43 protein-coding genes, 1 tRNA gene, 1 rRNA gene and 1 other annotated feature are annotated in these 57671 nt (G+C 45.9%); of the genes, 24 read left to right on the top strand and 21 right to left on the bottom strand.

Annotation, left to right across the window (positions count from 1 at the left end):
• Positions 1 to 28 precede the first annotated feature (28 nt).
• The 3 genes from gyrB to BLR06_RS15585 all read left to right on the top strand — a co-directional run bounded on the left by gyrB (position 29) and on the right by BLR06_RS15585 (position 2758).
• Complete coding sequence (gene gyrB, locus BLR06_RS15595) at positions 29 to 1960, top strand: DNA topoisomerase (ATP-hydrolyzing) subunit B (RefSeq protein WP_092074525.1); 1932 nt, start codon at positions 29 to 31, stop codon at positions 1958 to 1960.
• Between the two features lie 231 nt (positions 1961 to 2191).
• Positions 2192 to 2268: transfer RNA gene (locus BLR06_RS15590), tRNA-Pro, on the top strand.
• Positions 2269 to 2488: 220 nt separating this feature from the next.
• Positions 2489 to 2758 carry a LysM peptidoglycan-binding domain-containing protein gene (locus tag BLR06_RS15585; protein WP_173812941.1) on the top strand — a complete coding sequence of 90 codons (270 nt, stop codon included), beginning with the start codon at positions 2489 to 2491 and terminating at the stop codon, positions 2756 to 2758.
• A gap of 142 nt (positions 2759 to 2900) precedes the next feature.
• Here BLR06_RS15585 and BLR06_RS15580 read toward each other — a convergent pair whose 3' ends face one another.
• Positions 2901 to 3398, bottom strand: coding sequence for a cation:proton antiporter regulatory subunit (locus BLR06_RS15580; RefSeq protein ID WP_092074523.1), 498 nt, complete (start codon positions 3396 to 3398; stop codon positions 2901 to 2903).
• A 926-nt stretch (positions 3399 to 4324) separates the two neighbouring features.
• Between BLR06_RS15580 and BLR06_RS15575 the strand changes: the two genes are divergently transcribed.
• Positions 4325 to 6334 (top strand): TonB-dependent receptor plug domain-containing protein, encoded by a 2010-nt coding sequence (locus BLR06_RS15575; RefSeq protein WP_092074522.1) that lies wholly within the window; start codon positions 4325 to 4327, stop codon positions 6332 to 6334.
• 328 nt (positions 6335 to 6662) lie between these two features.
• On the opposite strand, the gene BLR06_RS15570 is transcribed toward BLR06_RS15575, so the two are convergent.
• Positions 6663 to 6965 carry a hypothetical protein gene (locus BLR06_RS15570; protein ID WP_092074521.1) on the bottom strand — a complete coding sequence of 101 codons (303 nt, stop codon included), beginning with the start codon at positions 6963 to 6965 and terminating at the stop codon, positions 6663 to 6665.
• Between the two features lie 169 nt (positions 6966 to 7134).
• Positions 7135 to 7911: a carbon-nitrogen family hydrolase gene (locus BLR06_RS15565; protein ID WP_092074520.1), complete on the bottom strand. Its 777-nt coding sequence runs from the start codon at positions 7909 to 7911 to the stop codon at positions 7135 to 7137.
• 155 nt (positions 7912 to 8066) lie between these two features.
• Here BLR06_RS15565 and BLR06_RS15560 point away from each other — a divergent pair, with 155 nt between their 5' ends.
• Complete coding sequence (locus BLR06_RS15560) at positions 8067 to 8621, top strand: guanylate kinase (protein ID WP_092074519.1); 555 nt, start codon at positions 8067 to 8069, stop codon at positions 8619 to 8621.
• Positions 8622 to 8709: 88 nt separating this feature from the next.
• Here the strand turns inward: BLR06_RS15560 and htpX are convergent, their stop codons facing one another.
• From htpX to BLR06_RS15545, 3 genes are all read right to left on the bottom strand, one after another.
• Complete coding sequence (htpX, locus tag BLR06_RS15555) at positions 8710 to 9561, bottom strand: zinc metalloprotease HtpX (RefSeq protein WP_092074518.1); 852 nt, start codon at positions 9559 to 9561, stop codon at positions 8710 to 8712.
• 18 nt (positions 9562 to 9579) lie between these two features.
• Positions 9580 to 10284: a TerC family protein gene (locus BLR06_RS15550; protein WP_245698182.1), complete on the bottom strand. Its 705-nt coding sequence runs from the start codon at positions 10282 to 10284 to the stop codon at positions 9580 to 9582.
• A gap of 337 nt (positions 10285 to 10621) precedes the next feature.
• Positions 10622 to 11536: a LysR family transcriptional regulator gene (locus BLR06_RS15545; RefSeq protein WP_245698181.1), complete on the bottom strand. Its 915-nt coding sequence runs from the start codon at positions 11534 to 11536 to the stop codon at positions 10622 to 10624.
• Positions 11537 to 11851: 315 nt separating this feature from the next.
• Here BLR06_RS15545 and BLR06_RS15540 point away from each other — a divergent pair, with 315 nt between their 5' ends.
• From BLR06_RS15540 to BLR06_RS15515, 6 genes are all read left to right on the top strand, one after another.
• The gene (locus tag BLR06_RS15540; protein ID WP_092074517.1) at positions 11852 to 12349 is read left to right on the top strand and encodes a hypothetical protein; all 498 of its coding nucleotides are present in this window, start codon (positions 11852 to 11854) and stop codon (positions 12347 to 12349) included.
• Positions 12333 to 13097 (top strand): 6-carboxyhexanoate--CoA ligase, encoded by a 765-nt coding sequence (locus tag BLR06_RS15535; protein WP_092074516.1) that lies wholly within the window; start codon positions 12333 to 12335, stop codon positions 13095 to 13097. Before BLR06_RS15540 ends, BLR06_RS15535 begins: the two co-directional genes overlap by 17 nt.
• Positions 13098 to 14267, top strand: coding sequence for an 8-amino-7-oxononanoate synthase (bioF, locus tag BLR06_RS15530; protein WP_092074515.1), 1170 nt, complete (start codon positions 13098 to 13100; stop codon positions 14265 to 14267).
• On the top strand, positions 14267 to 15004 hold the full coding sequence (bioD, locus tag BLR06_RS15525; RefSeq protein WP_092074514.1) for a dethiobiotin synthase: 738 nt from the start codon (positions 14267 to 14269) through the stop codon (positions 15002 to 15004). The genes bioF and bioD overlap by 1 nt, the downstream gene beginning before the upstream one ends.
• Complete coding sequence (gene bioA / locus BLR06_RS15520) at positions 15001 to 16374, top strand: adenosylmethionine--8-amino-7-oxononanoate transaminase (RefSeq protein ID WP_092074513.1); 1374 nt, start codon at positions 15001 to 15003, stop codon at positions 16372 to 16374. The genes bioD and bioA overlap by 4 nt, the downstream gene beginning before the upstream one ends.
• A 70-nt stretch (positions 16375 to 16444) precedes the next feature.
• The gene (locus tag BLR06_RS15515; RefSeq protein WP_092074512.1) at positions 16445 to 17131 is read left to right on the top strand and encodes an HAD family hydrolase; all 687 of its coding nucleotides are present in this window, start codon (positions 16445 to 16447) and stop codon (positions 17129 to 17131) included.
• Here the strand turns inward: BLR06_RS15515 and BLR06_RS15510 are convergent.
• The 7 genes from BLR06_RS15510 to BLR06_RS15480 form a co-directional block, all read right to left on the bottom strand.
• Positions 17124 to 18452 (bottom strand): helix-turn-helix domain-containing protein, encoded by a 1329-nt coding sequence (locus BLR06_RS15510; protein WP_217636915.1) that lies wholly within the window; start codon positions 18450 to 18452, stop codon positions 17124 to 17126. The genes BLR06_RS15515 and BLR06_RS15510 overlap by 8 nt on opposite strands.
• A gap of 385 nt (positions 18453 to 18837) precedes the next feature.
• Positions 18838 to 19716 (bottom strand): SDR family oxidoreductase, encoded by an 879-nt coding sequence (locus BLR06_RS15505; protein ID WP_092074510.1) that lies wholly within the window; start codon positions 19714 to 19716, stop codon positions 18838 to 18840.
• 269 nt (positions 19717 to 19985) lie between these two features.
• Complete coding sequence (locus BLR06_RS15500) at positions 19986 to 21719, bottom strand: B12-binding domain-containing radical SAM protein (protein ID WP_092074509.1); 1734 nt, start codon at positions 21717 to 21719, stop codon at positions 19986 to 19988.
• Complete coding sequence (locus BLR06_RS15495) at positions 21716 to 22843, bottom strand: cyclic nucleotide-binding domain-containing protein (protein ID WP_092074508.1); 1128 nt, start codon at positions 22841 to 22843, stop codon at positions 21716 to 21718. Before BLR06_RS15495 ends, BLR06_RS15500 begins: the two co-directional genes overlap by 4 nt.
• A gap of 340 nt (positions 22844 to 23183) precedes the next feature.
• The gene (locus BLR06_RS15490; protein ID WP_092074507.1) at positions 23184 to 24845 is read right to left on the bottom strand and encodes a PAS domain-containing sensor histidine kinase; all 1662 of its coding nucleotides are present in this window, start codon (positions 24843 to 24845) and stop codon (positions 23184 to 23186) included.
• A 172-nt stretch (positions 24846 to 25017) separates the two neighbouring features.
• Complete coding sequence (locus BLR06_RS15485; protein WP_092074506.1) at positions 25018 to 27729, bottom strand: cation-translocating P-type ATPase; 2712 nt, start codon at positions 27727 to 27729, stop codon at positions 25018 to 25020.
• A gap of 157 nt (positions 27730 to 27886) precedes the next feature.
• Complete coding sequence (locus BLR06_RS15480; protein ID WP_092074505.1) at positions 27887 to 28222, bottom strand: L,D-transpeptidase; 336 nt, start codon at positions 28220 to 28222, stop codon at positions 27887 to 27889.
• Positions 28223 to 28299: 77 nt separating this feature from the next.
• Between BLR06_RS15480 and corA the strand changes: the two genes are divergently transcribed.
• Positions 28300 to 29361, top strand: a complete 1062-nt coding sequence (gene corA / locus BLR06_RS15475; protein ID WP_245698180.1) for a magnesium/cobalt transporter CorA — start codon at positions 28300 to 28302, stop codon at positions 29359 to 29361.
• A 22-nt stretch (positions 29362 to 29383) separates the two neighbouring features.
• Here corA and BLR06_RS15470 read toward each other — a convergent pair whose 3' ends face one another.
• From BLR06_RS15470 to BLR06_RS15455, 4 genes are all read right to left on the bottom strand, one after another.
• Positions 29384 to 32437 (bottom strand): efflux RND transporter permease subunit, encoded by a 3054-nt coding sequence (locus BLR06_RS15470; RefSeq protein WP_092074503.1) that lies wholly within the window; start codon positions 32435 to 32437, stop codon positions 29384 to 29386.
• Positions 32434 to 33564 carry an efflux RND transporter periplasmic adaptor subunit gene (locus BLR06_RS15465; RefSeq protein ID WP_092074502.1) on the bottom strand — a complete coding sequence of 377 codons (1131 nt, stop codon included), beginning with the start codon at positions 33562 to 33564 and terminating at the stop codon, positions 32434 to 32436. Before BLR06_RS15465 ends, BLR06_RS15470 begins: the two co-directional genes overlap by 4 nt.
• The gene (locus tag BLR06_RS15460) at positions 33557 to 34138 is read right to left on the bottom strand and encodes a TetR/AcrR family transcriptional regulator (protein ID WP_092074501.1); all 582 of its coding nucleotides are present in this window, start codon (positions 34136 to 34138) and stop codon (positions 33557 to 33559) included. The genes BLR06_RS15465 and BLR06_RS15460 overlap by 8 nt, the downstream gene beginning before the upstream one ends.
• Positions 34139 to 34347: 209 nt before the next feature.
• Positions 34348 to 35181, bottom strand: coding sequence for a serine hydrolase (locus tag BLR06_RS15455; RefSeq protein ID WP_245698179.1), 834 nt, complete (start codon positions 35179 to 35181; stop codon positions 34348 to 34350).
• Between the two features lie 318 nt (positions 35182 to 35499).
• Here BLR06_RS15455 and BLR06_RS15450 point away from each other — a divergent pair, with 318 nt between their 5' ends.
• From BLR06_RS15450 to BLR06_RS15435, 4 genes are all read left to right on the top strand, one after another.
• Positions 35500 to 35931: a peptidylprolyl isomerase gene (locus tag BLR06_RS15450; RefSeq protein ID WP_092074500.1), complete on the top strand. Its 432-nt coding sequence runs from the start codon at positions 35500 to 35502 to the stop codon at positions 35929 to 35931.
• Positions 35932 to 36169: 238 nt separating this feature from the next.
• Positions 36170 to 38101 (top strand): PrkA family serine protein kinase, encoded by a 1932-nt coding sequence (locus BLR06_RS15445; RefSeq protein WP_092074499.1) that lies wholly within the window; start codon positions 36170 to 36172, stop codon positions 38099 to 38101.
• Between the two features lie 30 nt (positions 38102 to 38131).
• Positions 38132 to 39310, top strand: coding sequence for a YeaH/YhbH family protein (locus tag BLR06_RS15440; RefSeq protein ID WP_092074498.1), 1179 nt, complete (start codon positions 38132 to 38134; stop codon positions 39308 to 39310).
• On the top strand, positions 39307 to 40608 hold the full coding sequence (locus BLR06_RS15435; RefSeq protein ID WP_092074497.1) for a SpoVR family protein: 1302 nt from the start codon (positions 39307 to 39309) through the stop codon (positions 40606 to 40608). Before BLR06_RS15440 ends, BLR06_RS15435 begins: the two co-directional genes overlap by 4 nt.
• 130 nt (positions 40609 to 40738) lie before the next feature.
• Here the strand turns inward: BLR06_RS15435 and BLR06_RS20395 are convergent, their stop codons facing one another.
• Entirely contained in the window at positions 40739 to 41071 is a 333-nt protein-coding gene (locus BLR06_RS20395; protein WP_092074496.1) for a DUF2085 domain-containing protein, read from the bottom strand.
• A 682-nt stretch (positions 41072 to 41753) separates the two neighbouring features.
• Positions 41754 to 42182 carry an EamA family transporter gene (locus BLR06_RS15425; RefSeq protein ID WP_092074495.1) on the bottom strand — a complete coding sequence of 143 codons (429 nt, stop codon included), beginning with the start codon at positions 42180 to 42182 and terminating at the stop codon, positions 41754 to 41756.
• Positions 42183 to 42463: 281 nt separating this feature from the next.
• Here BLR06_RS15425 and BLR06_RS15420 point away from each other — a divergent pair, with 281 nt between their 5' ends.
• A complete protein-coding gene (locus tag BLR06_RS15420; protein ID WP_092074494.1) occupies positions 42464 to 43933 on the top strand; it encodes an aminotransferase-like domain-containing protein in 1470 nt (489 codons plus the stop codon).
• A gap of 171 nt (positions 43934 to 44104) precedes the next feature.
• Here the strand turns inward: BLR06_RS15420 and ytaF are convergent, their stop codons facing one another.
• A complete protein-coding gene (gene ytaF, locus BLR06_RS15415; protein WP_092074493.1) occupies positions 44105 to 44746 on the bottom strand; it encodes a sporulation membrane protein YtaF in 642 nt (213 codons plus the stop codon).
• A gap of 248 nt (positions 44747 to 44994) precedes the next feature.
• Between ytaF and gyrA the strand changes: the two genes are divergently transcribed.
• The 4 genes from gyrA (at position 44995) to BLR06_RS15395 (ending at position 52850) form a co-directional block, all read left to right on the top strand.
• Positions 44995 to 47430: a DNA gyrase subunit A gene (gene gyrA, locus BLR06_RS15410; RefSeq protein WP_092074492.1), complete on the top strand. Its 2436-nt coding sequence runs from the start codon at positions 44995 to 44997 to the stop codon at positions 47428 to 47430.
• A gap of 212 nt (positions 47431 to 47642) precedes the next feature.
• Complete coding sequence (locus BLR06_RS15405; protein WP_139164515.1) at positions 47643 to 48770, top strand: efflux RND transporter periplasmic adaptor subunit; 1128 nt, start codon at positions 47643 to 47645, stop codon at positions 48768 to 48770.
• On the top strand, positions 48770 to 51847 hold the full coding sequence (locus BLR06_RS15400) for an efflux RND transporter permease subunit (protein WP_245698178.1): 3078 nt from the start codon (positions 48770 to 48772) through the stop codon (positions 51845 to 51847). The genes BLR06_RS15405 and BLR06_RS15400 overlap by 1 nt, the downstream gene beginning before the upstream one ends.
• Positions 51848 to 51989: 142 nt before the next feature.
• Entirely contained in the window at positions 51990 to 52850 is an 861-nt protein-coding gene (locus BLR06_RS15395) for a YitT family protein (protein WP_092074491.1), read from the top strand.
• Positions 52851 to 52966: 116 nt separating this feature from the next.
• On the opposite strand, the gene BLR06_RS15390 is transcribed toward BLR06_RS15395, so the two are convergent.
• Complete coding sequence (locus tag BLR06_RS15390) at positions 52967 to 54523, bottom strand: ABC-F family ATP-binding cassette domain-containing protein (RefSeq protein WP_092074490.1); 1557 nt, start codon at positions 54521 to 54523, stop codon at positions 52967 to 52969.
• Positions 54524 to 54814: 291 nt separating this feature from the next.
• Positions 54815 to 55063, top strand: a binding site (T-box leader).
• A 108-nt stretch (positions 55064 to 55171) separates the two neighbouring features.
• Here BLR06_RS15390 and pheA point away from each other — a divergent pair.
• From pheA to BLR06_RS19805, 3 genes are all read left to right on the top strand, one after another.
• On the top strand, positions 55172 to 56038 hold the full coding sequence (gene pheA / locus BLR06_RS15385; protein ID WP_092074489.1) for a prephenate dehydratase: 867 nt from the start codon (positions 55172 to 55174) through the stop codon (positions 56036 to 56038).
• Positions 56039 to 56055: 17 nt separating this feature from the next.
• Positions 56056 to 57072 (top strand): 3-deoxy-7-phosphoheptulonate synthase, encoded by a 1017-nt coding sequence (aroF, locus tag BLR06_RS15380; protein ID WP_092074488.1) that lies wholly within the window; start codon positions 56056 to 56058, stop codon positions 57070 to 57072.
• 474 nt (positions 57073 to 57546) lie between these two features.
• Positions 57547 to 57671: ribosomal RNA gene (locus tag BLR06_RS19805) — 16S ribosomal RNA — on the top strand; the annotation flags it as partial.

Below are 57671 nucleotides of genomic sequence, written 5' to 3'. Positions count from 1 at the left end.
GCAAGCGATTTTTAGTTGGGGGTAAACGATGAATAATAACGATGAAAATACCACTGTTTGCGGTAATTATGGCGCCGGGCAGATACAGGTTCTGGAAGGATTGGAAGCGGTTCGTAAACGTCCCGGTATGTATATTGGCAGTACATCTTCCAAGGGTTTGCATCATCTTGTTTATGAAGTGGTTGATAACAGCATTGATGAGGCTTTGGCCGGTTATTGCGACAAAGTCAATGTAACTATACATCATGACAACAGCGTTACCGTTACCGACAATGGACGCGGTATTCCGGTGGATCTAATGCCGGAAACCGGTAAACCGGCAGTGGAGGTTGTTCTAACGATATTACATGCCGGCGGAAAATTTGGCGGTGAGGGTTATAAAGTTTCCGGCGGCTTACATGGCGTCGGCGTCTCGGTTGTAAACGCTTTAAGCAGCAAATTGGATGTTGAAGTCAGGCGTAACGGCAAAATCCACCATATCGCCTTTGAGCGGGGCATAACTACCCGGTGTTTAACGGTTGTCGGGGCAGCCGAAGCTGCCGATGAAACAGGCACCAAGGTGACCTTTAAACCTGATGATCAAATATTTGAAGAAACAGTCTATAGCTTCGATATTTTGAAACAGCGGTTAAGAGAGCTGGCCTTTCTGAACAAAGGCATCACCATTAAGCTGTCGGATGAACGTGACGGCAACAGTGAAAATTTTTACTTTGAAGGCGGTATCAAGTCTTTTGTCCAGCATTTAAATAAAGCCAAAGAGGTATTGCATCCAGAGCCTATTTATTTTAGCGGATCAAAAGATACGACGATTGTTGAAATTGCGTTGCAGTATAATGACAGTTATGTGGAAAACATCCATAGCTTTGTCAATAATATTAATACGCAGGAAGGGGGCACCCACCTTAGCGGTTTTAAGATTGCCCTGACCAGAACAGCAAATGATTTCGCCCGCAGAATTAATTTGCTGAAAGAGGCTGATGAAAATCTGACCGGTGAAGATATCAGAGAAGGCCTGACCGGGGTAATCAGCGTTAAGATCCGGGAGCCGCAGTTTGAAGGCCAAACCAAAACCAAGCTTGGGAACAGCGAAGTACGGGGAATTGTTGATTCCATTGTAAGTGAAGGCTTAAATGAATTTTTTGAGGAAAACCCGGCGATAACCAAAAAAATTATCGAAAAATCGGTTCTGGCGGCACGAGCCCGTGATGCAGCCCGGAAGGCCCGGGAGCTGACCAGGCGAAAAAATGCCTTGGAATTTAGTTCCTTGCCCGGCAAGCTGGCTGACTGTTCGCTTAAGGATCCGATGCAAACAGAGATATATCTGGTTGAAGGCGATTCGGCCGGAGGATCTGCTAAACAGGGACGTGACCGGCGCTTTCAGGCGATACTGCCATTACGCGGTAAAATTATCAATGTTGAAAAAGCCCGCCTGGACAAGATTCTCAATAATGAAGAAATACGTACAATGATTACTGCCTTTGGCAATGGCATTGCCGATGAGTTTGATTTGGACAAAAGCCGTTACGGGAAGATCATCATTATGACCGATGCCGATGTTGATGGAGCGCATATCCGCACGCTGCTGTTAACCTTCTTTTATCGTTATATGCAGCCATTGCTTGAAGCCGGACGTGTTTATATTGCCCAGCCGCCGCTTTATCTGGTGAAAAAGGGCCGGGAAAGCTGGTATTTGTACAGCGATGATGAGCTTGATACACTGCTGGGGCGGATTGGCCGTGATAATATTAATGTTCAGCGCTATAAAGGTTTGGGTGAGATGAACCCTGAACAATTATGGGAAACAACCATGAATCCTGAAGGACGTACCATTCTTCAGGTAACTCTTGAAGATGGTTTAAAGGCTGACGAAATTTTTTCCATTCTGATGGGGGATAAGGTTGAGCCGCGGCGGCGTTTTATTGAAGATCATGCCGAGCACGTGAGAAATCTTGATATCTAACTGACCGGATATGCTCCCTTTTAAGTAGACAGATGATATGAAAAAAATCTGGAACTTTGAAGGGGGCGTTTTTATGCCCAAAAAGAACGATTGCCGGTAAAAGAAAAAGCAAGGATTGTAGGAATAGCTATCGTGAGAGTCGGGCCCGGCCTGAATTGGTAAAAAAAGTACTTGACTAAGTGACTTCTTTTTATTAAAATATATTATGTTGACAATATAAATTGTTAAATTCGGGGCGTGGCTCAGTTTGGTAGAGTACCTGGCTTGGGACCAGGGGGCCGCAGGTTCGAATCCTGCCGCTCCGACCATAGAAAGTAACCTTCCTGTCAGGAAGCTTTTTTTATGTACCAGACCTTTCAGTAGCAGATATCGGCACAGATATCCTGCGACTGAAAGGTCTTATTTCTATGCCGGCCGCTACAAAAAAATTGTTAAAACGTAAGTTTTAAAAAAATGCTGTTCCCTCTTGACTCGAACATATGTACTGTATTAGAATATAATCAGAATATATGTTCGGGAGTGACGAAAGTGAAATTGATTCTGGGGATTATGTTAATTTTGGCAGTATGGTCGGTTATGCCGTTAGCAAGCTCTAATGATTATCTCGGCGCTAATCATTATACGGTCATCAATGTTCAAGCAGGCGATAGTGTCTGGATCATTGCCGCCAAGTTTGTCAGCGACAAAGAGGATATAAGATATTTGGTGACTGCGATCCGCGAAGTAAATAAACTCAATAGCAATGCCCGGATTTATCCGGGCCAGCAACTGAAAATACCAGTGCCTCCGGTCAAATGATTGTGTATACCGGCAGTTAGAATATGACCGCAGGGCAGCCGCTTAGCCGTCTATATAATAAAAAATGGGTGTCTTTAATGCTTTACATTAAAGACACCCATTTTTTGTTATATAGAAAGAATTACGCCGTATATTCCGCAGGTTAGGATTGTTTATCAATAAGAATACTTTTTAAGGCTTTTATTTGCTTTCTTTCCCCGGCGACTACAAGCGTGGATTCAGCGGTAAAAATTTGATCAGGCCCAGGATTAACCGTTTGCTTTTGATCTTTCTCAATAATGGCGATAACCGTTGCCCCAGTGTGCTGCCTGATCTTTAAATCGCCAATACTTTTTCCAATACAGGCGGAACCGCTCTCTATTTTATACCACTCTATCACTAATTCGTCCAAAGCATCTTCAATGGTTTCCACTGACTTTGGTTTATAAGTCATCCCGCCAATAATAGCGGCAGCCTGACGGGCCTCATCATCATCAAGAAGTACTGATGAAATCATTTCATCGGCATCCTTGGGATCGTAATGATAGATTTCCCGGCGGTCGTCATCATGGATTACCAAAACGATTCGGTCTCCACTGCGCGTACTCATCTGATATTTTTTCCCAATACCGGGAAGATCAGATTCCTTTATATTGAGCATTAATTTACCTCCCTAAATTAGTAACCAGCCGAAGATCAGAATGACTTAATAGTATGATTGGTTCTGCATTTGAGCAAAACAATTCCATTCTAAGCTATTTTTTAATTATATTCAACTGGTTAAAAAAAGTCAAATTGCCGATAACCATAGCAGTGGCCATCCGGTAAAATCATTTTACTAACTTTCCCGGCACAAATTGGCGAATAAAACTTGTACAAACATGGTTTAAGAAGCAATCCAATCCTTCAGTTTACTTTTTATGGTTAATGTGTTTTCCGTAGTAAATCCATTTGCAATTTCTATAAAAAGTGTCATCAAGCTGCGGAGTGCATCGATAATCTAATATCCTGAATGTCTTCGCACATAGCGAAAAATAAGGCACCGTAGGATTTCCAGTCTCCATGATGATTATCTCCTTTACATTTCTGTGGTTGGACTCTTCTCACACTAAAATACCACAGAAATGTTTTTTTAGACTAAGTTTTAGTCATGGGTGGAAACTAGAAGTTACTTTTGCAATTTAGGTTCGGAAAATGTGAAGATAGTTCACAATAAATTGATTGACAGTCATTTTCAGTAGTGATAAAATGACTTCCGAATCAATAATTGATAACGATTATCGTTATTAACAGGGAGGGTTTTATGGTTAGATATGACGAAGGCACACGTTGTTTATAGCCATATTCCGTTCTGTCAGACAAAATTCTTGTATTGTGGTCGCTTTATATGACTGATCAGCAGAATGTTCCGCTGAACTTGCCGGTGGCTGCCAGTGCCCGCCAGGATGTGGTAAGAGCCTGCAAGTGACCGTAGCTAAGGGAAGGTGAGGCAGAAAATTAGACTTTGCAGCAAGATGTGGCAGGGACATAGCAAGATAAGTTTCATTTAAAGAATTGAGGAAATAGTAGAAAGAAGGTCATCATATCATGTCTAAGTTTATCAGCAAAAAGAAATCTGCCTTGATTGTTGCCGCCTTGTGCGGCGCCGTTCTGCCAGTTAATGCCTATGCGGCAGACACGGATACCGCAGCTACGGTGAAGACCCGTGACGTGGTTGTTACTGCCTCCCGTACGGAGCAGGAAGTGAAAGAAACGCCTTCGGCCGTCGAGGTCATTACCCATGAGGAGCTTGAGCGCACCGGCGCCAATACTTTGACGGAAGCCCTTAAAATGGCCACAGACCTCAATATCACGCAGAGCGCGATGGGTAACAATGTCAGCCTGCGTGGCATGAACAACAACCAGACGCTGATACTGGTCAACGGACGCCGCGTCCGTACTGAGGACACCAACGATTCGGCTAATAAATATGAGTTGAACCGCGTGAATATGTCTAACGTTGATCATATCGAGATCGTGCGTGGCACGGTGAGTTCCTTGTACGGTTCTGATGCTATGGGCGGTGTCATCAACATCATCACCAAAAAATCAGCTGCGCCGGAGATAACGGTGGGGAACGACTGGACTAGCCATGAAAAGGATGGTTATTTTCACGTGGGCTCCGGTCAGCAGGGCAAGTGGTCGTTCGATATCGATGCCAAGTACAGTGATACCAAGAATTGGGGGTATCTTGGCAGCACGGACCAGGTCATCAGCCTTGGTACTGGTACATATTCGATGCTGACTAATACAACGAACCAGTATGGTAAGCGGTATTTCTTTAATTTTGATGGCCGCTATGACTTGTCGGAGAACAAAGAACTGGATTTCTTCTTTGATTATATGAAGGAAGACCTCGAGTCCCAATCGTTTACCAGTCACATTGTTAGTACGCCTAATTACAGCGCTACAGTCTTGACAGCCGGGTATCGCAACCTCTTTGACCATGAACGCTGGACTACCGGCCTCGGCTATAAGGGCAAGGACCATTTGGGCGATTATGAGCTGCGTGTATACCATACGAGATTCAATAAGGAGCAGGAGGTCTATTACTCCAGCTATTCGGGCAAACTTCATTCTGCGGGAGATCTTTCCAGTACTGATGATATGACTTTTAATTCAACGACTATTGATGGCAAGCGTTCTTTGCAGATGGGCAATAATCAATTGCTGACCTTAGGCGGTGAGTATCGCCTGGAAAAATATGATTCCACGCGCCTGACCGAAGAGTCGGACATGAAATACGCGGCGCTCTATGCACAGGATGAATGGCTGGCCGGCCGCAACTGGCTGCTGATACCGTCCGTGCGCTGGGATTACAGCGATGTGTTTGGCAGCAAGGTGACCGCCAAGCTGGGCAGCACTTACCATTTGAGCAAAAACAGTCGTTTGAAGGCCAACTTCGGTAGTGCCTACCGTGCTCCGACGGCCAGTGAGCTCTATATGGACTGGTCTCACAGCGGCTATGCCTATATTCTGGGCAATAAGGACCTGCGCCCGGAGACGGCCGTGAACTTCGATATCGGCCTAGAGGCGGAGCAAGGCCGCACTTCCGGCAAGCTGTCCTACTTCCACAATAAGGTGAAGGAAATGATTGACTATGAATACCAGGGGGTTACATCGGGACTTTATACCTACAAGTATTATAACGTTGACAATGCGACCATCCAGGGCCTGGAGGCGGAGGCCAAGCAGAAATTAGGTGACAAGTTTGCTTTGCGTAGCACGTATACCTATCTGGATGCTGATAACAGCGATACAGGTGAGCGCCTGGCCAATCGCGCCCGCCATAGTGTCAAGCTGATGCTGAAGTTTGATGACGCAGCGAAGAGCGGCGTCACAGCTACTCTCTGGCAGGAATGGCTGCTTAACTACAGATATGAGTTGGGTGAGGATGTCGGTACGACCCATCTGAATACCTTAAACTTGGTGGTCAATAAGAAATTCAATGATAGCCTCAGCGCTTACGTTGGCATTAACAATATTTTCGATGAGCAGGATACCAATCTCTTTGCCGATGGACGTGTTTGGCGCGGCGGCATGAAATATACTTTCTGATTTGGTTTGGATTGTGGTGAGCTGATTATACCAAAGGTTGGTGCTGTTTTTTATGTCAATGCACCAATTTATGAGGTTATTTTACTTAAAAAAATATAAAAAAATGCTAAAAAGTTGCTTATTTAAACTTGTGTTTTAAACAAAAACCGTGTATCATAATGTATGGGGAACTACCGCAGGTAAAACTGTGGTAGGATGGCAAAGGGTATAGAGGCGGCAAAAGCGAGAGCGGATCGGAAGGCTCTCGCTTTTGTGTTTTGTTCTTTATAGATTGAGAAGCAGAAGTAATTTTGATCGGCTGCTTGCGCTTTCGCCAAGGCCGCCAAGTTTATGTTGGAGTTTCAGGGGTATTTACGGTCGTGGTATCATTTGCGGTCATGGTATTGTTTACGCTATTCACATTTTCTAAGGTATTCAGATTATCTAAAATGAACGTACTAAGCACATCCCTTAAATCTGACGAAAAACTGGCGTCATAGCTTGGCGAGCCAATGTTGTTGATGACTTGCGTATCAACGAAAGTCTGCAATTCCGGCGGGAAATTAATATTAAGACTATTTTGGGTAATAGGTCCAATATTGGCAATTAAAAATACCTCTAAAATATCACGGACATCTATTCTGATCGCCATAGGTCACACTCCTTCACTCGTTACGTTTGGTGCTTTACCATACTATGCTGCTGACGCCTGCTTTGAATCAATTTAGTCCCGCGAAAAAAATAAAATTATTGGTGTATTCCCTGCCGTTTGTTGCGGGTTCTTTAATGACAGCGGAGAGGATTGCCGAAAGATCCATTTATTAATAATATTGAGGCCGCCGGTCGGTAAACACCGGCAGTCTTTTTCGTATGTCGGCCACCGTTGAAAAGTCAACATCAGCCAGGATAAGTTCTTCTGTACTGCCGCCTTCGGCAATAATTTTTCCCCAGGGATCAATAATCATGGAATGACCGTACATTTTTCCATTGCCCCGGCCGTTGACCGTATTGGCACTAATAACAAACAGCTGGTTTTCGATTGCCCGGGCCTGATTAAGAACTCTCCAGTGCTCTCCTCTTTGTTCAGGCCATTGGGCCGGAATAAATAAAGTCGTGCAGCCCTCAAGCGCCAGAGAGCGCGGCAGTTCGGTAAAACGAATGTCATAACAGATGATCAGGCCTGCCGGACCGGTACTTAGCTCAAAACTGCATTTACGGTCTCCGGGACTGATATATTTTTCTTCCGCCATTAGGCCAATCAGGTGGATTTTGCTGTATTTTGCAATGATTGCGCCCGTCTTATCAATAGCGTATGCGGTATTGTAAATTTTGCTGTTACGGCTTTCGGCGATTGAGCCGGCAATAATTTCTATACTGTATTCCCGGGCCAGCCGCTGCAGCAGCAGCAGTGTCGGCCCAGTTTCCGGTTCAGCCAGGGTATGAATCTGGTCCAGCCGATAACCGGTGGTCCACATTTCGGGCAACACAAACAGTTGAGCATGGTGAGCCAAACCGGTATGGATCATATGCAGTGCTTTTTGACGATTGGCCTCAACATCGCCCAATCGGACATTCATTTGCAGTACAGCAACTTTCATGAGGGTTAGTCAACTCCTTTATTCAGCAGTTTACTTACTATTTTAACAAATTGCCGGTTAAAGCGCAGCAGCCGTAAGACAGGCTGTTCTTTTTATGGTAATTTTATGTATAATGGAAGTAGCAGACAAGCGAAAAACGAATAGGGGGTATTTTAATGAATAAAGTTTTTGTCATCATTGGACCGCCGGCTTCAGGTAAAACCTCTATTGCTAACCGCCTCGCCAGCTATGGCATCCCGGAGATGGTCAGCCATACAACCCGTCAACCGCGTGAAGGAGAAATAAACGGGGAAAGCTATTATTTCGTTTCCAAAGAAGAATTTGCCAAAATGGATCTGATTGAACGGGTAAATTACTCCGGCCAGTACTATGGCTTAAGCAAACAGGAAGTGCTGAAAAAAGTCAAAGAGCAGCCTTTAAGTATTGTTGTGGTCGAACGGACCGGCCTGGAGCAGCTGAAAAAACTGCTTGGCGAAAGGCTGGAGTCTATCTATATTATGATAGACGATACTACAATTATTGACAGGATGCTGAATCGCGGTCAAAGCAATGAAACGATTCAACGCCGTTTGGAATACGCCCAAAAAAATGGCGAATTCAATCATTGGCAATTAACCGATTATGTTGTTAAAAATACTAAGACCATCGATAGCGCTGTGCGACAGGTGATGGCGATTATGGGGCTGTCTGTCCCGGCGGTCGAGCAGTAATGAGCATATGATCGGCCGGCTGTATCCGGTGAAGTGAACTAAAGAGATAGCAGGCTGTGATCAGCCTGCTATCTCGTAGTTGTTCAGCTTATTTTCGGGCTTGTTCCTGCAATTTTGCTACCCGCTGGGCAGTTGTTGGATGTGTACTGAATAAGCTGTTGATGGTTCCGCGGACACCGCTTAACGGATTGATGATAAACATATGAGAGGTAGCAGGGGTAGCCTGCTGCATAACGGCGTGTTTGGCATAATGCTCAATTTTTTGTAATGCGCTGGCTAAGGCCAGTGGATTACCGGATATCTGTCCGCCGCTTTGATCGGCTTCAAATTCACGGGACCGGGAAATGCCAAGCTGAATTAAGGTTGCGGCCAGTGGCGCTACAACAATGGTAAAGATTAAACCGGCGATGCCGCCGCCTTCTTCATCATCGCGATTGCTGCCAAAAATAGCAGCCCACTGCGCCATCGTGCCGATCCAGGATATTACGCCGGCGATAGAAGCGACAACCGTGCTGATCAGTGTATCGCGGTTTTTAATATGAGCCAGTTCATGAGCTACGACTCCTTCGAGCTCATCGTAATTCAGAGCGCGCATAATCCCTGTTGTTACCGCAACTACGCCATTTTCAGGATTACGGCCGGTAGCAAAGGCATTGGGAACCTCACTGTCAATGATGTAGACTTTAGGCATAGGCATTTTAGCGCGCTGAGTCAGACGGGCAACCATTTTATACAGGTCTGGCGCCTGCTCAGGGGTGACGGGACGAGCCTTATACATCTTAAGGACGATTTTGTCACTGTACCAGTAGCTGCCAAAATTCATGGCAAAAGAGACGAGCAGCATCAGGGTTGCCCCTGATTTTCCGCCGAATGCACCACCTACGGCAACTAAGAGACCGGTTAATGCAGCCAGCAGTATCGTTGTTTTTACAGTATTCATATTAAATCCCTCCTAATGTTAATTTTCAGATGGGTTAATTTGCGCATTTCTATGGCGAATTTTAAGATAGTGGCCCAATGCCAGTACGAAAATAACGAATACTACCTGAATATAGATGCTGTATTGATTCAGCAGCGGACCTGTAATTTTATCGGCGACAACCATTTCAGCAGAAGCGTAACCTAAAATACCGGCGCCAATATAGATGATCACAGGATACTTATCCATTATTTTCAGGAATATCTGAGAACCCCAGATGACCAGCGGAATGCTGGCCAGCAAACCAATGATCAGTAAGGAATATTTGCTTTCAGGCACGGTTTGGGCTACTGCAGCCAGTGATAAAACATTATCGAGGCTCATAATCAAATCGGCAAACAGGATCGTTTTTACAGCGGCGCCCAGGCTGGAAAAATTGTCGACATGAACTACCTTGGGGTCTTTGGCCAGCAGTTTAACAGCAATCCATAATAAGGCGATGCCGCCGGCAAACTGTAAATATGGTATTTCTAAGAGCCAGGCAGCCATGAGCGTTAAGCTTATCCGTAGGGCAATTGCCCCGGCACAGCCCCAAAAAATCGCTTTTTTGCGCTGTTCTGGTGGTAAGTCCTTGCAGGCTAGTGCTATAATTATAGCATTATCCCCACTCAAAAGTAAGTCCAGCAGTAAAATACTGCCCAAGGCTACCAACCAGTCGGGATTTAAATGCATTATTTCAAACATTATCTATTCGTCTCCTCCGCCACTTAAACTAAATGATCATACTATTTGAATTTAATATACTCTTTATCATAGCTAATCGTTTACATGTTATTCACCTCAATTAATGAGAAAATGCTTCAGACAGAGACAATTTCATCAATTAAGGCCCAAATAGGTAGTAAAAGACCTTGTCTCTGTCGAGAGACAAGGTCTGGCTTACAACTTGATTGCCAGCTTTGCCGGGGATAAAATCCCGAAGTGTCGACAAAGACTGTACAGCTACTCCCCTTGTAGGAAAAGTATTAGCATTATTCGTTTGGAATATTAGTATAGCATAAACATTCATAAGCGTCAAATATCATTTTGTTGTTAAATCAAACTGAATGCCAAAGCGGTTGCTGGTAAATTTAAGCCATTCCCGGGCAGCAAAGGATAAATATTTATCCTTTCGCCAAATGATTGCCAAATGCCAGGGGATTTCCGGTTGATCCAATTCCAGAACCTTAATCCGGCTGGCCGGCAGTTCCTTGGTAATGGTATCAGGCAGGAAGGCAATGCCTAATTTGGCTGCAACCATTTCCGCAATAAAATCCCATTGAGAGCTTTCACAAACAATTTTTGGATAAAAGCCATTTTGGCTGCAGCGCTCCAGAATACGGTCACGGATCGTAAAATCTTCGCGAAACAGCACGAAATGTTCCTCTTTTAGCTCGGAAAAGCCCACCAGCTCTTTATCTGTCAGAGGATGCTCAGGATATACAATAAGCCGCATGGGTTCCCTGACAAAGGAGAACATGTTGAATAGTTCATTTTTCACCGGTAAGGCCACGACGCCGATATCCAGGCTGCCGTCTTCGACGCCATGCTCGACTTGTTTTGACCCTACCTCAATTAATTTTTGGGTAACCTGCGGGTATAAATGATTAAAATCGCCAATAACGCTGGGGAAGAAGCTCACGCCGACCATTGGAGGCAGACCAATAATAATATTGCCTTTCTTTATGTTGATCACATCGGACAATTCTGAGGTGAGGTTTTGCACAGAATGAACGATTTGCTGCGCCTGCCGCAAGACGGCTTTGCCGGCATCGGTCAGTTCAGCCTGTTTGGCAGTGCGATTGAACAGCGTGACCTCAAGTTCTTCTTCCAGAATTTTTACCATTTTGCTAATTGAAGGCTGCGTAATATGAAGGGCCTGGGCTGCTTTGGTAAAGCTTTTATGACGTGCAACCTCAATAAAGTAGGTCAAATGCCGTACATCCAATTCTTTCACCTCGTTCTTCCGATTCATTAATCTTTACAGTATGAACCCGGTATTGTATTATCATACCATATTTTACAAACAGCCCAAAGAAAATACAAGTTATATCATTGTTGACAGTACCTATGGATTTAATTCAGCTTTAAACATTTACTCGGCATAGTAATTATTATATAATAAAATCGTTAACCATATTTATTATTTTGGTTAACGATTAAGTATAACAGTTAATTGATAGTGGTTGGTTAACTTAATCGGGTGTTGTTGGTATTGGGCCGTGATGTTCGAGGAATTCAAGCATTTCAATGTAATTTGGAGGGGAAGGATATGCCGAATAAAATCCGGTGGCTGACTGAAATTAGTTTATTGGCCGCGCTGATTGCCGTTACCGGGGCAGTAAAGCTGCCTGGCCTGATCCCCGGAACGGAATTTCAGTTGTCTGCGCCACTGGCAGTAGCAATCTGTGCAGCGTTTGGTTTTACCAAATACATTACTGCCGGAATTATGGCCAGTATCATCGGACTGATGTTAGGAATGCAAAACCTGTTGAATGTATTTATTGCCATGATTTTCAGGCTGACCGTCGGCGGTGTATTAGGATTTTTCGGCACTGCCTGGCCAGTGGTCGCCATTGCCGGGCCGATTGGGTCGGCAATGGCCCGGCTGGCAATGGGCGGATTACTGGGTAAGGCCGTTATTCCCCTGTTAATAGCGGCGGCGCCCGGTATGCTGTATACCGCCGCCGCCGCCTGGCCGCTGACTCTGATGCTCGAAAAGGTTAAATCACGAGCCGGGAGGGAGCCGGTCAATGATTTACAGCGTTAGAATGCGGGCGGCGCAGGGCGCTGCACACGAGGATGGCGGCCGGCATATTTCGGGGGCTGAGCGGCTGGTCAGCAGGGATCAGATAGGCGCGCTGACGCAGTCTATGGTGGAACGGGCATTCTCGCACAGCCGCGGGCAAACGGATTTTATCAACATTACCGTTGAGGCTGTTGCAACGGAAAACATTCGCCGGCTGGAACTGTTGCCAATGACAACAGTTGCGGCTGCTGATGTTTCGGCCGGACGGGCAGCAGCCAAAGCGGCCCTGGCTGCCGCCGGCGTTAAATCGCCTGCGGCCGATGCCGGTATGGAGCGGTTGCTGGCGTTAAAAGACAGCATGCGCGGCGCCATGCTGATTTGTGGTGTAACCGGGCAGCGGCTGGATGGTACTGACGGGCGCGGAATCCGGGTGTCGCGAATGGACATTGACGATCAGAACCGCTTCGCCGCCTGGCTGGAAAAGCGGGGCTTTACTGGAATACATATCCGGGAAGCAGTGGTATTGGCTACCAAAGTGGCCGCCGCTTCCGGTGTTATCGCTGAATTATGCTGGTCGGATGACCCCGAATACACGGCCGGCTATGTCGCGTCAGCCAGCGGGTACATGAGATTTCCCCAGCTTAAACCATATGGCGTTATGCAAGGCGGGCGGCTGTTTTTTATCAGGCCGGAGACAAATATTACCGAACTGATGCACTATCTTGAAACACAGCCGGTTTTGGTAGTTACCCCCGAGGAGGCTGAATAAGTGGATTTTTTACAGGACTATTTACTGGCGGCAAGGCAAAAAAATCTATACCGCCAGACGATTGCTTATGAGCCGGTCGATGCGACTCACGTCCGGCTGGACGGACAGATTTATTTGCTGCTGGCCGCCAATAATTATCTTGGGCTAACGCATCATCCCCGGGTACGGCAGGCGGCCATTGAAGCGGTAGCCAACTATGGGAGCGGGTCAGGCGGGGCAAGACTGACAACAGGCACACATCCTGTCTATTCGTCACTCGAAGGCCGGCTGGCGGCTTTCAAAGGAACGGAGGCCGCTGTGGTCTTCAATTGCGGTTATATGGCGAATATCGGTACAATCAGCGCATTGATGGGCCGGGCTGATACTATTTTCAGTGATGAGCTAAATCATGCCAGCATCATTGACGGCTGCCGGTTGAGCAAAGCCCGGACGGTAGTATTTCGCCATTCGGATATGGCGCATTTGGCGCAGTGTTTAGCCGAAACGCCCTGTTCCGGTCAGCGGCTGATTGTTGTAGACGGCGTATTTAGCATGGACGGGGATATTGCGCCGCTGGAAGAAATCGTAAAGCTGGCGAAGAAATACGATGCACTGACCATGGTAGATGACGCTCATTCCACCGGAGTTTTGGGGCAAGGGCGCGGTACGGCGGTCCATTTTGGCTTAGAAGGGCAAATTGATATTCAGCTGGGGACTTTAAGCAAGGCTTTGGCTGCTGAAGGGGGATATGTGGCCGGCAGCCGTCAACTGGTGGAATATCTGGTTAATACAGCCCGCAGTTTTATTTTTTCCACTGCCCTGGCTCCGGCTGCTGTTGCCGCAGCCCTGGCTGCGCTTGAGCTGATCGAAGCTGAGCCCGCATTGACTGAAAAGCTTAGCAGCAACAGCAGCTTTATGCGCCGGGGCCTGTCGGCGGCCGGTTTACCGGTGGTTGGCGGGATAACCCCGATCATCCCGGTAGGTGTTGGCCCAGCCGGTACTGCCGTTAAACTGGCGGAAGAGTTGCGGCAGGGCGGTTTGATTATTACGGCAATCAGGCCGCCGACGGTGCCGGAAGGGGAAAGCCGTCTTAGAATTGCCGTTTCGGCAGCTCATGATCAGGCTGAACTTAGCCTGGCAATTGATCAAATTGCGGCAGCAGTCAACAAACTGAAAAGAGGTGACCATTAATGCAAGGTTTATTTATCACAGCCACAGACACTGATGCTGGCAAGACGGTCATTACCGGAGCAATTGCGGCTGCGCTTAAAGCACGCGGTATTAATGTCGGGGCGCTCAAGCCGCTGGCCTCCGGTGGTACAGCAGATGATAACGGCCAATTGGCCGCGGAAGATACGAATTTTTTACTAAAAGCCGCCGGTCTGGCTGAGGATCAGCGGACCCTGGTCAATTTTGTCTGTTTGCAGCCGGCTTTGACTCCGGCTGTTGCCGCCCGCCAGGATGGAGTAACCATTGATATGGCGGCGGTAATTTCCGGCTGCCGGTATGCCGGACAGCATTTTGACAAAACGCTGGTTGAGGGAGTCGGCGGAATGGCCGCGCCGTTGTGGGAGGATTACACTGTTGCCGATCTGATGGCCGAATTGGGCCTGCCGGCAATCATTGTCACCCGGCCGTATCTCGGCGCAATTAACCATACCGTACTGACTGCCGGGTATGCCAGGCAGCGAGGAATTGAAGTCGCCGGTATTATCATTAATCAATGGAATGAGGCGCAAGCCGGCATTCTGGAATACAGCAATATCGAATACATTGAACGGCTGACCAAACTGCCGGTATTGGGCAAGTTTCCCCTTGTTCCGGCAATCAGCGTCGCCGGCGCCCGGCTGGAAGGGTTGGCTGAATTGGCGGAGCGGCATTTGGCTGTTGACCGTCTGCTTGCCGCTATGGAGGGACAGGATAAATGATTGAGGCTAAAGATAAACAATATATCTGGCATCCTTTCACTCAGATGAAAGGATGGCTGGAACATTCCCAGACAGTAATTACTGATGCAAATGGGATAAAGCTAATCGATAGTAACGGGCGGGAATACTATGACGCCGTTTCTTCACTATGGGTGAATATACACGGCCATCGCCGGACGGAAATAGATCAGGCAATCATCAGGCAGCTTGGGCGGGTCGCGCATAGCACTGCCTTGGGCCTGGCCAATATGCCGGCCGCAGAGTATGCCGAACAACTCATTAAGGCTGCGCCGGCCGGCCTAACCAAAGTATTTTATTCCGATGACGGCTCCACAGCGGTTGAGGTAGCCATAAAAATGGCTTTTCAGTATTGGCGTCATCAAGGCCGGCCGGACAAAAAGCGCTTTGTAGCGCTGGAACAGGCCTATCACGGCGATACTGTGGGTACAGTCAGTGTCGGCGGCATTGATTTGTTCCACCGGGTATTTAAGCCGTTGTTGTTTGCGCCATTTTATATACCGTCGCCCTCCTGTTATCATTGTAGGCTGGCTGACAGTCCGGCAAGCTGCAACCTGGCCTGTGCCCGGCAGCTGGAAAAGCTGCTGGAGGAAAAGCATCACGAAATTGCCGCCCTGGTCATCGAACCGCTGGTTCAGGCTGCTGCGGGCATGCTAATGTCGCCGCCTGGCTATCTGGCCAGGGTGAGGGAACTGACCCGGAAATATGATGTACTGCTGATTGCCGATGAAGTGGCGACCGGTTTTGGGCGGACCGGCCGGTTGTTTGCCTGTGAGCATGAAAATGTCGATCCGGATTTCATGTGCCTGTCCAAAGGAATTACCGGCGGGTATTTACCGTTGGCGGCAACTCTGACCACTGACCGGATCTATAACGAATTTTTGGGAGAAATGGCGGAGAAGCGGACCTTTTATCATGGGCATTCCTATACTGCCAATCAGTTGGGCTGTGCAGCGGCTTTAGCCAGTTTAAAAATTTTTTCCGACGAGCAGGTGATTGCCGGCCTTGCTCCCAAGATTGCGGCAATCAGTGCAAATATGGCTAAACTGAAGGAGCACGAGCATGTCGGTGATGCCCGTCAGTGCGGTATGATTGCCGGTATCGAGCTGATGCAGAATAAAGAATTAAAACAGCCTTACTCCTGGGAGCAGTGTATAGGCGCCAAGGTTTGCGCCAAAGCCCGCGAGTATGGGGTATTTATTCGTCCGGTAGGCGATGTGGTGGTATTTATGCCGCCATTATGCGTTTCGCCTGACGACATTGATCTGATGCTGGGTGTTGTGGCCCGCTCAGTTGAAGAGATATGCAGCCAGGGCCAAAGCGTTGATGACGGCGGCGGCGCGCATTTTTAAGTTTTTTACAAAAGCAGTTAGCCAATATTGGCTAAAAATGTTATCATGAGCTTAAAAAGGAGTGGCGCTGATGAGAAAAATACTATACTGGGATATTGACGGAACCTTGATTAGAACAGCCAAAGCTGGATTATATGCCTTTGAGCAGGCCGTAGCCGAGCTTTATTGCCGGGAAATAGACTTTGCCAAGCTGATCACAAGTGGAATGACCGATAATCATATTGCTGCCCAAATCATTCAAAATATTCTTAAGAGACAGCCCTCCGGACAGGATATCAGCGCACTTACGCAGCGTTATGAAGCGGTGCTGCCGGTGCATTTAGCGGCAAGAAAAGGCCTTATTCTGCCGGCGGTGCAGGATATTCTCGAAGCTCTCCATCCAAACGAAAACTATGTATCGCTGCTGCTGACCGGCAATAGTCGCTGCGGCGCTAAAATTAAGCTGGACTATTTTGACCTGGCCAAATATTTTAATTTTGCCGCCAGCGCATTTTGCGAACACCGCCTGGAGCGCAATGATATTGCCCGGTACGCGCTTGAGACAGTGCAAAATTTGTACCCTGATGTAACGCCGGACAATATCTATATTATTGGCGATACGCCCAATGACATTGCCTGTGGGAAGGCCATCGGCGCAAGAACCATTGCGGTGGCGACCGGCAATTATTCTGTAGAAATCCTGTCCGGGCAGGCGCCCTGGTGGGCGGTGAAACAACTGCCGGCTCCGGCGGAATTTATCGCTAAACTGTCTAGCTGATTGGCGTTTTTGGGGAGAGCGCGTTAAGTTTGTAAATTTTACTTGGCCGGCCGCGCATATTGGAATCGGTTTCGCCGATACATTCCAGTAAGCCGATCTCGCATAGACTGTTAAAAATACGTCTGATGTTGCGGTCAGTAACGTCCAATTTGGCTGCTATCTGCGCAGAGGTAAAAGAATCCCAGTCCATTCGCCGGATGACTGCTTCTATTTTTTTGAAGGTTTTTATGCTGATATTTGCTTGATTTAAGCGGCTAAGGAGTTCTTTATCATTTGAATAGTAGGAGTAGGTTAATTCGTCCTGGTCACCGGCATTTTCAATCAGTTGACCGCCATCTTCGATAATGACGATGCCATTCTGTCTTTTTTTGGCGTGTTGAACAGCCTTATGGGCATTCAGTTCGGCCGTAAAAACAGTTTCAGCAAAGCCAATCCCCACGGAGATCGCACAGTCGGTTTCCAGTGATAATTGATTGATGACATTTTTTAGCGGAGTGAATTTTTTTTCAATGGAGCCTCTTGAGCTGTATATTTCGTAGCGGCCGCGGCCTTTTTCCACCAGATAGCCGTCCAAATCCTCACAGAACTTCAATAATAGTTTTTTTATATCCAGCTCAAGATATTGCAAGCCATAGGGGGTTTTGATTTTTTCAATCATCTCATCAAAATTTTCAACTTGCAAAATGGCCAGACCGACTTGCGTATTTTTAAAATAACTGGCAGTTACCTTTTCTACAATAATCTTAATGGCTTGACGGATTTCCATTGTGGTGGGCGTATTTCGGTATACGAGGATGTTTTCCTTTTTTAATACAGTATAAACCGAATCCAGCGAAGTAATCGCAGCGTCGGTTTTACCTGCTTTGATCAGTTGCAGATGAAATTGGGCAAGCTCATCTAAGCTGACGGTGTGATCATAGAGCTTTATGATCATATCACTATTGGGAATGCCCAATTCAAGCAAACTTTCGTGGACATCATCCGCTCCGTCCACCATATCTATTGAAATACGGTTAACCAGTTTTTTTTGATGGTAGGCTATTTGCATAAAGCTGCGATAAATGCCTGCGCCTATCCCGGGACAATAGGATAAATTATCATTAGAGCCTAATGCCTTTTTGGCCATCATCAGGGGCGCCGGGCCGGAAAAAAGCCAGCCTTTCACCTTTGCATAATTATTTTTGACAATATCCGCTGTTTCATAAATTTCATTATAGGGAAAAGGAATAAATTCCATATTCGTATATTTCGATTTTTCAATAATGCTGAGGATGCGTTCCACAGATGTGGCTGGTCCTACTATGCCGATTTTACTCATCAATGACCTGCTTTCTCCTGCTTCATTTTGCTAACATGGGATAGTAGTATTATTATAGCATGCAAAGATACCCTTTGAAATCTCCCTGAATAGTCCAAAATTCAACCCATTGCAGCAATAGACAAAGCAAACAAGATAAAATTTAGCTGCCGCAGATGCAAAAAAAGACGTAAAGATAATGATAAAGCGAGAAAACAACATCCAATTACTGCAGGACATTGTATCCCTGCCGGCTGAGGGAGAGGGCGGTGCAGCCCTGATTAAACGCAGAGGAAAAGCAGAGAACCTGGACGAAATATCCAGTCTCTGCTTTTTTCTCTGTTGCCCGATCATTGATTTCTTCATCCTTTTCTTAAAAAAAGCCGCGCCGCATGTCAGGGAGATAAAGTCAGCTGTTGATTACAGTTCCGCCATTGACGTGGAGCACCTGTCCAGTGATATATTGGGCTGCTCCGGATGCCAGGAAAACGTAACAGGGAGCTGCCTCGAACGGTTGGCCGGCCCGCTGCATGGGCGTATCCTGGCCAAACTGGGATACTTTCGGGGCATCGTAAGAGGCGGGGATAAGCGGAGTCCAAATTGGGCCGGGGGCAACGGCGTTAACCCTGATTCCCTGGCCGATCAGCAATTGAGATAAAGAACGCGTCAGGGTTACAATGGCCCCTTTGGTGGCGGAATAATCTAATAATTGGACATGCCCTTCATAAGCGGTAATTGAGGCAGTATTAATGATACTGCTGCCGCTTTTTAAATATTGCAGAGCGGCTTTGGCAAAATAGAAGCAGGAAAACAAGTTGGTTCGAAAAATCCGTTCTAATTTTTCCGGGGTAATATCGGCCAGACCATTGCGGACATGCTGCTCGGCAGCATTATTGACCAGGATATCAAGTCCTTTGAATTCTTTTACTGTTTGCGTTACCGCCGATTGACAAATGGCCTCATCACCGATATCACCGGCGATCAGCAGGCAGCGCTGTCCGTATTTTTCTATTTGACGTTTGGTTTCTTCGGCGTCAGCGTGTTCATTTAAGTAGACAATGCTGACATCTGCTCCTTCCCGGGCGAAAGCGTAAGCTACCGCCCGGCCGATGCCACTGTCCCCGCCGGTAATCAGCGCAGTCTTCCCTTTAAGTTTGTTAGCCGATGGTTCATTGGGATCAATGGATACCGGCCGGGGGATCATCTTTGCTTCTATTCCCGGCTGGACATCCTGATGCTGGGGTGGAAAGCCCTGCCCCTGGGTAAGCAGTATTTCTTCCTGATTCATAGCATTGAGCGTCTCCTTTCAGGATTATCATTCATGGTTAATATATCCGGCAAAGAAAATTGCTATGCGGAGGGGAATAGGGCCTGTCGCAAAACATTTTTAAAGAGTGTCAGGCAGAAGGCCCGGAGCGGGAAAGCATTTAAGGGGACAGGTCCCTTGTTTGCTTTTGCGAACGAGGAACCTGTCCCTGGTTGAATACGTCTTGCAGCTATTGCCGAGTGCCGGCTTTAGCTTGCGGGCAAGCGTTTTACTGCACCAGTCCCTTCCGGTTAGTTGACTGTATGATTTTGCGCCGCCATTTTCCGGCTATAAGTATTGATTTTTTCGACAATCTGTTTAATGTAATGAGATGAACCGCTCATGATATCGATGAGAGAGTGCTTCTTAAAGATCAGCAAATCGGTTTTTGAGCCATGACCGATGGCGGTCAGCATCATGAGATACTCGTCGGAAACGTTTGTAGGAATGCCCATGCCTTCAACAGCTTGACGAAATTTACCCGACTCGTGCAGCAGGCTTTCCATATCGTAGCCATGTAAAGAAAAGTTTAGCTTTGTCCAGAAATTAACTGGTTTAAAAATTGAATACTCATAACTCATTAACTGGGTATTGAAACCCTCCGCAATCTTAAACCCAAAATGCTCTGCCTGCTCTGACCAGATGGTTCCGGGGAATACTCCGGGCGGATTAATGATTACCGTATCAGGCAGGGTTTGTTCGATCATGGTGATGTTTGCCTGGAATACGTCTTGAAAGGTAATTGGGCCGACAATAGGTGTCGGGTAAATGAGTGACAGCCCAATTTTGCAAGGTTGTGCCACTTTAGCAGCAGCTAACTTGATGCATTGAATGGTTTCAATGATATCTTTTCTGGTAACCCCTTTGTTCATTACCTTTTCATTAATTACATCATGGCCTGTTTCGCCTCCCATAAATACGGCTCTTAATCCGGACTTTATTAAGAGGCAGTAAATATCGAAAATTTCTTCCGTTACTTTTCCGGCTCTTACAAACATTGAATAATGAATATGCGCATTATTAGCCATTAATGTGTGGGCTATGGCTTTGCCGTGTGATAACGGAGTTTCTGAACTGCTGAAACGAAAAAAGGCAATTCCTTGTTTGGTCATAGTTTGAATTTCAGCATAAATTTCTTCAACCGGCCTGGGAATATGGGTAACATTTTGACGGGAATGGGAACAAAAATTGCATTTGTTCCAGCTGCAGCCAACTCCGTCAACTAAGGTATGAAACAGAATTTTATCCTTAAGATCTTCCTCGTTATATTTGGGGATAATAAAATTGTCAAACATATAGCTGCCATGCTGGCTGTAGCTTCCAGTGCTAATTAGGCGGTCCCGGGTAATTTGATTGTGGACTTTATCGAGGAAAGCCAGCTTGGTTGCGGTAGAACTCAGCATATTAAGCAGCTTTTCAAGAATGTATTCGCCAGGGCCCATAATTGCCAAGTCAAATATCTCCTCGTCAAGGACTTTCGCTCCATAAACTTTAACCTGAGGTCCTCCTGCTACAATGATTGTATCCGGATTTTGACGTTTGATCTTTTTTGCTAATTGTATGCTCCAGGCATAAGCATCGCCATACCAAATTTTTATTCCAACCATAGGTATTGAATTTGTATATACATATTGAGCAATTTCATCACCCAGCTTGTCCATGTATTTTTTTCTTCTATAAATGGCCAGGCTTTGAAATGGCCAGGCAAGCAGCAAAAACAACAGGGTTAAGTGTTTCAATGAGGTGTAATATTTCATTTGTAGAATAACTAACAACCGTAAGAAATGGAAGCACCATTTCGGTACTCCTTGTTCAGCGCCGGACAGCCTTTGCTCATCAATAACAGTAACAGTAAACCCTTTGCTTTGCAAAAAGGTTCTGATTAGAGCAAGTCCGTTCTCTAAAGCTGCATCAGAAGCTATACGCTGTCTAGGGGCAAAACTGTTGACAAGTAAAAGATCTATAACTTTTTTCATGGTAATCATCTCCCTTGATTATTGACTATTAGCTGTAAGCTTAATGAAGCTTGTAATAGCTTTTTGGCTGCTAAAGGATGCAAATGGCTGTATTTTGCAAAAACAGGGTTTGAGATGATTAGCAAGTCAGCTTCGGTAACAGCCGTAATTTGCTGTTCATAGGGCTTTGGCCCATTGATTCCGCAGCCAAAGCAATGACCTGGCTGGAGAAGATGGGAGCACGATGCGGATGTGGCAGACAAAGTACCCGAAAGCAAAAAATACAGCTCATTGCTTATTTCCCCTACAGTAGTAATGATGTCACCTTCGTTGCAGTGGAATATCGCTCCGAGCTGTATTAATGTGTTACGTTCTTGTTCATTCAAATTGTTTAAGGGAGGGAAATGTTTAATCTCGTTATTAAATATTGATTGAATATACTTTTGGGTCAAGTCTTTAAATTGAGAGTTAATATGCTTGTATGATTCTGGGAAAGCAAGCTTAAACCGTGAAGCTAGTACAGATTGCTGTGTTTTGGGGAAAAAGCGGTATAAAGGTGAGTGCACTGATTTTAAGTGGGCCACATCATCATGAATAAAAACTAGTGGTAAAAGTAGGCCATAGCCTGGTTCTGTGAAGTTTTTTGTATATCTGCGCCAGCCTACTCTTTCATAAAGTTGAATTAGTCGTGGATTACCTCCGCCAAAAGAGAGTTGAACTTGAAACTCGTTATAAACTTTGTACATTTCAGCTATTAATCTGTACATAAGGGTTGATCCGCGGTATTTTTGTGATATAGCCATTTTGGTTGTTAATCCGATTTTTTTATTTTCATAATCATAGAGCATCTGTTTGAATTTAGGGAAACAAAAGATTTCTGATAGCCAACTTGGGAAATCCTCAGTTTCAGAGATTGTTAATCTTGCGGTTGCTATTATTTCAGAACCAACTGATGCATAAAGTAGAATACTATTTTGGTCGAGATCATCAATTACTTTTTTGTTTTTATGATCTGCCGAATGGGCAGAAGAGGACATTTCGTTGACAAAAATATCGTAGCGAAAACGATATATGGCATTTTTTTCTCTTATTGAATTTGCAATACGAAACCTAATCGGGTTATCTTGGTTGTCAGATTTTTGTTTTAATTCCATTAATACTCCCCCTAAAAATTAAACATGGAAAACTAAAGCCATTAATTAAAAACTGTATATAATCATTAGATCACCTCCTTCCATTTAACAATTTGATTCTCAGCAAAAGAAGGATGTTCCTATAGAATTTTGTCTAAAAATGGAGTTTATTGTTGAATAAATGTTTAAGTGGTGAAAATACTTGACAATAAGAAACAGGGTGTCTCAAAAATGCCAAAGCATTAAAGACACCCTGTTTCGATCATAATCTAGAATAATCAGACCTTCTTCTGACAGAACTAAAACTATTGAGACAATCCACTGCTGCTGTGAATGGTTGCTGATTTTTTACAATTTATTATTATTTAGCCGTTAATTGAAAATAAATTAAGAACGTTGTTCCCGTTGAATCTGATTTTACTGCTATTTTTGCCTGATGGCGTTCAGCAATACGATAACATATTGCCAGACCTAGGCCTGTACCATTTTCTTTTGTTGATACAAATGGTTTGCCGATATTCTCTAATATGTGCAGCGGTATACCATTTCCCTGATCTTTTATAGATAGAACAACTTTATCATCTTCAGGGAAGGTTGAAATTGTAATAATTCCTCCTGATGACATTGCTTCAAGACCATTGCGGACTAAATTAAGTATAAGCTGCCTTATTTCTTTTTCGTCTATGTAAAGCTCTGGAATGGGGTTTAAACACAAGTTAATATCTTTATTCATCCCATTAGCATCGGCCTTAACGAGAGGATACAGAGATTCAATTATTGAATTTAGATGAGAAATATTAAAATCAACTATTTTATGTTGGCTTAAAGATAAATATTCTTTTATAATTAGATTAGTCCTATCCAGTTCTTCTATTAATAATCCGAATTGTGATTTGTATTTTGAAAACTCCTGTTTATTTGAGAAAAATTGTAGGTAGCCACGAACTGTAGTCATTGGATTTCTTATTTCATGAGCCACACTTGCGGCCATTTGTCCTATCGCATTCAGGCGATCTAATCTTGACAAATCTTGCTCCATAATTTTACGAGATGAAATATCACGTACAATACCTTCTAATCCTATACAAGTATTTTTATTGTCAAATATTGGTGTTGATTTTTGTTCCACCCAGACAATTTCCTGATTTGGTTTAATTAAGCGAAGTGTAAGGAGGTTGCCCTTTATTGAAGTAATGGATTTTAAGGACATTTTTAACAAAGGGCGATCACTTGGATAAATAATAGATAGTAAAAGTTTAGGTGATTTATAAAACTCCCTGGGATAAAAGCCTGTTAATTTAAAAACAGATGGGCTAATATAATCAAAAGCGAATACAGGACGAATTTTACATCTAAAGATAACATCTGATGCATTTTCTGCAAGTAAACGATAATCTTGATCTTTGAGGAGAAAATCACTACGGGTTTTTTCAAAAAATACAATTAACGTACCAACACCGATAACGAATCTTAGTAAAGCATCGACTAAGAATCCCCAGGGAACAATCCGCTCAATCTCTATTAGGAATGGTAAATCAATTGCATGTATTCCTAATATTATGAATGCAACACCTGTTACGTATTTCCCTATGCCAGGAATTTCAAGATGTTTAATAAATAAAAGTCCAGTTTTACAATATAGTAGCCCAATATAGATACAAGTGGGTAATGATGCCAACAGAAATGACAATTTTAAATAAGCTGCGCTATCACTACAAATTGTAGCGATAGCGGCCCAAAAATACCAAGAGGTATTTAAGTTTCTTTCAGTTAATAAACTTGTGGCTTTAAGTAGAAGCACACAACTAACTATAGTTGCAAGTTGATATATAACCAAAAGGGGAAATTCAATTTCTGGCAGGTTAGTTGTGAAGAAGGCAAAACGTCCAAAGTGTAGAATCCATCCACTTATCCATAAAGCAAGATAAAGCTGTCTATATTGTAAAAACAAGTATATATAAATACATATTACCGCAAGGCTCGCTAGTATTGTGGCAAGTAATGAGGTTTCAAGGAAATTCATCAATTTTCACCTTTTTCGATAAATTTCAAGCACTGGGAAATATTTCTACTATTATTTGATTCCATAAAGGTAATTTCTTTCCTGCTAAACCGTACAATTTGCAGATATATAGGGCTGTTATACGAATAAACGCATAAAAAAACGAGCCTGTAAATCAGACTCGTTTTTTTCGTTATTTTTGTTTGAAGTAAATTAACTTGCCTATTTCGGCAACCAGGAAGGGCAGCGGGGATAATCCTGCAATGATCAGCCAGTCCTGGACTGACAAAGGCTGGGTTTTGAAGATGGCTTCGAGCGGTCCGATGGCGATGAGCATCAGCAGGAAAGAAAAAGCAACCGCCATGTTCATATATTTATTGCTAAACAGTCCGGCCTTAAATACTGAAAAATGAGCCGAGCGGGCGGCATACGCGCAAAGCAGCTGACTATTGACCAAGGTAATAAAAGCGAAGGTCCGCGCTGTGCTTATATCATCATTGTGACTGAAGTAACCGTAAGCGAAGGCGCCCAATACTACCACGGTGATTGCCAGGCTTTGCAGTCCAATCATGAAGAGCGAGGGTTTATTGACAATGGGCTCCGAAGGATCGCGGGGCGGCAGTTTCATGATATCGGATTCTTTTTTCTCCATGCCGAGCGCCAGCGCCGGGAAGGCATCGGTTACCAGATTTACCCACAGCAGCTGGATTGGCAGCAAGGGAATTGGCCAGCCCAACAGCATGGCAATGAAAATAACCAATACCTCCGAGAGATTGCAGGATAACAAAAAGGCAATAAATTTGCGGATATTGGCAAAAATGGTGCGTCCTTCTTCTACGGCGGACACAATGGTGGCGAAATTATCGTCGGTGACCACCATATCGGCTGTTTCTTTGGTTACGTCTGTACCGGTTATCCCCATTGCTACGCCAATATCGGCCTTTTTTAAAGCCGGCGCATCATTTATGCCGTCGCCGGTCATTGCAACAATTTGATTATTGGCTTTGAGGGCCTCGACAATGGCCACTTTGTTTTCCGGTGATACTCTGGCAAAAACGCTGGTATGTTTGACTGCCTCAGACAGCTCCGGTTTAGATAGCTGATCAAGCTGTTTGCCGGTCATTGATTGGTTTTTGTCGGTGATAATTCCAAGATCCAGAGCAATGGCCTGGGCGGTATCCTGATGGTCGCCGGTAATCATAATCGGCCGTATTCCCGCATTTACGCAAACTTTTACCGCCTCCCGGGCTTCACTGCGCGGCGGATCGATCATACCGACCAGGCCAATGAGCACTAAGTCGTTTTCAAGCTGCTCAGAATCAGTAGAAACAGGCAGCTGTGCATATTGACGACAGGCCACCGCCAAAACCCGCAAGGCCTGCCCGGCCAAATCATGGTTGATTTGCTGCAGTTGGCTGATCATTTCGGCATCAAGGGGCCTGATCTGGTTTTCAGCCATAATTTTGGTGCAGCGGCTAATTAAAATATCAGGGGCTCCTTTGGTAAAGGCCAGATAGTCCTGACCAAAGGAATGAATTGTCGTCATCATTTTACGGCCGGAATCAAACGGCAATTCTTTTACCCGGGGAAACTGGAGTGTAATGCCTTCCTGGGTAATGCCGGCTTTTGCGGCGGCTGTAAGTAAGGCCCCTTCGGTCGGGTCGCCAATAATACCCCAGGCATTGGTGTCGGAATGACGGGTCAGTTTGGCGTCATTACATAAGGCGATGCCTTGCAGCAATAACGCAAGGTCCTGTTCCCTGCCCAGCTCGGCTTGGTGGCTATTGAGGCGTATCTCACCGCTTGGGTCATAGCCTTCCCCACTTAAATCATATACTTTACCATTGGCATATGCTTTGGTAACTGTCATCTGATTTTGGGTCAGCGTCCCTGTCTTATCGGAACAAATTACCGTTATACTGCCTAAGGTTTCTACTGCATGGAGTTTGCGGACAATACTGTTTTTACGGGCCATACGCTGCATTCCTAGGGCGAGTACGATCGTGACGACAGCCGGCAGCCCTTCGGGGATGGCAGCTACGGCCAGACTGATTGCCGTCATTAACATGAGTTGCACATCCGGCCCGGAAATGCTTCCGGCGGCCTTGAAGGCATTGTAAATGCCCAGAAAGAACACCAGCGTACATACGCCAAGACAGGCAACTCCCAGGGTCTTGCTAAATTCCCCCAGCTTTCTTTGCAGGGGTGTAATTTCTTTTTCACCGGTTTGCAGAAGATTGGCTATTTTGCCGATTTCGGTCTGCATCGCTGTTGCGACCACTATGCCTTTAGCCCGGCCGTAAGTGACCAAAGTACTCATAAAGGCCATATTTGTGCGGTCCGCCAGGGCTACATCTCCATTGAGGGGCAGCGATGATTTTTCTACCGGTACCGATTCCCCGGTTAAGGAAGCTTCTTCGACTTTGAGGCTGAATGTTTCCAGTATGCGCAGGTCGGCCGGTATGCGGTCGCCGGCTTCGACCAGTACAAGATCGCCTGGCACCAGGTCCCTGGCCGGGATGCTGATCGTTTTACCGTCCCGGATTACTTTGCTGTTAGGCGCGCTCATTTGTTTTAAGGCGGCCAGCGCTTTTTCAGCTTTACTTTCCTGAACGATGCCTAAAACAGCATTCAGTATGACAATGACCAGAATAGCTACTGAATCAACAATTTCTCCCAAAAAAGCTGAGACCAGGCTGGCAACAATCAGGATCAGGACGAGAAAATCCTTGAACTGACCAATCAGCTTACTGAAAAGACTTTCGCGCGCTTTTTCCTGGAGTTCGTTATAGCCATGCGAATTTAGCTGTTCCGCAGCCTGCTGCGTCGACAGACCGGCAGTCTGGTCTGATTTGAGTTCCTGGACCACCTGGCCGGGGGGTAAGTTAAACCAATCGTGCCGCAATGTATTCCTCCTCCTCAGTTCGCTTGTTATATTAAGATATTAATTCGCTAAGTGTATTTATGCCCCTGCCTGTTTTACAATATAATAATATTTTGATAATTGACAAAAAGAAACGCAGCACCGGTATAAGTGCAGCGATTCTAACAATACCTCAGTTTTATGCGGTAATGTACACCATTGTACCAATAGAAACCAGCCCTGCCAACTGGGTAACATCATGATTATACATGCGGATACAGCCTTTTGATACAAAGCCGCCGATGGATGAAGGATTGTTGGTACCGTGGATGCCATAGTGCGGCAGGTTCAGTCCGAGCCACATTGCGCCGAAAGCGCCGCCGGGATGCGGTCGTTTATTAACAATCTGGTATCTTCCCGTCGGTGTAGGTGATAACTGTTTGCCAACACCAACCGGGTATGCTCTAACCGGCTTACCGTTATTAAAAAGTGTTAAGCGTCTTTGGCTAAGCGCTATTACGATATAGTATGCCATCTTATCACCTCACCATACTATATTCAGCAGCGGGAAAAGTGCCACAAATGGAAGCAGGACCTTTCTGGAGGGATGTTATGAGAAGATTAAGGGGAATATTGCAAAAGCAGGGAATGATGCCGGGAACCTTACTGTATATTGGCGAGACCCGGAAGGAAAAGACGACAATGTCCTTGATTGAATACGATAAAGGACAGGTCTGTGAAACTAAATTTGCCGGGGTTGCCGAATTCATTGGACATGGTTTAAAGCTGCCGGTAAACTGGATTAATGTCAATGGGATTCATGACGTACAGGTTGTAGCCCAGCTGGGCGCGTTTTTTGGCATCCATCCACTGGTGCAGGAGGATATTGTCAATACCAACCAGCGGCCAAAGTTTGAAGATCATGGCGAGTATTCCTATTTGGTGTTAAAGACGCTCGCGCCGGCCGATGATGGCCATAGTGTCGACATTCAACAGATTAGTCTGATTGTTGGCGAAAACTATATTATTTCTTTTCAGGAAGTAAACAGCGGAATTTTTGACGCAGTTAAAAACCGTATTTGTAGTACCCAAGGCAGGCTGCGCAATATCAGGGCCGATTATTTGGCTTATCTGCTGTTAGATGCGATCACTGATAATTACTATACTGTGCTGGAGTTTTTCGGAAACCAGATCGAAGAGCTGGAGGATCGGGTAATTTTAACCTCGGACTCGACGCTGGTGCAGAACATTCATAATCTGAAAACCGAATTGCTGTTTTTGCGAAAGTCGGTATGGCCGCTCAGGGAGGTAATTAACGCAGTTCAGCGGGGCGATTCAACGGTTTTCAGCGATGAAACCCGCATTTACATTCGCGATATCTATGACCACACAATTCAGGTAATTGATACCATTGAAATGTACCGGGATATGGTTTCCGGCTTACTTGATATTTATTTATCCAGTGTCAATAACCGGCTGGGTGAAGTTATGAAAGTACTGACCATTATATCGACCATTTTTATACCGCTTAATTTTATTGCCGGCGTATATGGCATGAATTTCCACTATATGCCAGAATTAAGCTTTGCCTGGGGTTATCCGGCGGTATTGGGGCTGATGATCGGCGTAGCCGCATTTTTATTAAGTTTTTTTCGCAGGCGCAGCTGGCTATAATAGCCCCATTTCGGTCATAGTATTATTCTTCCGTCGGTTCGGCCTTGAACCAGGCGGCATACATTGCCGGCAGAACTAAGAGCGTCAAAATGGTTGCCCCAAATAGTCCGGCGGCGATTGATATTGCCATAGGTCCCCAGAAAATGCTGGAAACCAGGGGAAGCATGCCCAAAATAGCCGCTGCTGCGGTAAGCATGATTGGCCGGAATCTGGCGATCGTTGCATTGATGATCGCATCCCAGAGCGGCTCTCCGGCTTTAAGATGCTGGTCAATCTGGTCAATGAGAATGACAGAGTTCCGCATAATAATCCCCGACAGGGCCAAAATACCAAGTTCTACCACAAAACCAAGCGGCCGGCCGGTCAACAACAGCCCTACGCTTACCCCGATAATTCCCAGCGGAGCGGTCAGCAGCGTGAGTATTGTCTTGGATATACTCTGGAGCTGAAGCATCAGTAAAGTAACGATCAGGATGATCATGGCCGGCACAGGCTGCATCAGCCAGCGGGTAGCCTTCTGGCTCATTTCCTTAGGCCCGCCGACGACAATGTCATAACCGGCGGGAAGCGAGGTTCTAAGTTCCGACAGGCTGGCATAGGCAGCAGTAGTGGCATTATTGCCGAGAACACCCTCCCGGGTGTTGGCTTGCACCGTTATGGTTGGTTTTAAATCCCGGCGCCAGATTAAGCCTTCTTCAGCGCCATAGCTAATTTTGGCGATTTGGTCTAACGGAACATACGTACCATTGGCAAGATGAATATTAAGGTCTTTGATTTTGGACAAGTCATTGCGGTTTTGCACATCAACTCTAAACATAATGTTTACCGTTCTGTCTTGCTCCCGGAATTGGCTGATGGTTGAGCCTGACAGCATGGCCTGCAGGCTTGAGGATAGGGTTTGGCTGTCAATACCCAGCATACGGGCTTTATCCTGGTCAATCTCCAAGTGCATGACTTTATTTTTTTCGTTCCAGTCCAGGTTGATATCTTTTAGATCGGGATTTTCGGACAGGATATCGCGCACCTGACCGGCTATTTCACGGACCTTGTCATGCTCATAGCCGCTTACTCTGAGCATGACCGGATAAGGCGAGTTGGGGCCTGTCTGGAGGACGCGGAGATTGCTGCGCACCGTGGGAAAATCGACGGCGAGCAATTCACGGATATCGGCCATTAATTCATTGCGCGCGGCGACATCCTTGGTTACAATGACAAATTGCGCGAAGTTATTGCTGGGAAGTGTGGGTTCTGCTGTTAATATAAACCGGGGGGCACTCTGACCAATATAGTAAGTGTAATTGACAATATTAGGGTTACCGGCAAGAGTTTGGGCAAACCGGGCGGATTCCTGCTCTGTGGCCTGCAAAGACGAGCCTTCCGCCAGCCGCAAATCAACAATAAATTCCGGCCGGTCGGATGCCGGGAAAAATTCCTGTTTGACGAATTGCAGTAAAAAAATTGAGCCAAGGAAGGTGGCAATCGTTATGCCAATGACTAATTTACGATGGTGCAGGCAATAAGAGAGAACTTTGCGAAACAGCCGATAGAATTTAGAGTCGTAAATGTCGTGGCCGGAGGGGGCTGCCGGCTGTGTTTTTAACAGCTTATAGCCTAGCAGCGGAGTTACCAGAACCGATACCAGCCAGGATATTAGCAGGGCAATAAAAATTACCGAAAACATGCTGCCAATAAATTCAGAGGCGGAGCCCTTGGAAAATCCCACTGGGATAAAACCGGCGCAGGTAATCAGTGTTCCGGTCAGCATAGGGAAAGCGGTAGACGTATAGGCATAGCAGGCGGCTGCAAAGCGGTCCCAGCCCTGTTCCAGCTTGACGGTCATCATTTCAATGGCAATAATGGCGTCATCCACCAGCAGGCCGAGAGAAATAATCAAAGCGCCTAAAGAAACCTTGTGCAGATCAATGCCCAGAAGATTCATGCAGATGAACACGCCGGTAATGACCAGGGGAATACATAAGGCGACAACAATCCCTGAACGGATGCCAAGACTGATGAAGCTAATAGCCAATACAATAATAATTGCCTCACTCAGTGATTTGACGAATTCGTTAATGGACTCTTTTACGACTTTGGGCTGATTGGCAACTGAGTCCAACTGCAGGCCGAGCGGCAGATCTTGTTTTAGCTGACTGATTGTTTGGTCTAAGTTTTGTCCCAGCGTAAGAATGTTGCCGCCTTTTTCCATGGAAACGGCTAAGCCGACAGCCGGTTGGCCATTGTAATACATTTTTGGTTCAGGCGGATCAGCATAACTGCGCTCAATCCTGGCAATATCACCGAGGCGGAAAGTGTTGGTACCCGCCCGGATAGGGACATTTTTCAGGTCATTGATGTTTTCAAACATTCCGGTTACCCGTAAATAAACATTGTCGGAAATGGTATCAACCATGCCGGAAGCAGTCATGGCGTTTTGAGCCTGGACGGCGTTGGTGATAGCGCTGGGCGTAAGCCCCAGCTGGGCAAGCTTGATTGTTTCTATTTCAATGTAAATTCTTTCCGGCTGCACGCCCACCAAGTCAACCTTTTTTATACTTGGCACACCGAGCATTATCCGGCGAATGTTTTCCGCTTTGGCCCGCAGGTCTTCATAGCTGTAACCGTCGCCGGTCAACGCGTAAATGGAGCCAAAAACATCATCAAAGCGGTCATTAAAGTATGGTCCGTCCACGCCTTGAGGCAAGGTGGCTTTTATGTCGTTGACCATATTGCGCACCTCCAGCCAGGTTGGCCGGATTTGACTTTCAGTAACGGCGTCGTCCTTTAAGACGACATAGATAATTGACTGGCCGGGCTTTGAGAAGCTTTTTACATAATCAAGGCCGGGAGTATCCTGTAATTTCTTTTCAATTTTGTCGGTGACCTGTTCTTCTACCTGGCGGGCGGAAGCGCCAGGCCAATTGACACTGACAATCATTTGTCTGATCGTAAAGTCAGGATCTTCCATTCGTCCTAGCTTCTGATAGGAAAAAATTCCGCCAATGAAAATGATAAAGATAAAATAGTATACCAGCTGCTTATGGTTTAGCGCCCATTCGGTCAGGTTAAACGGTTTCATCGGGTACCTCCGTTGGTTGTCCGGACCTTTTGCCCTTCCCGCAATTTGTGAACTCCGGCAGTTACGATAATGTCACCAGGCTTTAACCCGCTGAGCACCTCCAGGTCGGACTGGCCAAACTGGCCGGCCTGAATTTGCCGCAAATGCACGGTATCATCGGTTACAACCCAGACTGCCGGTGCATCATTGACTTGATAAACCGCGGATAAGGGAATGACGGCGACAGAGCCCGGCTGGCTGCCGGAGGCTGCTACTGTGACTGCAGCAGTCATGCCCAGTTGGATTTCCGGCGGCGCCTGCAGCAAGCTGACGCGTACTTTATAGGTCTTGGCGGTAGCGTCGGCAACCGGGGCAATTTCGCGAAGGCGGCCCTCTAAGGTTAGATTAGGCAGAGCCCAAAAAGTTACATCAATGCGTGATGCGTGACGCAGGCTTTCCAGCCGGTTTTCCGGGACATTGATTTCAATTTCCCGTTCGCCGTCCTGTACCAGTACGATGACGGACTGCCCGGCGCTGACAATTTGACCGGTTTCAGCGCTAATGCTGGCAACAACGCCTGGTTTATCCGCATAGAGCATACTATAATCAAGCTGATTGACGCCCTGGGCATGTTGTGCTGCGGCTTGGCGGACGGCCGCAACTGCTACATCGTAAGCATTCTGGTATTGATCAAGCTGGGCCTGGCTAATGGCATTTTGCTCATACAACTGCCGGTAGCGTTCTAAATTGATCTGGGCCAGGCGTAATTGAGACTGGGCCGATTCAACCTGGGCCGAGGTACTGTTGACGGTTTGTTGTAAATCTTTGGGGTCAAGCTGCATGAGAATATCGCCGGCTTTGACGGTGCTGCCAACCTCGACATTGCGTTTGGTCAGTTTGCCGCCGGCCTGAAAAGCCAATTGACTTTCATAACGGCCCCGTACTTCACCGGAATAGGTGTAGTTCTGTTCAGTTCCGGACGGGGCAATTACTGTGGTGCGCACCAGCGGGACTTCTTCCGCGGTCGACTGGGCCTGGCGCTGATTCAGCCAGATGACGCCGCCAATGCATACTGCGGCGATCATGGCTGCTGCCGAAAAATAAACCTTTTTGCGGTTGGCATTTGTCCATTGTTTGATGTTAAACATGGCCTTGCTCCTTCTCATGACTGTTTTTCAGTCCCAATACCAGAATGTCCGACATTGCAGCCAGGGCATCAGGAAAAGTCATGTTATTTTCCGAAAGAAAGCTGTAGCTGAATAATTCCTGGGTTGCGCTTCTCACTATTTGCCGGAGTACCTTGATATTGACCGGGCGGATTACCCGGAGTTCAATTCCCCGGGCAATAAGCTCGCTCAGACGGTCAATTTGCTGCCCGCGAAACTCCTGGACCAATTTGAATTCCTCGGGATAATAGTGGCAGAGGTCGTCATAGATGTGCCGGTTGCTGATTGGGCCAAATGATTTTGGCGCTACTTTCAGCAAGGCGTGAATTTTGCCGGTAAGTGTTAATGACGGATTCGCGTAAATTTCTTCATCCTGGCTTTTAATATCAGCGATCGCTATCGCCAATACATGATAAATCAGTTCGTTTTTCGATGCGAAGTGTTCATATAAGGATGTTTTGCTGATACTAAGCCGGCTGGCCAGGTTGCTCATGGTAAATTTAACGCCGCGCGTCATCATCTCCTCGGCGGCAGCCTTAAGTATTTGATTGCGCAAATAGCCCACTCCAATTCTTGTGTACCAAAAAGACAAAATTGGTACTGATGTTATAATATTATGGTAGTTCAGTTTTTAGTATCTGTCAATATCAAGAAATCATTACTTCGATCCAAAATAGAGTGTAATGCCTGATACGCGTTCAAGGGGCTGTCTTTTCCATGCTTTAGCATTAAGAGACACCCCCTTGGCGTGAATTGTAATTATATTTATTTGCTGCGTAAAGCATCATAGGCTTTTACGGCTAATTGCGCCAAAAAGTCGCTGGCATAGTCAGGAGGCTGCTCTGTTTTGGTAAAAGCGCTGATTAGAATCGGATTTTTGCCGTCATCGACAATACCCACGTCATTTAGCACGCCATCCGGCAATTGACCAACCTTATGTAGAACCTTGTTGTTTTTCATATGCCGGGGGATTTCTTCTTTGAAAATGGTTTTCGCCAGTTCTTCTTTCAAAATCGCCGACATTTCCCGGCCTAAGTATTGCTCCTGGTAAATGGTCTCCAATACGATGGCCATTTCGTGCGGGGTAGTCACGCTGTGATAGTTGTACTGTTTAAACGCATCGTCACTATGAATGCGGGTTTTTGTTAATTCCAGGTCTTGCAAAACCTGGGTTAAGGCGGCCGGGCGCCGCTGTTCAATTTCGTTCAGCAATTCATAAAAAGCAGGGTTATCGCTAATCACCATCATTTTTTTGATCAATTGGTCGTATTCCTGTTTTTTGGCGACAGCGACTTCCGGGTAAATATATTTATAGACAGCAAGTGCTACGACCAGTTTATGGGTGGAAGCTGTAGCAAAAATTTCATCAGAATTGATACTTATGGTTTGGCCTGTGGTTAAATTCTTGGCATAGAGTCCTGCCTGCCCTTTAAAGTTGTTTACATATTGGGTGAAATCAGGCGGAATAGGGGCAGCCGGCGCTGCTTGCTGTGGCGGGGATTTAGGCAAGTCCGGTTGTTTGGCCGGCTGTTTTACACAAGCCGTCAAAGTCAAAAGGATGATGCTGAATAAAATGAATATTTTTTTCAGTTGGACCACTCCCTGCGCTGATTTAAAAAGCTATCCCTACTGCACCAATCCTGAATGCTGCAGCTACTGACGGCCGAATTTACGTAATACTGCGTTGTTGTCAATCGGCATACGCCCGGTATGCCTCATTCCTCCGCCTTGTCTTCGGAAAATTCGTCTCGCCCTTCACTTACAGTTTCAAGATTGGCACGGTACTAGTGTTACCGCCTGCCGGGTACTTTATCCCGGTGAACGTCCGGTCAAATTGAATTTTTGGCGCCGGTATGATAATTTGGCGGCTGTTATGGTATAATATGGTGGAATAAACAGAAGTGAGGGGATAAATGAATGAAGAAAGCACTGATCGAAATGGATAAAGGTTCAATCAGCATTGAACTTTTTGAACAGGAAGCACCTAAAACGGTAGCTAATTTTGAAAAGCTGATTAATGAAGGCTTTTATAACGGCTTGAATTTCCACCGTGTTATTCCCGGTTTTGTAGCGCAAGGCGGCTGCCCCCAGGGAACCGGCGCGGGCGGTCCTGGTTATACCATTCCCTGTGAAACGAAAGGAAATCCCCATGTTCATGAACGCGGCTCACTGTCGATGGCGCATCGCGGTCCCAATACCGGCGGCAGCCAGTTTTTTATTGTTTATGAACCTCAGCCGCATTTGGATGGCGTGCATACTGTTTTTGGCAAAGTGATTGCAGGTATGGATGTGGTGGATAAAATTCAGCCTGGCGACAAAATGAATAAGGTTACTGTTGTAGCAGAGTAGAGTCGTCCGCTAAATTAAATCGTCAAAAGACCGTTACTTTCCGGCAAAGTCTTGAATAGACTAGGCTAAGGAGGAGTGACGGTCTTATTTTTTTGCTAATATTTTGTGTTGTCGGGCCTAAATCGCCCTGTTGCTTAATACATTATATTGAGCAATAAATATTAGCGCCTCTTTATGAAAAAAACTGCGGCGGTATATTCGCCATTGGCGTACCACAAATCTAAGGGAGAGTGATGTAATGGCTGACTTTAATTTTGCAGCGCTTATTCAGCAAGACCGGGCGGAACGTAAAAAAGAGCGCTTTACCGGCACATTTTTAGATTATCTGGATATTCTGAAAGAAAGTCCAAAACAGGAAGCTATGCTGGCTCATGCCCGAATGTTCGAGCTTTTGACTAAGCCAGGCGTCGAAATCATCAAAACGGAGGAACATCCCCGTCTGAAAAAAATATATGGCAATGCTACGTTAAAAAGATATAAATTTTTCCGTAATGATTTTTTTGGCATTGATACCAGCATTATGAAAATAATGCGCTATTTTCATTCGGCGGCAATGCAGGGTGAAGAAGCGCGGCAGGTTTTATACCTGGTCGGTCCGGTTGGCGCAGGCAAATCTTCATTGATGGAGGCGCTGAAAAAAGCGCTGGAAATGAGTGCGCCCATTCATGTGATTAAGGACTGCCCAATGCGGGAAACACCACTGCATTTAATTCCCAAGCATTTGCGGCCGGACTTCGAGGAAATGCTTGGCATTAAAATTGAGGGCGATTTGTGCCCGATTTGCCGGTACCGTCTGGTTCATGACTACAGCGGGCAATATGAAAAGATGCCGGTAACCACAGCCGAGTTTTCTATTCGCTCCCGCAAAGGGGTCGGTGTTGTACCGCCGGTTGATCCCAACAATCAGGATACGTCGGTACTTACCGGTTCAGTGGATATTTCCAAGCTGGATCTTTATCCTGAAGACGACCCCAGGGTATTGGCGCTCAATGGGGCTTTTAATGTCGGCAACCGCGGGATTGTAGAGTTTATCGAGGTATTTAAAAATGAAGTTGAGTACTTGCATACGATGATTACCGCCACCCAGGAAAAATCCATACCATCGCCGGGCAAGGGTTCAATGATTTATTTTGACGGCATTATTCTGGCGCATTCCAATGAGGCGGAGTGGAATAAATTTAAATCTGACCACACCAACGAAGCTATTTTGGACCGGATTGTCAAAGTTGAGGTTCCTTACTGCCTGGAACTGGATGAAGAAGTTAAAATATACCACAAAATGCTGCGTAACAGCACATTTAACGCGCATATTGCCCCTCATACCATCGAGGTTGCCTCGATGTTTGCCATTTTAACCCGGCTGGCGCCATCCAATAAGGTAGATGGCTTAACCAAGCTAAAGATCTATAATGGTGAGGAAATCGTGGAAAAGGGCTCAACTAAGAAGGTCGACGTGCTGGAATTGCGGGAGGAAGCAAACAGGGAGGGAATGAGCGGTATATCCACCCGGTTTATTATGAAAGTGCTGGATACCGCTTTATCGGAATCGGAAAATAATTGCATTAACCCCATTGCCGTCGTGGATACGCTCATCAGGTCAACGAAGGAACTGGCAATTGCTGATGACGAGAAGAAGCGTTATCTGGCTTTTCTACAGGATACACTTAAGAAAGAATACAATAAGATCATTGAAAAAGAAGTTACCAGAGCCTTTATTCACGGTTATAAAGAACAGGCTGAAAGCTTATTCAACAACTATTTGGATCATGCCGAGGCTTTTGTCAATTCGACAAAGCTTAAGGATGAAAACACCGGCGAGGAGTTAGAACCGGATATTAAGTTTCTGCAGTCCATTGAAGAACAGATCGGCATAACCGGCACTTCCGCCCTGGGCTTTCGCCAGGATGTTACTTCTTATATGTTTTCCGTACTGCGCAATGGCAGTAAAATTGTCTATGAAAGCTATGAGCCGCTAAAGGAAGCCATTGAGAAGAAATTAATGGCTTCAGTCAAAGAGCTTTCCCGGATTGTGACCAAAGCCCGGGTGCGTGATAAAGAACAGGACAGCAAATATAGTGCTATGGTGGAGGAAATGAAGCGTAACGGTTATTGCGATCATTGCTGTAATGTTATCTTGAAATATGCGGCGAATAATTTATGGAAAGACTAGTGCCTTGACACTAGCCGGGAGGGAGGCGTCATGGCAATATTTAAAGACGGCGGAACCGATCACTCGGACCGTTCACAATATGACCGCAAACGACACCGGCAGCTGATGGAGAATGCCATAAAACGAAACTTAGGCGATATTATTGCCGAAGAAAGCATTATTGGGCAAAGCAAAGACAAAAAAATTAAAATACCGGTAAAAGGCATTAAAGAATACCAGTTTGTTTATGGGAAAAACAGCGGCGGCACCGCAAGCGGCAGTGGTCAGGAGCAAAAAGGCCAGGTCGTCGGCAAGGTCAACGACCAGCAGCAGCCGGGAGCGGGGCAGCCCGGGACCGAGCCTGGCGAGGAAATTTATGAAACCGAAATTACCATGGAAGAAATCGTTCATTATTTGTTTGATGAATTAAAGCTGCCGGATATGGACCGCAAAAAATACGGGCTGATTGAAACACAAAGTGAATATAAGCGGCTGGGCTACCAACGCAAGGGTATTCCGCCGCGCCTGGCTAAAAAGCGTACTGTGGTTGAAAAGTTAAAACGCGAGCAGGGCATAAGACGAAGCCAGGCTGAGGCCGGCCTGCCGGTGCCGGAAAGAGTTCCTTTTCGCGAGGATGATTTACGGTATCACCGGGTAAGAGAAGAGGTGCAGCACCGGGCCAATGCCGTTATTTTTTGCATTATGGATACTTCCGGTTCGATGGATCAGACCAAGAAATACCTTGCCAGAAGTTTTTATTTTTTGTTGTATCAGTTTGTCCGGTGGAAGTATCAGCATGTCGAAGTGGTGTTTATCGCCCATACCACGGAGGCCAAGGAAGTGACGGAGTGGGAGTTTTTCCATCGCGGCGAAGCCGGCGGGACGGTAATCAGCAGCGGCTATGCCAAGGCCTTGGAAATTATTGAGCAACGCTACGCGCCTGAGATATGGAATATCTATGCTTTTCATTGTTCAGACGGAGATAACTGGGGCGATGATAATACCAAAGCCATTGCTCTGGCCCGGCAATTATGCGAGATATGCGTTCTGTTCGGCTATGGCGAAATTGCTTTCAGCCATGGCTGGAACGTTACCATCAGGCGTGATTTTGAGCGGGATCTAAAGGCCGACAATTTTGTTATTGCTTTAATGAATAAGCAGGAAGATATCTGGCCTGCCTTTAAAAAAATCCTTGATAAACAAAGTGATGCCGGGGGTGATGACAGTTGACCGGCTATTCGTCAAAGGATCTGGAATTTTGGAACGGCAAAATTGAAGAGCTGATCAAAACATCCGGCTTGGATTGTTATGAACAGCACTTTTCCATTTGTACCTATGAAGATATGTTATGCTATGAAGCCTATGCGGGAATGCCGTCCCACTATCCGCACTGGAGTTTTGGCAAGGCTTATGAACGGCAGAAAACTTTTTATCAATATAATCTGGTTGGCTTACCTTATGAAATGGTGATTAACTCCGATCCCTGCCTGGCTTATCTGATGCGGGACAATACACTGACCCTGCAAATTCTGACCATGGCCCATGTCTATGGACATAATGATTTTTTCAAAAATAACCGTTTGTTTAAACGCGATACCCGGGCCGAGCTGACGGTTGAGATGTTCAAGGCTCATGCCGACCGGATCAGGGAATATATTCACGACCCGTTTATCGGCCCGGAAAAAGTTGAACGGATACTTGACGCCGCCCATGCCCTGCGTTATCAAACCAGCCGGCATGGCTTGCACAAGTCGTTTACGCGCCAGGAGTTTAGCAAGGAACAACCCAATACCGTTCCCGAAAGGCTTGCGGACGATTTGCTGGGATATCTGGCGGAACGCGGCAAACTGGCTGAATGGGAACGGGATTTGGTGAATATCGTGCGGCAGGAAACGCTGTATTTTATTCCGCAGATTGAGACGAAAATTATGAATGAAGGCTGGGCCAGTTACTGGCACTACCAGCTTTTAAACCAACTGAATTTGCCGACTGAGCTGCATCTGGAGTTTTTGCAGCGGCATAATTTGGTGGTCCGTCCCTTTGAAGGACGGATAAATCCTTACTTTATCGGCTTTAAAATGTTCGAATACCTGGCAAAGCAGCCGGACGGTTCAAGCAGAATCAAGGAAATAAGAGCTGAGGAGCGGGATCAGTCGTTTTTGCGGCGCTACCTGAATCAGGAGCTGTGCGAAGAGCTGCATTTGTTTTCCTACCAGGTTCGGGGCAACGATATTGTGGTTAAAGAGGTAGCGGACGAAGTCGGCTGGCAGACGGTCCGGGATGAATTCGCCAGCAGTGTCGGATTAGGCAATATACCGGTGATCAAGCCGGTGGAAGTTGATAAAGGAGCCCTGATTTTAGAGCATGTATATGACGGGCGGGAGCTGGAGCTGAATTACGCTAAAGAGACGGTAAAATATGTACTGGACTTATGGGGCGGTAAAGTCGACCTTAGAACCACTTTAAATGGCAGAAGCAAGCTGATCAGCTGCAGTGAAAACAAAATAGTGCTGCTGCTTGACAGTTAAACCAAAGGGACGCACCTTTTCAAACAAAAGAAGCAGGGGAAAGCGGTTGAAGAAAAAGAACCCGTAGCCGGATTGGCGCAACAAAACAGCGGAAGTCTTTCCCCCAGGCACAGCAGCGCAAGATACCATACTAAAATAATTCCTGGACTAGTGCTCTGCACAAGTAAATAAGGAAATGCCACTGGAGTGTTCCTATACCAATCCCTGCTCCCAGTCCGGTAAACAATCGCCGGTAATTGGTCGAGATCAAGCCCAAGAATTCCTGCAGCGACCAGTCGATTAGCATTAGAGCGATTAGAGCGGCGCAAACCCACAGTGATGGAGAGTGATCCGACAACAATAATAATAAAGCTGCGATATGCCCAATATAGGCGCCAAAACATCTGGCGCACATAGGCATCAGCTTTCCATTTATTGAAAAAGTCCGATCAGGTAATCTATGACAATTTAAAAAGCTTATCATATATTTTACAAACCTCTTAGTTGTTTTAGGAATTGGGTAGATTCCAACGATTTCCGCATTTTAAGCAAATAACATATTTTTTCTTTGCCCCAAGTCCACCGCATAAAAATCCTAACGGTCCAAGCAGTATTGCGCCGCAACATCCCTTACCATATCCATAGCCTTCCTTGTCAACTTGAATAGAGGTAGAGCCGCAGTTGGGACAACTGGCGGTACGGTCCTGCGTTGGTTTGTTTTCCTCCATATTGGACATCAATAATCATCCTTTCGATGTAAGCTGCGTTGTATTGTTTTGCCATAAATGCCCAAAATCCTCCTGAATATTTTATAATAGTAGCTATTCTGCCAATAAATTTGTAAAAACACAGCAATAGAGAATGTCTTAGTCTTTTTTGTATAATAGTGCCGTGATGAATTGCCCCGGTGTATCACTCTGAATTGATTCCCAGGGTTGATTAGAATAGGTAGCGGGAACCAGAAGTACTCGTTTTTACGTAGGATCTTGACGTTGTGAAGTTGAGGTGTTGTCTATTGTACCTGACCAGCAGACTGGCAGGTATTTTTTTGTATTACCTGTAAACAAAGAATTTAGTCCATTAACGTAAAGTACTATCTTGGCATACAAGCACTTTTTTAGATTGGGGACATTATTCCTGGCCTAAAATATAGATCGACCAAATGATTAAGACTTACTACTGGTAAGAATTATACCAATAATACAAAATAAAAGTCCCACTGTGTTGACAGCCGTTATCGTTTCTTTAAACAGTAAAATTCCAATTGGTATTAAAAGCACTGAAACGGATACATTCGAGATAATTGCCGCTAAACTTATATCCCACCCGGCCCGATAAGCAAGCAAAAAACCCAATTCCAGCCCAATGATTGCCAAAGCCAGTGCCGCGCTCGCCCAGTTTAGCCCCTTTAAATTATCGTAGAATGAAAAACTGCTTGGATAAAAAGGATAAACAATTAAAACAACGACAATTGCTGTTACATAGGTCACTAAAAGCGAAAAAAGCGGATGAATAACAGGTGAAATTGATTTTTGAAGAATATGATAGAATAGATTGGCAAGAATGGTTAATGTCATTGTTAAATAGTAAAACATCTTTTCTTCCTCCGCTGTTTTAGGCTTGTTGTTAATGTATTTAGTATTTGTGCTTCACGATAAAGCTTCATTACAAATTTCACAATTGTTGATAAAAAGCTTCCTTTGGTAGTACCATGATAATGCCCGCACATAAAATGTCCTCCATTTTTGTTCAAAAACCATTTTTTTCTAGCTATATTGTGTATTATATAAAAAGTTCATATAATTGTGATGATCCAATTGGTTTTAATCAATACCAACCAATTTTATAAACAGTTAGCCTGGAATGGAGGATTATCATGCTAACAGTCAATTGGAAGCCCAATAAAAAAAGCAATATTTCGCTATACAAACAAATTGTGTATTATATAAAAAACAAGATAGCAACTGGCGCCTGGCCGGTAAATAGCAAATTACCTTCTCAACGCGCTATGGCACAGGCCTTTCAAGTGAATAGAAGTACTTTAATAACAGCACTAGACGAACTGATTGCAGATGGATTTCTTAAAAGTAAAGTGGGAAGCGGTTTATGGGTAATTAACAATAGCTGGTCATTATTATCTTCCGAGAACTGTGTTAATTGGAATTCTCATATTGATCAGGGCGTAATTCGATCTAATTTCAACACTATTCAGGAAATAAACCGTTTAGAGATAAATCCTTCTCTTATTCGATTAGGCACAGGTGAGTTATCTCCAGATTTTTACCCTGAAAAAGAAATGAACATTATATTTAGTAAACTTTCTGGCAGTATAGCTTCTATGGGTTATGAAGAACCTAAAGGCTCTTTGTTTCTTAGACAACAAATAAGTGGTTACTTAAAGACAGTTGGTATTAATACTTCTCCCGCTTCCATCATGATTGTATCTGGAGCCTTACAGGCTTTACAACTTACCTGCTTTGGCCTATTACGCAAGGGAACTACAGTTTTTCTTGAAAAACCTTCTTATCTCTTTTCCTTAAGATTATTTCAATCAATGAAAATGCACTTTTCCGGTCTTTCACTAGATTCTGAAGGAATCCAACTGGCAGCAGTTTCTGACCTCTGTATGAATAAAAATGCGGCTGTATTGTATACTATTCCTTGTTTTCATAACCCAACAGGAATACTAATGACTGAAAAGCGGCGTAATGATCTAATTGCTTTATGCCAATATGAGCGATTACCGATTATTGAAGATGACGTTTATCGGGAGCTTTGGCTTGATTTCCCGCCGCCGCCAGCTCTGAAAGCCATGGATAAGGAAGGGCTGGTGCTATATCTCGGAAGTTTATCAAAAACGTTAAGTCCGGGACTGAGAATTGGATGGATTGTCGGGCCGGAACAGGTGATTGAACAATTGGCAGATATAAAAATGCAAACTGATTATGGCGCTAGCTCTTTATCACAATGGGTAGCTGCTGAATGGCTTTCCAATGGACTTTACCAAGAATATTTAGATAATGTCAGAGTTCAGCTTAGAATACGTAGAAATGCAGTGTGTAAAACTTTAAAAACTTATTTTTCGGATATTGCAACATGGAACATTCCGCAAGGAGGCTTTTATATTTGGCTGAGCTTTAATTATCCCATTTCCTTAAAACAGCTTTTCAAAATTTGTTTAGAACAAGGTCTTTTGATTAATTGCGGTAATCTATATGATCATCTGTCGAGTCAGCATTTACGTATATCCTATGCTTATGCTTCAATAACCGATCTCAGCGAAGGGCTATATCGTCTCTCAATACTAGCCAGAACACTATTGGCAGTAAGCGTCAAGGCAAAATAGCAGATAAAAAAGAGCAAACCCTGAGGTACTGATACCAGGGTTGCTCTCATTACAGCTTTCTTGAGCTTTCGGGTTCCCAAGGAAGATGATCTTCTGGAGTTTCAGGATACCGGCAAATTAGATCCCATAAGAAGAACTTTCGGACAGCGTTTTACACAGTTGCAAGGGGCATCAGCTTAACCGCAGCAGGCCCAGCAAAATAAGGAGAAGGCCGGGCAAGTATGGAAAACGTTTTTTTAGACGTTCGGATACAATACAGGAAGAGACATAAGTTCCCGCCGCCAATACAACGATTTGCGTTGTCCCCATCAATAGCGGCGTATAAGCCGGCAGAAAGCCAATCAGGGCGGCGGCAAAGGTAGCCACCATATTGTCTAACCCTAAGGCCAGACCCAGAAAAACGGCTTCAGAGGGGCTGATTCGCTTGGAGTCATCGACATCGGCCGTTTCCGGTTTGGCCATAATGCTAATGACCAGGCGGCCAATTGAAATGGTCAGCTGCCGGGCGCTGACCGCGCCGTTATTCGCTTCGTACAAAGGAATTGCTTTGGTCAGGTACTCCTGAAATAAACTTAAGATACCAATGCCAATCAACAGCAGTGAACCGCAAAGGATGGCGATGTGGGGATTAATAAACTGTTCCAGATAATTTGCGCCCAGCATGGCGGTTCCGGTACAGGCAATCGTGACGGCCCCGACGATGAGCAGCGAAGAAAAGGGCAGTTTAATGTTTTTCAGTCCATAGGCTATGCCGGCGATAAAGCCGTCCATACTAACGGCAAAACCCAGCAGCATAACGTAAAAAATATTCATGACAGTCCCTCCGCAGATGTAGCTTTGCAATAGTTTTCGCCTGGTAGACGACAGCAACGCCTTCCATCCGTAATATATGGCGCAGGTCTTTTTTTTGTTCCTACTTTGTTTCACTGAAAAAGTCTGTACCAGGCAGGAATTTTTTGTCTGGTTAGGGAAATGATAAATGATAATTAGAATTGGCATTTCTAGTACGCACGGTACTAGGTTGCTGAATAACTGTTAAGTTGTGTTTTTGAGGTGAGAATGTGGATTTTGGTTTAGGTAAAGTTTTGCCTGTACGCATTGAAGAAGAGATGAAAAATTCCTATATTGATTACGCGATGAGTGTTATTGTCATGCGGGCGCTGCCTGATGTCCGTGATGGTTTGAAGCCTGTTCACCGCCGCATTTTATATGCGATGCATGAAGCCGGCATGGCGCCCAACAAACCATATAAAAAGTCAGCGCGTATTGTCGGGGAAGTCTTGGGTAAGTATCACCCGCATGGTGATTCTTCGGTTTATGATGCTACTGTGAGGATGGCCCAGCCATTTTCAACCCGCTATTTATTAGTGGACGGGCATGGCAATTTCGGTTCGGTCGACGGGGATTCGGCGGCGGCAATGCGTTATACCGAAGTAAGAATGTCCCGGATTGCCGAATCAATGCTGGATGACATTGAAAAAGATACGGTCGATTTTGGCCCAAACTATGATGAGTCATTAAAGGAACCGCAGGTATTGCCGGCAAAAATTCCTAATTTGCTGGTGAATGGGTCATCCGGTATTGCCGTGGGAATGGCGACGAACATACCGCCGCATAATCTGGGAGAAGTAATTGACGGCTTGCTGCTGATGATTGAAAACCCGGCGGTTACCATTCAGGAACTGATGATGGTCATCAAGGGGCCGGATTTCCCGACGGGCGGCCTTATTTTAGGCCACGAAGGGATTAAGCTGGCTTATACCACCGGGCGCGGTGTTGTTAAAATGCGGGCTCAGGCCAGAATTGAACGGATGTCCAACGGTAAGCCCCGGATATTGGTTACGGAAATTCCTTATCAAGTGAATAAAGCCCGGCTAATTGAAAAAATCGCCGAGCTGGTCAGAGATAAGGTTGTTGACGGTATCACCGATTTGCGGGATGAAAGCGACCGCGCAGGCATGCGGATTGTTATTGAGCTCCGGCGCGATGTAAATCCTGATGTGATTTTGAACCAACTGTATAAGCATACCCAGCTGCAGGAAACCTTCGGCATTATCATGCTGGCTTTGGTTAAAGGCCGGCCGCAGGTGTTAAACCTTCAGGAAGTGCTCTATTATTATCTGGAGCATCAGAAAGATGTCATTGTGCGCCGGACCAAGTACGAGTTGGACAAGGCCCGGGCCAGGGCGCACATACTGGAAGGTTTAAAAATAGCGCTGGATCATATTGATGCTGTAATAACAACGATTCGTGAATCCAAAACTGTTGATATAGCGCGAGCGGCGTTAATCGACGGCTTTGATTTGTCGGAAAAACAGGCGCAGGCCATTCTTGATTTGCGGTTGCAACGCCTGACCGGCCTGGAACGCGAAAAAATTGAACAAGAGTACAAGGATGTGCTGGAAACCATTGAATGGCTGGAATCGGTATTGGCTGATGAGCATAAAGTTCTGGGGTTGATTCGCGACGAATTGCTGGATGTAAAAAAACGGTTTGCCGATGAGCGCCGTACGGTAATTACCAGTGATGTTTCCAAGCTTCAGATGGAAGACCTGATTGCCGAAGAGGATATTGTCATTACTCTGACTCACGGCAATTATATTAAACGTCTGCCGGTAGACACCTATCGCAACCAGAAACGGGGCGGGCGCGGCGTGACCGGCATGGGGACCAAAGAGGAAGATTTTGTGGAGCATTTATTTGTTACCACCACGCATCATAACATCTTGTTCTTTACTAACCGGGGACGGGTTTACCGTTTGAAGGGTTATGAAATTCCAGAAGCCAGCCGTACGGCCAAGGGCACGGCAACCATTAACCTGCTGCCGCTGGAGGACAAGGAACAGATTACGGCAGTCATTCCGATTAAAGAGTTTACGAATCGCAAGTTCTTATTCATGGCAACCCAGAAGGGCATTGTCAAGAAGACGGAGTTAATGGATTTTGATACGGCCCGTAAAACCGGCCTGATTGCCATTTCTCTGGATGAAGATGACGATTTAATTGATGTAAAGCTGACCAATGGTGATCAGCATGTCATTCTTGGCACCCGCGACGGTTTGGCAATTTCCTTCCCGGAAACCGATGTTCGCTCCATGGGACGTAATGCGCATGGTGTCAGGGGCATTCGCCTGCACGCCGGCGATCAGGTTGTCGGCATGGATACCGTCCGTAAGGAAGGTGAGGTGCTTACCGTTACGGCCGAGGGTTACGGCAAGAGGACGCCGGTGACGGAATATCGCAATCAATCCCGTGGCGGCAAAGGAGTCATCAATACTAAAGTAACTGATAAAACCGGTCAGGTCGTGGGCTTAAAAGTAGTCCGGCCCGGCCAGGAGTTAATGCTGATAACCAGCGAAGGGATTGTTATCCGTACTGATGTTGATGAGATTTCAGTCATTAGCCGTAATACGCAGGGCGTCAAGCTGATGAAAACCGGCAATAAGGATAAAGTTGTCGCTTTGGCGTCGGTGGAAAAAAAGGCTGACAGCGATTAAGGCAGCATAAAAAGGCTGTGAACGGGAGCAATCCTGTTCACAGCCTTTTTAATTGCGCCGGCCGGGAAGCGGTCAGTAATATTAAGCAATACTAAAACCTGAATTTGGCATGTAAATATAAGTAAAATAATATATCATTTAGTTATGGTTTTTGATATAATCATCCTTGACTAACCAGTCAGCTTGTGTAAGGTTAGAAAGGATGAACGATATTGCTTTTGGAAAATAAGAAAAGACTAGCGCTGATTATTGTCGTATTGTTTGTATTCACCGGCCTTGTCGGCTACCAAATTTATGGAAATATTGCCGATAACAGAGCCCGGGCTGCCAAAATGGCCCAAAGCAGTACGGTTGCAGTAGAGGTTGCTCAGGTTGGCCGGCGGGACATTGAGCCGAAGATGATTTTTTCAGCTAATCTTGAGCCGGTATGGAGTGCAGATATTTCGGCTAAAGTAGATGGCCGGATTAACGTTTTAAATATTAATGAAGGTGATCAGGTGAAGGCGGGTACGGTGATCGCTGTGCTTGACACCAATGACCTGCAGGCCCAGGTAATTCAGGTTCAGGGAAATTTAATGGCGGCCCAGTCCAGTCTGGAACAGGCCGAACTTGATTTTCAGCGTTATGCGGCCTTAGCCGGACAAGGTGCTGTTTCGACGCAGATGCTGGACAATGCCAGAACAAAACGCGATTCAAGCGCCGGCCAGGTGAAAGCCGCGCAGGGTTCGTTAAATTTAGTCCAGGAAAAGCTAAATAATGCCAATGTCGTTACACCACGCAGCGGTATTGTCACCAAACGGTTTATGCAGGCCGGGACTTTTGTGCGCTCAGGCTCTGCCATCGTAACGGTTGCCGATACTTCGGAATTGCTGGCGAAGGCGACTGTCAGCGAATCGCAGGTAGGCAGCCTGAAAATGGGAACCAATGTTCAGGTGAAGGTTGACGCGTTGCCGGACCAACAATTTTCCGGCGTTATTGCCAGAATTTCCCCGATGGCTGCATTGCCGGCCCGGACCTTTACTGCTGAAGTCAGCATTGATAATGCTGATGATTTATTAAAGCCGGGAATGTTTGCCAGGGTTGAGATGCCGTTGACGGTTCATACGGATGTTTTGGCTGTGCCTGAAAGCTCGCTGGTCATGCGGGAGGATCAAAAAACGCTGTTTGTCGTTGGCGCAGACAATATAGTTCAACAGCGGGTATTAACTGTCGGTTTCGTTGAAAACGGCTGGGCCGAAGTGCTGGCAGGCGTTCAGGAAGGTGAAAGCATTGTGGTCGCAGGACAAAATAAACTCCGGGACGGAGTTGAAATTGCCCCGGCCGGGGATGGTGGTCAATAATGGGGATGATTTCAACATTTATCAAGCGGCCGGTATTTACCGTTATGCTGGTCATGCTGCTGGTCGTATTCGGCATTGGGGCTTATCCGGGACTGGGTATTGATTTATATCCTGATGTCGATTTTCCGTTGGTAAGTATATCCGTGTCTTTTCCCGGAGCTTCACCTGAGGAAATGGAAAGCCTTGTCACCAAGCCGGTTGAAGATGCGGTAAGTTCCTTGTCAGGCATAAAAACGCTATCGTCGGTGACGCGGGAAGGTGTATCGCAGACCACGCTTGAATTCGAGTTTGGCACCGATCCAAAATTGGCTGCAAACGAGGTGCGCGAGAAAGTAGCCGGGGTCCGTAAACGTTTGCCGGACGGCATTGATGAGCCGGTAGTGCAACGGTTTGACGTATCGGCTCAGGCGATCTTGACTTTCAGTCTGGCTTCGGAAACCCGCAGCCCCGGTGAAGTCCGGAGGCTGGCGGACGATGTGGTAAAAGAGGAGCTGCAACGGCTAGACGGCGTGGCTGATGTTACTATTTACGGATCATCCGACCGGGAAATCGGTGTAGCAGTTGATGCCAACAAGCTGGCTGCCTATCAAATCTCAATGCCGCAGATTCTAGAGGCGGTTAATAACCAGAATTTAAACGCCCCTGGCGGCCGGGTAGAGCAAAACGGCACTCAGCTGACGGTTCGTACCATTGGTAAATATCGTAGTATTGAAGATATTCAAAATGTAATTGTAGCTAACCAGGAAGGCCGGCTGATCCGGTTAAGCGATGTTGCAGCTGTAACCGACGGCTGGGGCGAGGAGACCGTAATCGCAAGGACAAATGGAGCTTCAAGTGTCTTAATTGCAGTGCAAAAACAGTCGGGAACAAATACGGTAAATGTTGCGACCGGCGTGAAACAGGCTGTCCACAATTTACAGTCACAGCTGCCGCCTGATGTTCAGCTGACCATAACCAATGACAGCTCAGTTTATATCCAGGAAAGCGTTGAAGATGTTTTGGTTACCATCGTTTTCGGCGGATTTCTGGCGGTCATTATTACCTTTTTGTTTCTCCAGAATACCAGGGCAACAGTGATTGGCGCCCTGGCGATACCAACTTCCATTATTGCTACCTTTTTTCTCATGAAATCGATGAACTTTACCTTGAATACAATGTCGCTGATGGGGCTTAGCTTAGCAGTGGGCATTCTTATTGATGACGCAATTGTGGTTATCGAGAATATTTTCAGGCATATGGAAGAAGGGAAATCCCCGTTTGAGGCAGCGTTATCCGGAACCTCGGAAATTGCTCTGGCGGTTATGGCAACCACTTTTGCTATTCTGGCGGTGTTTATACCGGTAGGCAGTATGAGTGGTATTATCGGCCAGTTTTTCAAGGAATTTGGTTTGACGGTCGCTTTTGCGGTTGCTTTCTCGCTGTTTGTAGCGCTTACTTTAACGCCAATGCTGTCGGCTTACTGGCTTAAGCACAGTGCTGCCGGCAGTCAGCCGGCAGCAGGCTTCAGGCGCAGGGTTCAACAAGTGCTGGATAGATTCGAAGCAGGGTTTCTGGCTTTTCAGGAAACCTATCGCCGGATTTTGACATGGGCCTTAGAACGGCCTAAAAAGCTGGTAGCGGCAGCGCTGCTATCCTTGTTTGCCAATTTTATGCTCACTCCTTATTTAGGCACGGAGTTTCAGCCGACCTATGATTCGGGTCAGTTTAGTATAGCCTTAACAGCTCCGGCCGGAACTTCTCTGGATAAAATGCGGCAAATGATTGAACCAATTGAGGAAACGGTGCTGGCTATACCGGAGAAAGACGTGGCTTATGTGATTATTGGTTCCAATGGCTCTAACCAGGCAACCATCGGTGTAGAACTGGTATCAAGCAGTAACCGTGAACGTTCTATGGATGAAATTATGGACGAGCTGCGGGGAAAATTCAACAATGTTGGCGATTTAAAAGTAGTAGTGTCGACAAGCCAGGGGATTGGGCGCGGCAATTCAAGCCCGGTTCAGATTGCTTTTCGGGGGCCGGAATTGACTGAACTCAATCGATTGGCCGAGGAACTGGCCGGTCAGCTAAAACAAGTTCCCGGCACCACTGATGTCGATATCTCCAGTGAGCAGTCTGCACCTGAGGTGCAGGTAGTTTTAGATACGCTCAAAATGAGTGATGCCGGTCTGGATGCTGTAACGGTGTCTAATACCGTGCAAATGGCATTTTTGGGCGGTACTACCCGTAATCAGTACAATGCCGGCGACAAAGACTATGAAATCCGGGTACAACTGCAAAGCCAAAACCGGACCGACCGTGCTGATGTAGCCGATTTGCTGATTGCTGCCAAGAGCGGCGCGTTTGTAAGGCTTGGGGATATCGCAGCCGTCGAGTTATCGTCCGGTCCGACCCAGATCAACCGGGAAGCCCGCCAGCGCCAGGTGATTGTGTATTCTAACGTGGTTGGTGTGTCGGCTGGAGAAATCATGACCAAAGCTGAAGATATTGCCAAGACGATGAATCTTCCGTCAGGCTACAGCTACCGTTTTGTCGGACAGGCTCAAACCATGCAGGACTCGTTTATGGAAATAGCAAAATCACTTGCTTTGGCGATTGTGCTGATCTATATGGTGCTGGCTGCACAGTTTGAGAGCTTTATTCATCCGTTTACGATCATGCTGTCCCTGCCATTTTCACTGATCGGCGCTATTCTTGGACTATTGATTGCCGGCCAGACCATCAACATCATATCGCTGATTGGGATTATCATGTTGATGGGGCTGGTTACCAAGAATGCTATTTTGCTGGTGGACTACACCAATCAACTGCGCAAGCAGGGCTGGGAGCTGAAGGAAGCCTTAATAGAAGCGGGCAGTGTCCGGCTGCGGCCGATTATAATGACAACTGCGGCAATGATTTTTGGCATGCTCCCGATTGCTCTGGGCATTGGGGCCGGGGCTGAGCTTCGTCAGTCTATGGGCGTTGTGCTGGTCGGCGGTTTGATCACATCAACACTTCTGACACTGATTGTTGTGCCGCTGGTCTATCTGTTGATTGATCGTGCCCAGCAGCGCAGAATGAAAAACTCGGTATAAAAAAAAGGTCGCCTGTAAATGCTTTTGCGTTGCAGGCGACCTTTTCCGATTATTTAGCCATACATGGGAGCGTTTTACGAAATTCACTTATTATGTTAAAATATTAAATTATGGCCTAAGTTAAGAAAGAGAAGGCGATGGAATGACCAAAAAACAGAATAAAGCTTTAGCTTATATCAAAAAATACTTCATGCTCTTCATTGGTGCAATACTTTATGCCATTGGCCTGGAAATCTTCCTTGTTCCCAATAACATTATTGACGGGGGCGTTGTCGGTGTGGCAATTATGTTAAGCCATATAACGCAGCAGCCCCTGAGCATGTATATTGTGTTGATTAATCTGCCGTTTTTATATTTGGGCTATATGCAAATCGGCAAAACATTTACCATATCCACCCTGTTTGCCATACTCTCCCTGTCTTATTGGGTATCGTTCTTTTTTCCCATTCCGGAGCTTACGCAGGATTTATTTTTGGCAACCGTCTTTGGGGGAATTATTATTGGCGTAGGCGTAGGACTGATTATCCGCTACGGCGGTTCGCTGGACGGTACCGAAATTGTAGCGATCATCCTGGACAAAAGAACCGGGTTTTCTGTTGGCGAAATCATTATGTTTATTAATTTGTTTATTTTAGGTTCGGCAGGGCTGGTATTTGGCTGGGATAAGGCCATGTATTCGCTTGTCGCCTATTACATAGCCTTCAAGGTGATTGACGTTGTAATTGAAGGGCTGGATGAATCCAAAGGTGTGCTGATTGTCACTGACTATCCTGAAGAGATTGCCGATGCGCTAATGGCCAGACTGGGCCGGGGCGTAACTGTTTTACATGGCGAAGGCGGCTATACCGGGGAGCCAAAGAAAGTTTTGTATTCCGTAGTTACGCGTCTGGAAGTAGCTAAATTGAAAACCATTGTTCAGGAAAAAGATGAAAATGCCTTTGTGACGATAAATGAAGTACATGACGTTATGGGCGGCCGGGTTAAGAAAAAAGCAATCCACTAGTACCCCAAATGCTTTGGTGACGCACGGTACCAGTGCGGTACTAGGCTGGAGTTTGTTGTTGAACAGCGGAAGAAAAAGAGCGCAGATTGCAGTGAAACAATCTGTGCTCTTGTTCGTTAGACAATTTTTGTGGTCCAGTCTTCCACATTCCAAATAGCGGTTACCCAGCCTTCATAGAAGTCGGGTTCATGGGATACCAGCAAAATGGTGCCTTTAAATGCCATTAACGCATTTTTTAGTTCAGCTTTGGCTTCGACGTCCAGGTGGTTGGTAGGCTCATCCAGTACCAGCCAGTTTACCTCTCTGAGCATTAATTTGCAAAGCCGAACTTTCGCATTTTCGCCGCCGCTCAAAACCATCATTTTGCTGGTAATATGGTCATTTGTCAGGCCGCAGCGCGCCAGGGCGGCGCGTACTTCAAAGTTAGTCATGCCGGGATATTCATTCCAAACTTCCTCAAGTGCCGTGTTGTGGTTATCGCGGCCGGTTTCTTGCTCAAAGTAACCCGGGAATAGATAGTCTCCCAGTTCTACTTTGCCTGATAGCGGCGGAATAATGCCCATAATTGTTTTTAATAAAGTAGTTTTTCCTAACCCGTTTACTCCGCGAATGGCGACTTTTTGACCCCGCTCCAGCAGGAGTTCAACCGGTTTGGTCAGAGGTTCGTCATAGCCTAATACCAGGTTTTTGGCGGTTACAATATGACGGCTGGGCGTGCGGGCTTCATTAAATTTAAAGCTCGGTTTTGGCTTTTCCCGGGGTTTTTCCAGGATTTCCATTTTATCAAGCTGCTTTTGACGGCTGTTGGCCATACCTCTGGTAGCAACACGGGCTTTATTGCGCGCTACAAAATCTTCCAGACGGTCAATTTCCTGCTGCTGGCGCTCATAGGCCCGTTGTTCCTGGCTTTTTTTGATGGAGTGAAGTTGCTGAAACTGTTCGTAGTTTCCGGTATAGCGAGTGAGCATAGTGTTTTCAACATGATAAATAACATTTACCACTTCATTGAGGAAGGGAATATCATGGGAGACCAGGATGAAGCTATTTTCATAATTTTTCAGGTACGTTTTTAACCACTCAATATGCTCGACGTCCAAATAGTTGGTTGGCTCGTCTAAGATAAGAATGGTTGGATTCTGCAGCAGCAGTTTGGTTAATAAAACTTTCGTGCGTTGTCCACCGCTTAAATCGGCTACGTCCTTATCAAGTCCGATGGCGCCAAGGCCCAGGCCATTGGCTATTTCGCTTATTTTGGCATCAATGGTATAAAAGCCGTTGTGTTCAAGTAATTCCTGAATTTCACCGACATCTTCCATCATTTTATCCAATTCAGAGGGTGTGGCATCCCCCATTTTGTCATAAATCTCCAGCATTTCCGCTTCGAGCGCGAACATCCCGGTAAAGGCTTCCCGTAAAGCTTCACGGATCGTTTTTCCTTTAGACAATACCGAGTGCTGGTCAAGATAGCCAACGGTTGCCCTGTTGGACCATTCAATTTTGCCTTCATCAGGGGCCAACTGGCCGGTAATGATGTTCAGGAAGGTTGACTTACCTTCGCCATTAGCGCCGATTAAGCCAACGTGCTCTCCTTTTAATAGGCGGAACGACGCATTTTCCAGAATGCCCCGGGCGCCAAATCCGTGCGTTACGTTTTCTACGGTTAATACACTCATTTTTGTCACCTGCAGTATAAATAGTTTCTATTGTAGTCTAGCCGATAACCGCAGGTAAAGCAATATTCTGCGTGATTTTTCGGTTGAATATTGTTCGCTGTTTTTATACTGTGCCTTCCAGCGGCGGGAGCATTCACGAAATCGGCATTGGTTATGGTATGTACTGATTTTAATGTTTGTACTACCGGAGGGAACTAATGTATTTATAGAGATGGTGGCCGCAACAAAAAATAGCAAGAAAGTCTTGCGCAACTTAAAAAGGTGTGATAGTATAAGGTCAAATGATATAAGCTAATTACTGTGATGAGGAAAAGTAAGTATAGGGGTATTGTTACAGAGAGCCGGGGATGTTGAGAGCCTGGTACTAGAACTATACTGAAGTTCACCTCGGAGTTGCCCACTGAAGTCAATGATTGTAGGTGGAGCCGGAGCTTTCGCCGTTAAAGGAAAGGGAGTATCGGCTAGAAGCCCGTACTTTTGAAGCGATCTGCGTTAGGCAGATAATTAAGGTGGTACCGCGAGCTAACTCTCGTCCTTTGATGGATGAGGGTTTTTTATTTTTTCCGGCGGTAGTTAAGAAAATGGGTTGATGTCTGCCGCTATTTACACAGGTGATTGTGGCTACATTGGCCATAGGAGGGCGGAAAGATGGATTTAAGCAACAGTCAGCCGGATGTCGAACGAACTGTGGGCTATCTTGGGCCTTGCGGCACGCATAGCGAGGAAATTGCGCTGGATCTGTACAAAGAGGAAGCGAGGCGCTTTATCCCTTTTCAAAGTATTGACGGAGCAATAAGAGCGGTGGAAAACGGTATTGTTTCGGAATGCGTTGTACCAATTGAAAACTCGCTGGAGGGGCCGGTGAATATTACGCTTGATACGTTGGCTCATGATGTTAACCTTACAATAATAAAGGAAATTGTCTGGTCGGTGCGGCACCATCTTTTTATCAAACAAAATACAGCGCAAATTAAGGTGATTGTTTCGCATAACCAGGCGCTGGCGCAATGCCGCAATTATATTAACCGCTGTTATCCGGGAATTGAAATCAAAGCGGTGGAGAGTACGGCTGAGGCCGCCTGTATAGTAGCAAATGGGGCGCAAAATCATGCTGCAATTGGCAGCAGCCGGGCCGGCCAAATTTATGGCCTCGAGGCAGTAGCGACAGATATCCAGGATAGTGATAGAAATTGTACCCGGTTTGTCGTTTTGAGCAAACAGTCCCAGTTCATTTCGGGCGAGCGATGTAAGACCTCAATTATATGCCAGATGAAAGGGGAAAAACCGGGCAGCCTGTGTGAGCTGTTGCAAGAGTTTGCCGTCCGGAACGTCAATCTGACAAGAATTGAATCGAGGCCGGCCCGGACTGCACTGGGAGAGTATATTTTCTTTCTGGATCTTGAAGGCAGCATGGCTGAAGATAAGGTAAGTTCTGCTGTAACGGCAGTTCAATTAAAGAGTCAGCGTTTTAAAAATCTGGGGTCTTTTAATGTAGCTATTTTGAAAAATTCATAAACCAGGAGGGTAATCAGATGGTAATTGTAATGAATCCTAATGCGACAGGCGATCAAATTAAAAAAGTAATTGTACGGGTGCATAACGCCGGGCTTAGAACCCATGTTGTAGAAGGTGAGTCCCGGACGATCATCGGCATTATTGGTGACAAGAAGGCGATTATGGCATTGCCAATAGAAGCTTTGGAAGGCGTGGAAAAGGCTGTAACGATTTCTTCCAGCTATAAGCTTGTCAGTCGGGATTTCAAGCCTACCCCCAGTGTTGTTGATGTTGACGGCGTTAAAATTGGCAATGGCTCACTCATTGTAATGGGCGGTCCGTGCGCGGTTGAGAGCCGGGATCAATTAATGGAGGCGGCGCAGATTGTGAAAGCCGGTGGAGCCCAGTTTCTGCGCGGCGGAGCTTATAAACCGCGTACTTCACCCTATGCCTTCCAGGGGCTGGAAGAAGAAGGGTTGAGCTATCTGGCTGAGGCGCGTGCGGCAACCGGGCTTAAAATTGTTACCGAGGTAACTGAAGTTGCAGCGGTGGAGCTTGTGGCAAGTTACGCTGATATGCTGCAGATCGGGGCAAGGAATATGCAGAATTTCCATTTGCTGAAAGCTGTGGGGCGTACAGGCAAGCCGGTACTTTTAAAGCGCGGTCTTTCGGCAACCATTGACGAATGGCTGCATGCGGCGGAATACATTGTTAATGAAGGAAACTATAATGTAGTATTGTGTGAGCGGGGAATCCGGACCTATGAAGAATATACCCGTAATACACTGGATTTAAGTGCGGTGGGAGCGCTCAAGCATTTAAGCCACCTGCCGGTAATTGTTGATCCGAGCCATGGGACTGGTAAATGGCATTTGGTAAGACCCATGTCAATGGCGGCGGTCGCAGCCGGGGCAGACGGATTAATGATCGAGGTGCATCCAAATCCTGCGGAAGCCTTATCTGACGGGCCGCAATCGCTTAACCCCGGCAATTATATGGCATTAATGCACGATGTACAAAGATTGGCCGAGTTCTTGAAGAATGAAGTCAGATAAATATGCCGCCGCCTTTAACGCAGCTAAAGGCGGCGCATTTTCTCGAAAGCTTTCAATATAGACACTAAACTCTAGCAGTGTTAAGAGTTACAAGCACTTGCAGGGCTTTAAAGAAGTTCTGAAAAATAAGTGTTGACAACATAATATTATTATACTATACTATAAAAGTCGCCATTGAGTGGTGACACAAACTACCAAAAAAAATATGTTGACACAATGAATAGGTTGTGTTAATATAAATAAGCTGTCCGATGACGGCAAACGTGATGTAAATGAGCGATAGCGAGTAAACAGCACGAAAGTGTTCCCTGAAAACTAAACAATGTAAGATAAAAATGCCAGATGTGCACTGAACAGTTCTACAGGAACTGTCAGTACTAGCAGCATAAATGCTGCGTCGCGGTTGGAAAATCGCGAGTCAGTTTCTTAACTTTAAGAAATAAATAAAGAGCCATCAAGGTTCTTCATAATACTTTTATGGAGAGTTTGATCCTGGCTCAGGACGAACGCTGGCGGCGTGCCTAACACATGCAAGTCGAACGGTCTGGTGTTTAACACCAAGAGTTACGTGCAAAAAGAGAAAGCCGAGCAGAGCAAGC

The organism is Dendrosporobacter quercicolus, from assembly GCF_900104455.1.
GTDB classification, from domain to species: Bacteria; Bacillota; Negativicutes; order DSM-1736; family Dendrosporobacteraceae; genus Dendrosporobacter; species Dendrosporobacter quercicolus.
Note: the sequence above shows the minus strand (reverse complement) of the source record. Positions and strands in the feature narration are given on the sequence as shown.

Coding starts and splice junctions, on each gene's coding strand:
- gyrB (WP_092074525.1), top strand. CDS start 29: ATGAATAATAACGATGAAAATACCACTGTTTGCGGTAATTATGGCGCC.
- BLR06_RS15580 (WP_092074523.1), bottom strand. CDS start 3,398: ATGCTCAATATAAAGGAATCTGATCTTCCCGGTATTGGGAAAAAATAT.
- BLR06_RS15575 (WP_092074522.1), top strand. CDS start 4,325: ATGTCTAAGTTTATCAGCAAAAAGAAATCTGCCTTGATTGTTGCCGCC.
- BLR06_RS15570 (WP_092074521.1), bottom strand. CDS start 6,965: ATGGCGATCAGAATAGATGTCCGTGATATTTTAGAGGTATTTTTAATT.
- BLR06_RS15565 (WP_092074520.1), bottom strand. CDS start 7,911: ATGAAAGTTGCTGTACTGCAAATGAATGTCCGATTGGGCGATGTTGAG.
- BLR06_RS15560 (WP_092074519.1), top strand. CDS start 8,067: ATGAATAAAGTTTTTGTCATCATTGGACCGCCGGCTTCAGGTAAAACC.
- htpX (WP_092074518.1), bottom strand. CDS start 9,561: ATGAATACTGTAAAAACAACGATACTGCTGGCTGCATTAACCGGTCTC.
- BLR06_RS15550 (WP_245698182.1), bottom strand. CDS start 10,284: ATGTTTGAAATAATGCATTTAAATCCCGACTGGTTGGTAGCCTTGGGC.
- BLR06_RS15540 (WP_092074517.1), top strand. CDS start 11,852: ATGCCGAATAAAATCCGGTGGCTGACTGAAATTAGTTTATTGGCCGCG.
- BLR06_RS15535 (WP_092074516.1), top strand. CDS start 12,333: ATGATTTACAGCGTTAGAATGCGGGCGGCGCAGGGCGCTGCACACGAG.
- bioD (WP_092074514.1), top strand. CDS start 14,267: ATGCAAGGTTTATTTATCACAGCCACAGACACTGATGCTGGCAAGACG.
- bioA (WP_092074513.1), top strand. CDS start 15,001: ATGATTGAGGCTAAAGATAAACAATATATCTGGCATCCTTTCACTCAG.
- BLR06_RS15515 (WP_092074512.1), top strand. CDS start 16,445: ATGAGAAAAATACTATACTGGGATATTGACGGAACCTTGATTAGAACA.
- BLR06_RS15505 (WP_092074510.1), bottom strand. CDS start 19,716: ATGAATCAGGAAGAAATACTGCTTACCCAGGGGCAGGGCTTTCCACCC.
- BLR06_RS15500 (WP_092074509.1), bottom strand. CDS start 21,719: ATGATTACCATGAAAAAAGTTATAGATCTTTTACTTGTCAACAGTTTT.
- BLR06_RS15495 (WP_092074508.1), bottom strand. CDS start 22,843: ATGGAATTAAAACAAAAATCTGACAACCAAGATAACCCGATTAGGTTT.
- BLR06_RS15490 (WP_092074507.1), bottom strand. CDS start 24,845: ATGAATTTCCTTGAAACCTCATTACTTGCCACAATACTAGCGAGCCTT.
- BLR06_RS15480 (WP_092074505.1), bottom strand. CDS start 28,222: ATGGCATACTATATCGTAATAGCGCTTAGCCAAAGACGCTTAACACTT.
- corA (WP_245698180.1), top strand. CDS start 28,300: ATGAGAAGATTAAGGGGAATATTGCAAAAGCAGGGAATGATGCCGGGA.
- BLR06_RS15470 (WP_092074503.1), bottom strand. CDS start 32,437: ATGAAACCGTTTAACCTGACCGAATGGGCGCTAAACCATAAGCAGCTG.
- BLR06_RS15465 (WP_092074502.1), bottom strand. CDS start 33,564: ATGTTTAACATCAAACAATGGACAAATGCCAACCGCAAAAAGGTTTAT.
- BLR06_RS15450 (WP_092074500.1), top strand. CDS start 35,500: ATGAAGAAAGCACTGATCGAAATGGATAAAGGTTCAATCAGCATTGAA.
- BLR06_RS15445 (WP_092074499.1), top strand. CDS start 36,170: ATGGCTGACTTTAATTTTGCAGCGCTTATTCAGCAAGACCGGGCGGAA.
- BLR06_RS15440 (WP_092074498.1), top strand. CDS start 38,132: ATGGCAATATTTAAAGACGGCGGAACCGATCACTCGGACCGTTCACAA.
- BLR06_RS20395 (WP_092074496.1), bottom strand. CDS start 41,071: ATGATAAGCTTTTTAAATTGTCATAGATTACCTGATCGGACTTTTTCA.
- BLR06_RS15425 (WP_092074495.1), bottom strand. CDS start 42,182: ATGTTTTACTATTTAACAATGACATTAACCATTCTTGCCAATCTATTC.
- BLR06_RS15420 (WP_092074494.1), top strand. CDS start 42,464: ATGCTAACAGTCAATTGGAAGCCCAATAAAAAAAGCAATATTTCGCTA.
- ytaF (WP_092074493.1), bottom strand. CDS start 44,746: ATGAATATTTTTTACGTTATGCTGCTGGGTTTTGCCGTTAGTATGGAC.
- BLR06_RS15400 (WP_245698178.1), top strand. CDS start 48,770: ATGGGGATGATTTCAACATTTATCAAGCGGCCGGTATTTACCGTTATG.
- BLR06_RS15395 (WP_092074491.1), top strand. CDS start 51,990: ATGACCAAAAAACAGAATAAAGCTTTAGCTTATATCAAAAAATACTTC.
- BLR06_RS15390 (WP_092074490.1), bottom strand. CDS start 54,523: ATGAGTGTATTAACCGTAGAAAACGTAACGCACGGATTTGGCGCCCGG.
- pheA (WP_092074489.1), top strand. CDS start 55,172: ATGGATTTAAGCAACAGTCAGCCGGATGTCGAACGAACTGTGGGCTAT.
- aroF (WP_092074488.1), top strand. CDS start 56,056: ATGGTAATTGTAATGAATCCTAATGCGACAGGCGATCAAATTAAAAAA.